Origin of the sequence: Nonomuraea sp. NPDC005650 (assembly GCF_040605375.1) — a bacterium.
In the GTDB taxonomy this organism is placed as follows: domain Bacteria; phylum Actinomycetota; class Actinomycetes; order Streptosporangiales; family Streptosporangiaceae; genus Nonomuraea.
Window position 1 is genome coordinate 1 of sequence record NZ_JBEXCR010000056.1, and the last position, 55,937, is coordinate 55,937.

Sequence of the window (55,937 nt, forward strand, 5' to 3'; positions counted from 1 at the left end):
CCATCGACCGGACCACCTACAAAGCCACCATCAGCATCAACATGATCCCGGCCAGCCCTTGACGCGCTACCCCAGCCCTAACTGAACGGCGTTGGCTCTAGGGGGCCGCCGCTAGGACTTCGCGGTGGTGGTCTTGGGCGCGAACGACTCGACCACGTCGGTGTAGCGGTCGCGGGTGTCCACCGCGTGCCCGACCGCCCACACCATGCCCTTGCCGGGCAGGTAGGCCACGGCCTGGAGGCGTACGCTGCTCCTGCCCTGCTTGGCCCCGCCGCGGATGGTCGCGCACTCGCCCTTCTCGCAGCGCAGCATGAACGGCTCGGCGGCCCGCGCCGGGTCGTAGCCGGTGATCCAGTAGCGGCCCTTGCCGTCGCCGGTGACGCCGTACAGCCGGGCGTCGGCGACCGGCACCGACTGCTCGCTCCAGCGCTTGCCGTTCCAGGTGAGCACGAGCGGCGAGACGTCACCGGGCCCGTGGTAGACGCCGCCGACGGCCACCGCCCGCTTGGCGTTGTCGACCTGCAGGTCGCGCAGGTAGCCGCCGGGGATCGAGGGCACCGGCATGGACTTCCACGAGCCGCCCGAGTTGTGCACGATCAGCGGCGCGGAGCCGGTGTCGCCGACGGCGAACCCGCCGGCCACGGCGTAGAGCGCGCCCTTCTCCTTGGTCTGCTGGACACTCCAGGAGTTGCCCTGGCCGGTGAGGATGAGGCCCTGCTTGTCGCGGCTGCCGACCGCCACGACCCGCCCCGCCTTGGCGTCGACGCCGCCGAGCCAGTCTCCCGCCCGCAGCCCTTGCGGCCTGACCCGGTCGAAGCCGCCGACGTCGCCGTGGGCCAGGTAGGGCAGCCCGTCGTGCCCGTCGCCCACCGCCCACACGTCGGACGGCCCGGCCACGGCCAGCGCGCGCAGGCTTCCCGCCGCCGTGGCGTCGCGGATGGAGATCTCGGACCAGCCGCTGCCGTTCCAGTGGCGGATGGTGCCCCGGTTCTTCCAGACGTCCCAGATCTCCTGCTGGCCGACCGCCCACACGTCGTTGGAGGAGACGGCCAGCACGTCGGACAGTGAACCGTCGGCCTGCAGGCGCACGCTTGTCGACTGCTGCCACGCCTCCATGGTGGAGGGGCGGCGGGGTTCGGCATGCGCGGCGGGCGTGACCTGCGTCAAGGCCACGGACGTCGCCAAGATGAAGGAGAGCGCACGCCGCTGATAGCGACGGGTCATGAGCAAATGCTACGGGCTGGGGGGCCGGTCTTGCCCGTTAGTGCCCAACTCGCAACTCTGCGACAACAGGCAAATGGTCACTGGCCCCGGCGAGATCGGCGATCGGGGCGTCCACTCCCCCGCACGACACGACACGCGCGTCGCGGGCGGCGAACACGCCGTCGATGCGTACGGACGGCCGGGCGGCGGTGAACGTCAGGCCGTCGCCCTTGGGCGCCACGGCGTGGCAGTCGGCCAGGCGTCCGGCGAGGTAGCGCCAGGCCGGCTGGTGCGCCTGCTCGTTGATGTCGCCGCCGAGCACGATCGTCGCCCCGAACCGGGTGGCCGCGCGCTCCATCAGCGCCACGGCCTCGGCGGCGTGGTGCACCCTGGCCGGGCCGTTGAGGTCGAGATGGAGCGAGCCGACGGCCAGGCGGGCCCCGTCGACCTCCACGACGGCGAGCGCGAGCGCGCGCCGTTCCAGGCCGAGGAAGGCCCGCAGCCCGTGGCTCTCGGTGTGCAGCACGGCGGCGCGCGGGCCGGTGAGCACGGCCACGCCGCCGATCCGGCCGGGGGTGGCCACGCGCAGGCCGCCCGCGGCGGCCAGGGCCCCGCGCCTGGCCCGCCACCGGACGAGCCTGGGCGCCTCCTGCACGCACAGCACGTCGGCGCGCATGGCGGCCACGACCCTGGCCAACGCGGGCACGCTGTCACGCATCCCGCGTACGTTGTACGTGCCGATCCTGACCGTCAGCGCAGCCTGGCCAGGTCGGCGGCGCCCACCACCCCTGCGGAGGCGCCCAGCTCGGCCAGCCTGATCTCGGCGAGCGGCCGGTGGCCGCGACCGGTGAGCTTCTCGGCGAAGACCTGGCGGGCCCGGTCGATGAACAGGTCCGCCGCCCGGGAGACGCCGCCGCCCACGATGAAGCAGCCGGGGTCGAGCACGGAGGCCAGGTCGGCCATGCCCTGGCCCAGCCAGTCGGCCAGGCTGGCGAACGCGGCCAGCGAGGCCTGGTCGCCCTGCCGGGCCGCGTCGGTGATCTCCTCGCCCTCGATCTTGCCGCCGGCCAGGCCGAGGAGGATCTTCGCCTGCTCCGGGTGGGCCTCGGCGATCTCCCTGGCGTCCTTGACGAGGGCCTGGCCGCTGGCGTACTGCTCCCAGCAGCCGATGTTGCCGCAGCCGCACTGGCGCCCGCCGGGCAGCACCTGCATGTGGCCGAACTCGGCGCCCATGCCCCAGCGGCCGCGGTAGAGGGAGCCGTCGACGACCAGGCCGCCGCCGATGCCGGTGCCGAGCGTGATGCAGACCACGAAGGACTGGCCCCGCCCGGCGCCGAACCTGCTCTCGCCCCACGCCATGGCGTTGGCGTCGTTCTCGACCACCACCGGCAGGCCGACGAGGCCGCTGATCTTCTTCTGCAGCGGCTCCTCGCGCCAGGCCAGGTTCGGGGCGAAGCGCACCATCGAACGGGTCTCGTCGACGAACCCCGCCGCGCCGACCCCGACGGCCTCGATCTGCCTGCCCGCGCTCAGCTCGCGGACGACGTCGGCCACCGTCTCGGCCACCACGTCGGGGCGGTCGGCGGCGGTGGGCCTGAGTGTGTGTTCGACGATCACGCCTTTGTCGTCGACCACACCGGCGGCCACCTTGGTCCCGCCGATATCGACACCGATCGTGAGCATTGGCCCCTTTTCTCCCTATCCCAGATCTATGTGTTCCACATTGCCGCCGCGGTCCTGCTGGTTGCCACGGCGCTCCGACGAGTCCTCGCGCGACCCGCGGGGGGCGGGCCTGCTCAGGGTGTCGAGCGCGCCGCGGAACGCGGCGAACAGCTCGCCGCCCGCGGCCATCAGGTGCCCCGTGACGTCGGCGCCCGACTCGCGCTGCGCCGCGATGGCCCGGCACCACGGGCAGGCCCGGCAGATGTACTCGTCGTGGGGCTCGGACACCGCCTCTTCCCACACGTCGCGCTCCCTGCGGCCACCGCCGCCGGTGAACGAGTTGAGCACGCTCTTGCCGACCTGGCGGGTGGCCCGGCCCTGGATCGACTCGAACAGCTTGCGCGCCTCGTCGGCCACGGTCCCGATGGGGTCTCTGTCGTTGCCGGTGTTGCTTTCGGTCATCTCGCCCTCCCTGCGTATGGGTCGCTCATCCTCCTCAACTCCTCAGGACGCGGATTCGCTCCCCGGGCTGAAACCTACCCGCAGCACGCCGTCGCGGAGCGCGGCCCCGGTGATCTTCCTGCGCGCCAGGGCCGCGGGCAGCGCCAGGATCCGCCGGTACGGCCCGGCCGTGATGATCAGCTCGTCGCCCTTGCGGGCCAGGTCGACGTCGCCGCGGTCGGCGCCGGGCAGGGCGAGGACCAGCTCGTCGGCGTTCATCCGCAGCGGCGGCTCGACGGTGTGGGCGGCGAACGGGTCGGACTCGCCGTACATCGCCTCGCCCACCTCGGCCAGCGCGTCCTTGCCGACGGGCTCGGCGGGCAGGTAGGGGATGACGTGGATGGGCAGCGGCGCGAACGACTGCTCCGCCTCGGCCAGCAACCTGGACTGCGCCGCCGCCCACTGGGCGCGCCACTCGTCGGCGCCGCCGGAGGGGAAGACGCGGTTGGCGATGACGGCGTCGACGCGGTAGCCGTACAGGTTGAGCGAGGTGAGGGTGCGCCTGGCCTCGGCGAGCACCACGGACTCGGGCGTGAGCACGAGCCGCACGGAGGCGTGGTCGCCGGTGAGCAGCTCGCGCACCTCCATGAGGCCGCGGTGCAGGCGCTCGCCCGCACTCATGACGTCGTCGCCGGGCGCGCTGACGTGGGCGACGCTGCGCACGAACGGCGAGACGAGCCGCACGAGCCTGCGGCCGACCGGCATGAGCTTGCCGACGTGCCAGTCGAGCGCCTCGGGCAGGGCCAGCAGCCGCAGCGTCTCGGCGGTGGGCGCGCAGTCGACGACGATCACGTCCCAGCGGCCCTCGCGGGCGTGCTCGCGCAGCTCCAGCAGGGCGATGACCTCCTCGGCGCCGGGCAGCACGGTGATCTCCTCGGAGGTGATCTCGTCGAGGCCCAGCTCGCTGAGCACCCCCCGGGCGTACTGCTGCAGCTCGCCCCAGTGGCGCTCCAGCGACTTCTGCGTGTCGACCTGGTGGAGATGCAGACCGGGCGCGACCTCGCCGGGCTCGACGTCGAGCGCGTCGGCCAGCGAGTGGGCGGTGTCGGTCGAGACGATCAGCGTCTTGAGGCCGCGACTGGCGGCGAGCGTGGCGGTGGCGGCGGCGGCCGTCGTCTTGCCGACGCCGCCCTTCCCTGTGAAGAGCAGGACCCTCGGGCTCAACTCAGTTGCCTTCGACGCGCTTCTTGAGGCCCTTGAGCGCGGTGTCCACGATCACCTTCTCCGCCTTGCGCCTGATCATGCCGATCATGGGCACGCTCAGGTCGACCGTGAGCTCGTACGTCACGTCGGTGCCCCTGCCCGTGTCGGCGAGCCGGTAACTCCCGCGGAGGTCGGAGACCATCTTCCCCGGCTCCACCACCTGCCAGCTCACGTGGTCGTCCTGCCAGGTGTAGCCGAGGGTGTAGGTGTCACTGATCATCCCGGCGTCGAGGACGAAGCGCACCGTCTCCGGCATGCCCTGCCCGTCGGTGGTGAGGACCTCGGCGCTCTTGACCTGCCCGGCCCAGTCGGGATACGAGGGGAAGTCGGCGATGACCGCCATGACCTCGGGCCGGCCTGCGCTGATGGTGGTGCTCGAAGTGGTGCGATCAGCCATGCGACCACCGTAATGCAGAACCACCTCGTTGCGGTGGATCGCCCGGCGCGGCCCACCGCAGGCCGGGTCACCATTCGAGGACGAAAGGCACGCCCTTTCCCCGGAAGTGGCCGACGTTGACGCATTCGGTGCGCCCGATGCGGGTGCGCGCGTAGAGCGGGTTGTGCACGTGGCCGAAGAGCGCGTAGCGCGGCTGGGTGCGCTCGATGGCCGCCAGGGTGGCCTCGCTGCCGCGCTCGAACCGCCTGGCGACCACGTCATAGAGGAGCTCGGGCACGGCCGGCGGGATGTGGCAGCACAGCACGTCCACCTCGCCGACCGCCTCGACCTTGGCCGCGAACTCCTCGTCGCTGATCTCGTACGGAGTGCGGTACTGGGTCCTGAGCCCGCCGCCCACGAACCCGAACCGCAGGCCGCCGATCTCCGCCACCTGCCCGTCGAGCACCTGGAGGCCGGGCCTGAGGTAGTCGGCCCACAGGCGCGGCAGGTCGACGTTGCCGTAGGTGAGGTAGGCCGGGGTGGGCATGGCGGCGAAGAGGGTCTCGTACTGGGAGCGCACGAGGCGTTCGATGTGGTCGCGCGGGTCGCCGTCGAGCGTCGCCCACAGGCCCGCGGACATGGCCCTGGCCTCGTCGAACCGCTTGGCCGTGCGCAGCGCGATGAACTCGGCGGCCCGCTCGGCGCCGAACAGGTCGGCGAAGATGCCCTGCGCGTGGTCGTCGTAGTCGACGAAGAGGATCAGGTCGCCCAGGCAGACCAGCGCGTCCGCCCCGTCTCCCGCCCTGGCCAGCGCGTCGGCCCGGCCATGGACATCACTGACGACGTGGACCCTCATGGGGCAAATCTTACGAGTACGGCTGCTAGCGTGAGCGCTAAGACCCTACCCGCTCGTAACTTTACGCGGTAACGTCCAGGCGGTCCCCGAAGAGGAGTTTGATCCGTTGCGCGAGTACAGCGTTCCCGTCCTGGTCGATGTGCCTGCCTCCGCCAGCCTGCCCGACACCGTGTTCGAACGGGCCGAGCGTGAGCCGGGGACCGTGATCATGCGTCGCAAGACCGACGGCGGGTGGCCCGTGGTCACCGCGTCCGAGTTCCGCGACCAGGTGGTCGAGGTGGCCAAGGGACTGATCGCGGCGGGGATCTCGCGCGGCGACCGCGTCGCGCTGATGTCGCGCACCCGCTACGAGTGGACGCTGGTCGACTACGCCATCTGGACGGTCGGGGCGGTCACCGTGCCGATCTACGAGACGTCCTCGGTCGAGCAGGTCAGGTGGATCCTCACCGACAGCGAGGCGAAGGCGGTGTTCGTCGAGCTGGACGAGCACGAGCGGACCGTCAACGAGGCCGCGCCCGAGCTGAAGCCGGTCTGGCGGGTCGACGGCGCCCCGGACCCGGGCGACGTCTCCGACGCCGACGTGCACGAGCGGCGCGGCCAGGTGGGCGGCGCCGACCTGGCCACGGTCGTCTACACCTCGGGCACCACCGGACGGCCCAAGGGCTGCCGCATCACCCACGACAACCTGATCTTCACCGCCCTCAACGTGCTGCGCGGGCCGCTGGAGCCGCTGTTCCGCACCAAGGACCCGGCGGCCCTGCTGTTCCTGCCGCTGGCGCACATCCTCGCCCGGATCATCCAGGTGGTGCTGATCGAGGCGGGCGCGGTCATCGCGCACACCCCCAACATGAAGAACGTCGCCCCCGACCTGCAGGACTTCAAGCCCACGTTCCTGCTGGGCGTGCCCCGCGTGTTCGAGAAGGTCTACAACGGCGCCGAGCAGAAGGCCATCTCGGGCGGCAAGGGCAAGATCTTCGCCCGCGCCGTGGACGTGGCGATGGCCTCCAGCCGCGCCTCCGCCGCCGGCGCGCCGCTCGGGCTCCGGCTCAAGCACGCGCTGTTCGACCGGCTGGTCTACACCAAGCTCCGCGCGGCCACCGGCGGCCGCCTCTCGGCCGCGGTCTCCGGCGGCGGCGCTCTGGGCGAGCGGCTCGGCCACTTCTTCAAGGGCGTCGGCATCGAGGTCTTCGAGGGGTACGGCCTGACGGAGACCACCGGGCCGTGCACGGTCAACATGCCGTTCGCCAACAAGATCGGCACCGTCGGCAAGCCCCTGCCCGGCGTGAGCCTGCGCATCGCCGACGACGGCGAGGTCCTGGCCAAGGGCCGCAACGTCTTCCCCGGCTACTGGAAGAACGACGAGGCCACCGCCGAGGTCATCGACGCCGAGGGCTGGTTCCACACCGGCGACATCGGCGAGCTGGACGCCGACGGCTACCTGCGGCTCACGGGGCGCAAGAAGGAGATCCTGGTGACGGCGGCGGGCAAGAACGTCGCCCCCGGGCCGCTGGAGGACGCCCTGCGCGCCCACCCGCTGATCTCCCAGGCCATGATCGTCGGCGACGGCCGTCCCTTCGTCTCCGCCCTGATCACCCTCGACCCGGAGGCGCTGCCCGCCGGGGCCTCCCCGGCCGAGCTGCGGACCGACCCGGCGGTGCTGGCCCAGGTCCAGGAGGCGGTGGACCGGGCGAACCTGCTGGTGTCGAAGGCCGAGCAGGTCAAGAAGTTCCTGATCCTGGAGCGGGACATCACCGAGGAGAGCGGGCACCTGACGCCCACGCTCAAGGTCAAGCGCAACCTCGTCATGCGCGACTTCGCCAAGGAGATCGACGAGCTCTACGACGGCAAGCACTGAGTGCCCGGACCCGGTTCAGGCCCCGGCTCAGGTCCCGCCGCAAGGGCCGCGTCCCTCGGCGATGACGAGCTCGCCCACGTGCCCGGCCAGCGCCTCCCTGGCCGGCTGCGGCAGGCCGGAGTCGCTGACGAGCACGTCCGCCTCGCGTAGTTCCGCGATGGTGCTGATGCCGACCGTGCCCCACTTGGTGTGGTCGGCGGGCACGACGAGCCGGCTCGCCGCCTCCACCAGGGCGCGGTCGGTCTCCGCCTCCATCATGTTCGGGGTGGTGAAGCCGGCCCTGACGGTCATGCCGTGCACGCCGAGGAACAGCAGGTCCACGTTGAGCCGGCGGATCGCGGCCACCGCCACCGGGCCGACCAGGGCGTCCGACGGGGTGCGCACGCCGCCGGTGAGCACGACCGTCTGGTCGCCCCTGCCGGAGTGGCGGAAGACCTCGGCGACGCGCACCGAGTTCGTCACGACGGTCAGGGCCGGGACGGCGGCCAGGCGGTGGGCGAGGGTCCAGGTGGTGGTGCCCGCCGAGAGCGCCACGGTGGTGCCGGGCCGTACGAAGGCGGCTGCGCGGCGGGCGATGGCCTGCTTCTCCCCCTCCTGGCGCACCGACTTGACCGCGAAGCCCGGCTCGTCCGTGGAGCCGACGCTGGTGGCGCCGCCGTGCACCTTGGCCAGCAGGCCGCGCTCGGCCAGCAGCTCCAGGTCGCGGCGGATGGTGATGTCGGAGACGCCGAACGCGCGCACCAGCTCGGTCACGCGGACGCCGCCGTACTGCCTGACGAGCTCCAGAATCGCCTGCTGACGCTGCTGGGCGAGCATCGCATCACCAGATCTCAACACGTTCCGACACGCAGATGGCCGAGTGTGTATCCACCGTTCGATCGCATCATGACACGGCGTGGCCGCTGGGCAAGGTCATAGAAATGTGCGTTGACAGTTGGAAATGTTGGGTTTTCCCTGAATGAAAGTGAGTGAAGTCGGGGGAATTTGAAGGGTCCGGCTAGGAGGAACCCATCATGGACCAACGTCTGCCGATCTCCCGCCGCCATCTTCTGCTCGGAGCCGCCGCGCTCGGCGTGCCCGCCGCCCTCGTCGGATGCGGCTCCGGCTCCGGCGACACCCCGGCCCCCGCCGGCGGCACGTCCGCGAGCGGGCTGGGGACGGTCACCATCGGCTCCAACGCCTCCGACGAGATCCCGAAGAAGTCCCTGGAGACCCAGATCAAGGCCTTCACGCAGGCCACGGTCAAGGTCAACACGGTGGACCACAACACGTTCCAGGAGAACATCAACCGCTACCTGCGCGGCACTCCCGACGACGTGTTCACCTGGTTCGCGGGCTACCGCATGCAGTTCTTCGCCGAGCAGGGGCTGGCGACCGACATCTCGGACGTGTGGCGGGAGATCGGCGGCGACTACACGCAGGCGTTCAAGGACCAGTCGACCGGGACCGACGGCAAGCAGTACTTCGTGCCGGCCACGTACTACCCCTGGGCGGTCTTCTACCGCAAGAGCGTCTGGCAGGAGAAGGGGTACCAGCCGCCGGCCACGCTGGACGAGTTCACCGCGCTGGCCAAGAAGATGAAGGCCGACGGGCTCATCCCGATCGCGTTCGCCGACAAGGACGGCTGGCCGGCGATGGGCACGTTCGACATCCTCAACATGCGGGTCAACGGCTACGACTTCCACGTCTCGCTCATGGCGGGCAAGGAGTCGTGGACCGACCCGAAGGTCAAGCAGGTCTTCGACACCTGGCGGGGGCTGATGGAGTACCACCAGCCGGCCGCGCTCGGCCGCACCTGGCAGGAGGCCGGGCAGTCGCTGGCGCAGAAGAAGACCGGGATGTACCTCCTGGGGATGTTCGTCGCCCAGCAGTTCCCCGAGGCCGACCGCGCGGACCTCGACTTCTTCACCTTCCCCGAGATCAACCCGGCGTACGGGACCGACTCGATCGACGCGCCCATCGACGGCTACATGGTCTCCGCCAAGGCCAAGAACGTGGACGGCGCCAAGGCGCTGATCAAGCACTTCGCCCAGGCCGCCTCTCAGAACATCGCCACCGGGCTGGACCCCGGCACGCTGGCCGCCAACTCCAAGGCCGACACCTCGGGCTACAGCGCCCTGCAGAAGCGCGGTGCCGAACTGGTGTCGAAGGCCACCCACATCGCGCAGTTCCTCGACCGCGACACGCGGCCGGACTTCGCCTCCACCGTGATGATCCCGTCGCTGCAGTCGTTCGTGAGCAAGCCCGGCGAGATCGACTCCTTGCTGACGAGCATCGAGAAGCAGAAGGCCAACATCTTCCGCTGATGGCAGTCAAAACCCGTCGCTACTCCGCCCGCGACGTGACCATCCTGGTCATCGGGCTGGGGGTGGCCATCGTCGTCAACGTGGGCCTCATCTGGGGGCCCACGCTGGCCTCCGTCGGGCTGTCCGCCACCGACTGGAACGGCATCGGGCCGATCGAGTGGGTGGGCGCGCAGAACTACCACGACCTGGCGGCCGAATATCCGCCGTTCTGGTCGGCCGTCCGCAACAACCTGCTGTGGCTGGGCTTCCTCGGGCTGGTCGCGACGCCGTTCGGGCTGTTCTGCGCGGTGCTGCTGGACCGGCGGCTGCGGCTGTCGCGCGTCTACCAGAGCGCGCTCTACACGCCGGTCGTGCTGTCGCTGGCCGTCGTGGGCTTCATCGCGCAGCTCGTCTACTCCTCCGACTACGGCGTGCTGAACGCGGTGACCGGGCTGACCGTGGACTGGCTGGGCGACAGCTCGATCAACATCTGGGTCGTCATGGTCGCGGCCGGGTGGCGGCACGTCGGCTACGTCATGATCATCTATCTGGCCGGGCTGAAGGCCGTCGATCCGGCGCTGAAGGAGGCGGCGGCCATCGACGGGGCCGACGAGCGGCAGGCGTTCTTCCGCGTGGTGTTCCCGACGCTGCGGCCGGTCAACGTGATCGTGCTGGTCATCACGGTGATCGAGGCGCTGCGGGCCTTCGACATCGTCTACGCCATCAACAAGGGCAGGAACGGGCTGGAGCTGCTGTCCGTGCTGGTCACCGAGAACATCGTGGGCGAGGCCAGCAGGATCGGGTTCGGCTCGGCGATCGCGGTGATCCTGCTGGTGATCTCGCTGGGGTTCATCGTCACGTACCTGTCGCAGATGTTCCGGGAGGAACGATGACGCTCACGGCCCCGGCCACCGCTCCCCCGGCCCGGGAGCAGCGGGCGCCGTCCCGGCGTCCGGTGCGGCCGCTGCGGATCCTGCTCCACGCCTTCCTGACGCTGGTGGCCCTCGGGTGGCTGCTGCCGCTCGTCCTGGCCGTCTACGCGTCGCTGCGCCCGTACGAGGAGACCGCCCGGCTGGGCTACTTCTCGCTGCCCGAGCACCTCACGCTCGGCTACTACGGGCAGGCGTGGTCGCAGGCCGAGCTGCCCCACTACTACCTCAACACGTTGATCATCGTCGTGCCCGGCGTGCTGATCACGTTGTTCATGGCGTCGTTCACGGCCTTCGCCATCGCGCGGCTGCGCATCCCCGGGCGCAAGGCGCTGCTGATCGTGTTCACCGCCGGGAACCTGCTGCCGCCGCAGGTCCTCATCACCCCGCTCTACACCCTCTACACCCTCGTCCCGCTGCCCGAGTGGCTGTCGGACTCGCAGTCGCTCTACGACTCCTACCTGGGGCTGATCCTCATCCACGTGGCGTTCCAGTTCGGCTTCTGCGTGTTCGTCATGGCGAACTTCATGCGCACGATCCCCGAGGAGATCACCGAGGCGGCGCTGGTGGACGGGGCCTCGGTGTGGAAGCGGTACTGGCGGCTGACGCTGCCGCTGTGCCGTCCGGTGCTGGCGGCGCTGTCCACGCTGCAGTTCACCTGGATGTACAACGACTTCCTGTGGGCGCTGGTGCTCATGTCGTCGGGCGACAAGCTGCCGGTCACCTCCGCGCTGAACAACCTGCGCGGCCAGTTCTTCACCGACTACAACCTGCTGGCCGCCGGGTCGATGCTGGTGGCGCTGCCCACGCTGATCGTCTTCCAGCTCCTGCACAAGCAGTTCGTCGCCGGTCTGACGCTGGGGGCCACCAAAGGCTAGCTAGAGGAGGGTGCGGAAGCGGGCGGCCACCTGGTCCCACGCCCATTCGCGGGCGATCCAGTCACGCCCGCCCGCGCCCATCTTGCGGGCCTTCGCCGGGTCGGTCAGCAGCTCGACGATCGCCTGGGCCACCTCGCCCGCGTCCTCGCCGTCCACGACCAGCCCCGTCTCGCCGGGCCGCACGGCGTCGGGCGCGCCGCCGGACGACCCCGCCACCACCGGCAGCCCCGTGGCGGACGCCTCCAGGAACACGATCCCGAGCCCCTCCACGTCCACCCCCCTCCACCGGGTACGGCACGGCATCGCGAACACGTCGGCGGCGGCGTAATAGCCGGGCAGGCTCGCGGCCGGGACCGTGCCGGTGAACCTGATCGACTCCCGCCCCGTCGCCAGGCGTTCCAGCGTCCTGCGGTGGGGCCCGCCGCCCACCAGCAGCAGCACCGCCTCCGGCACCGAGCGCAGCACCTGGGGCCAGGCCCTGATGAGCTGGTCCTGGCCCTTCCTCGGCACCAGCCGCGACACGCACACGACCACCGGCCTGCCGTCCAGGCCCAGCTCGGCCTTGGGCACGTCGGGCCGGAACTGGCCGACGTCCACGCCGGGCGCCAGCCGTACGAGCTTGCCCGGCGGGACGGCGGCGACCAGGCGGCCCCGCGTGTACTCGCCCAGGTACGTCACCACGTCGGCGTGCCCGCCGATCCTGCGCAGCACGGCGCGGAAGCCCGGCGCGCTCGCCCACGACGCCTCGTGGCCGTGGGTGAGCATCACCACGCGCCGCGCGCCCGCCCGGCGCAGGCGGGGCGCCAGCAGCCCGAGCGGCGCCGCCGCCCCGAACACCACGGTCTCCACGCCGTGCTCGGCCACCAGCCGCGCGGCCCTGCGGGCGACGGCCGGCGTCGGCAGCATGAGCCGCGTCGGATGCCGCACGATCAGGAACGGCTGGCGCTCGTCGAACTCCTCGCAGCCCGGCCAGGCGGGCGCGTAGACAACCACGCCCGGCGTGCGCAGCGCGAGACCGTGCACGAACGACTGGATGCCGCCCGGCCTGGGCGGGAAGTCGTTCGTGACGACGAGCACCTTGGGCACGCCGGGCGTCGCGCGAGTCACCGCACGAGTCACCGCGCGGGTCACCGCGCGGGTCACCGCGCGAGTCACCGCACGGGGACACCGTTCAGCTTGGCCCATGCGCGGGCCATCGCGATTCGCTCGGGGCTGGATGGATGGGAGGCATAGAGCACATATTCCACCGCATCCGGCGACAAGTCTGAAATATTGGTGACTGCCAGGCGTTTCTGCATCGCGATGAACGTGGCCGGGTCGTGCGTGAGGTCCAGCGCGTGCAGGTCGGCCCTGGCCTCGATCTGGCGGCTGATCAGGTTCTCGGCGGGGCTCATGATCAGCGAGCCGAAGGTCATCAGGCCCAGGACCGCGCCGATCGCGCGCGGGTCGGCGAGGCTTCTGACGCCGGTGCGGCGGCGTAGCAGGTCGAACACCAGGAACAGCAGGATCGCGCCCAGCGCCGCGCCCAGGGCGCCGATGAACGTGCCGTAGAGCACGTCGTCGGCCTTGGCGTGGCCCAGCTCGTGCGCCACGACCAGCTCGACCTCGGACTTCGGGGCCTTGAGCAGCGTGTCGTAGACGACGATCCGGCGCGTGGCGCCGAACCCCGACACGTACGCGTTGAGCGCCGTCGTCCTGCGCGAGGCGTCGGCGACCAGCACGTCCTCGACCGGCACGCCGTCGCGCTGGGCCATGGCCAGCAGGTCGGTGCGGAGCTCGCCCTGCCGCATGGTCGTGAAGTCGTTGAACAGCGGCTCGAACACCACCGGATAGACGAACGACGCGATCAGCGTCAGCGCGAACGCCCCCACGGCGGCCGGGATCCACCAGCGCCTGAACTTGCGGGCCAGCGCCACGAGCACCAGCAGCATCAGGCAGAGCATGAACGCGTCGATGCCTATGTTCTTGAGCCGGTCGTCGGACCACGATCCCCAGGACTGGATGGACAGGCCGTAGTCACGCAGCAGCGTCTCGGCCCAGATGGAGATGGGCAGCTTGATCAGCTGGGAGAAGAGCGTGATGACCAGGACGCCCAGCACCACCCGCAGCCACCAGGGGCCTCTGAGCCATCCCACCAGCTTCGCGCCGAGCGGGGTGGCGACGAACAGCCCGGCGATGATGAGCGTGAGGGCCAGCGAGGCGTAGCTGGGCAGGGTGACGGCCGCGTCGAACGCCTGGGATTTGGCGATCTGCGCGGCGGTGAAGTCGCGGGCCGGGTCGGGCGGTCCCGAGGTCAGCAGGTGCCAGGGGGTGCTGAAGACGGCCACGACCGCTGTCACCAGGCCGAGCAGCACGGCCGCCAGCGCCGCCTGCCGCCGCAACCGGCGCTCGTCGCCGGGCTCCTGCGGCCCTCCCCCGCTCACGGGCACCTCCTCACCGGGCCCCCGCCTCTCCCCCTTCACGGGCACCTCCTCACCGGGCGCCCGCCTTTCCCCCTTCACGGACACCCTGCCCCCACCGGCCACCGGGCCGACGCCCTGCCCTTTCCCGGAGCCGCCCGAATCCTCCGCCGCCCCCAGACCGGCGCCCTCCGCTTTCACGGAAGCGGCTTCAGCCTGGCCACTCGGCTCCTTCGCGGACGCGCCCTCAGCCTGGCCAAGCGGCTCCTTCGCGGAGGCGCCTCCAGCCTGGCTGCGCGCCTCCTTCGCGGAGACGCCCCCGGCCTGACTCTGCGCCCCTTTCGCGGAGACACCCCCGGCCTGGCCAGGTACCTCCCCGCTCCGAGGAGTGGCGCCACCGCCCGCCCCGCCCACGGAGGCGGTCTCCTGGACCGGCGCGGGCTCCTGAGCCCACGGAGGCGCCCAGTGCGAGCCGGCCGCCTCCTGCTTCGCGGGGGCCTCCTGCTTCGCGGGGCCCGCCTCCTCCTCGGCTGAGACGAAGCCGCCCTCCGGCTTCACCGTACCCATGCCCGGCGGATCGGCCCCCGGGGCCGCCACCGCGCCCTCGGCCTCCTCACCCTCCTTCGACGCCCCTTGCGACGCGTCGTCCACGTCTCTCCGTTCGCTCATCTGCCTCCCCCTCACGCGAGCTGGTCCCGCACGTAGTCGCGCCACCGTTCCGTCAGCGTGGCCGCGGAGAGCCCGAGCGCGGCGAGTGCTCGATCTACGCCATCCACGCGGGCGTCCCGGTAGAGCCTCACAAGCGTCCCCTCACCGAACCGGTCAGCGAGGAAGCGACACGCCAGCCAAGCCTCCTGGTACGCCCGCGCAAGTCGGACGGGGTCCCGCCCGTCAGCCGCGAAAGCCGCAGGTCCGGGCAATTCCCCCGGCAGCCTCCCGGCCCGCACCTCGGCGGCGAGCTCGGCGGCCGCGGTCCTCACGGGCAATCCGGAGTCGCGGTAACCGACGTAGTCGGCGAACCCCTCATAGAGCCACGGGGGCAGGTGATCGGTGCCGGCCACGACGTGGGTGAGCTCGTGAGCGAGCACGACGTCCTTGCCGGTGGAGTTCAGCTCGGCGAAGTACTCGGGGACGATGATCACGCGCCCGCGATCGGCCACCGCCGCCAGCCCGTCGACCCGCCCCACCCCTGCCAGCCTGGCCGCCTCGGAGGCGGACGCCGGAACGACGACGAGCGGTCGTAGTGGCCCGCCGAGCACGGCCGACACCCGCCGCCCCGCCCGATCAGCCCGGCGCGCGATCTCTTCGAGCTCGCCACGCGGGGCGCGCTGCCCGACCACGACGGACCGCGCCCCGCGCACCACGACCTCCCCGTCCCCCCACAGGCCACGCGCTCCGGGGGGAAGGATGGGGGAATCGGGGGTGGGGGCACTGGCGGGGGCGAGGGCGACGAGCAGGATGGATACGATCGCGCTCCGCCGACTCACCTGCCCTGACACGATGCCCGATCGTAGTCGCCCAACGCCCGTGCGACCGGCCACCCCGCACCGGCCACCTCCGGCACGACTGCCCAGCGGCACACGGTCCGCCGCCGACGGGTTGCCCGCAAACCGGGCAGAACGTCGGGCGTGGGCGCCGCAATGCACGGGCGCGGGCCGCAGCGCGCGAACCGAGGAGCGCCGAGCCAAGGCCGTGACGCACGGAGCGCCGAGCCTGGGCCGTCTGGCGCGGGGCGTGGGCCGCAGGGCGCGAGGCGTCGGGCGTGGGCCAGGAGCGAGCGTGGCGCAGGCCGTGAGGCGCGTGGGCGCTGGGGCCGTGATCCGCCAGCGGTGGGGGCGCGTGGCCGTGTTGAGGGGGGCGGTGGGGGCGTACCCGGGGCGACGGGCCTCGCGCTGAAGGGCCCGCGTGTGACGCCGTGCCGGGTGGAAGGGGCTCGGCCCCGGACGGCGGGAAAGCCCCAGGAGAACGGGAGAGCCTCGGGAAACGGGAGAGCCCCGCCCGAATACGAGGATCCGGGCGGGGCTTCTTCACATGCCGGGACGGACAGCGCCGACGAACGACGCCCTTCGCCATCCACCCAGCTTGTCGATGCGTACCCGTTCGCCTGTCCTGGGCGAGTGGACCATCTTGCCCTTGCCGACGTACATGCCCACGTGGCCGAGCCCCCTGAAGAACATCAGGTCACCGGGCTGAAGGTTCCGCCACGAGACCTTGTTCCTGGTGCGCGCGAACTGGCTGCTCGCCACGCGCGGGAGCTTCACCCCGGCCTTCTTCCAGGCGTACTGGACGAGGCCGGAGCAGTCGAACGAACCGGGACCCGTGGCTCCGTAGCGATACGGGTCACCGACCTGGTCCTTGGCCACGGCGACGGCCTTGCGGGCCTTCGCCTTCTGACGGGCGACCTTGGCCGCCCTCAGCGCCGAGGCCGAGACCGTCTTCGAGGTACGGGCGGTCGTGACCGCCTTGGCCGTCGAAGCCGACTCGGTCGTGGCCGCCTGAGCCGTTGGGGCATGGAGGATCGCACCTCCGGCCGTCACGGTCATCGTGAGCGCTACGCCACTCAGGGCAATTCTGGACAGACGGGGGTTATGCAGGGAGGTAGACAGGATTTCTCCTTGACTCTTCCACGAATGCCTACCGGGTTAGCTGACGGATTCGGGCCTGGAAGTCGCCCTACGGCGCGATCTGCGCGCCGATTCACCCCCTGATCCCTGGGGAACTGGGATCGCTGGGTCCCCGGCTCCGTGCCTCCTGGCTGCACGGACTCGGCGGCCAACCGCCCGATCGATGTGTCGACATGGGGACGTTTGAGCGGTTGACCAGCGGATCTTTATCTGTCTCACATCGGGAGGGACCGATGCGGGTTCGCGGAGGACATGGCTTGTTCACCGCGACGTCGCCAGAAGCTACGCCGAAGGGTCAAGGATCGGCAAAGCGGGACACCGGCTGTAAAGATCAGATAGTGGAGTCAGTAAGGATGAAAATCCCTGCTGGAACACCAGGTTCCGTTATCCAAATGTGACACTGCTCACATTTGTTTTCGCGCCCGTTTGTCAGGCCACGATTGTCGCGTTTGTCACACTTTTAACGGCTTTCGTGTGGCGCGGCGCCCGCCTGGAGCGTTCCCGCGCGCCCGCCGGGGCCCGACGACGTCAACGATCCAGCGTCGTAGAAGCCCGGAAACTGGGCCGGCGGTGACCCAAACGAGCGGACCTACGGGCGGATGGCGCCCACCAGGCGGCCGCCGTACGACGAGAGTGCGACGACCTTGACCACGTCGCCCGTCTGCGGCGCGTGAACGATTTTCCCGTCACCGGCGTAGATACTGACGTGACCCAAGCTCGAGCTGAAGATGAGGTCCCCCGGCTGCAGGGCGTTCAGTGAGACCTTGCGAGCGGCGCCCCAGGCCCACTGCTGCCAGGTCGTACGCGGCAGCGACACGCCCGCGGCCCGCCACGACGCCTGGGTCAGGCCCGAGCAGTCCCAGCCGCCCGGCCCCGTCCCGCCGAACACGTACGGCTTGCCCACCTGGGCGTAGGCGAAGCGCAGGACGGCGGCGGCGTTGCCCGACGCGGGGCCGGTGTACTGGATGCCGACGCTGTTGGGGTTGCCGGGGTTGTAGGCGCCCAGCTTCTTCAGGAGCTTCTTCTGCTCGGCGATCAGCTTCATGATCTCCGAACGCTCCTTCTCGACCCCGTCCCGCTCCCTGTCGGCCGCCGCCAGCGCCTCCTCCGCCTTGTCGCGCTCGGCCTTCAGCCCGCGGTTCTCGCGGTCGAACATGGCCAGCTTCTCCGCCCGCTCCCGCGTCAGCTGCCCGGCCAGCGCCAGGCCCATCAGGAAGTCGTCGGGGCGGTCCGCGCTCACGAGGCCGGGCAGGGAGGTCACGTCGGTGCCGAGCTTGTAGCTGTCGACGGCCATGCCGATCACCTGGGAACGCAGGTCCGAGACCGTAGCCAGCTTGGTCTTGTAACGCTCGTTCAGCTTCGTGTACGTGCCCTTGGCGGCCTTGAGCCGCTCGGTGGCCGTGTTGAAGCGGTCGACGACCTTGTCGGCCTTGTCGTTGAGCTTCTCGAGCTTGGCCTTGGCCTGTCCGAGGGTGGGCCTGGGATCAGCGACGGCGGCTCCCGCAGGGGAAAGCACCAGCCCGAACGCGAGACCCGCGGCCACCGGCACCCTGCCAAACCTCACGGCGTCGCCTCCCAGGGATGATATCTGGGGCGAAATAGTACAGAAGTGGCAAGGGAGGCATCCCCTAATCCGCTCAATCGTGATGCGACAAATCCGCCCGTAAGGGTCCCAATAAGGGGTCCCCGTAATCTAGGCCCGGCCCAGCCTGCGCAGCAGCAAACCAGACGGAACGGGTCTGGCTCCCATCCGCCTGACGGACTCGGCCACCTCGCGGTCCGACGACACCACGGCCATGGCCCGGCCTGGCGGCTCGGCGCGTACGAGCTGGCGGATCAGGTCGTCGGCGATCTCCCCCGGCTGGCTGAACAGCACCCGCACCCCGCGCGGCGCCACCACCTGCACCGGGGAGTTGAGCTCGGCCCCGTCGAACACGACCGTCACCTCGACCCTGGTCTGCGCCACCAGCCCGCCGAGCCCGGTCATGAGCCGGTTGCGCTGGTCGGCGAGGGTGAGCGTGCCGTAGCCGGTCTTGGTCACGTTGTAGCCGTCGATGATCAGGTGGACCTGGGGCAGGGCCAGGAGCTGGTCGAGGAGCTGCGGGTCGTCGTCGGCCAGCGCCCGCGCGGGAACCCCCCGCACGCCGGGCCGCTCACCGGTGACCGCGGCGACCGAATCGGCGGGCCGGCTGATCGTCGTGGGCAGCGCGAGCTCCCTGCGCAGCCCGGCCGAGGCGTCCTGCAGCGCGTCGAGCAGCACCCTGATGCGGGCGTCCTCGATGCTCCTGCCCTCGCGCGCGGCCCGGCGCGAGGCCTCCAGCTGTTTCTCCACGTCGGCCAGCCGCTCGCGCAGCCGCCGCAGCTCGGACTCGCCCGCGGTGCCCGCGGCCGAGGCGGCCGACTTGGCCTCGTCCGCCGCGTGCTCCATCTCCTCGGCCCGCTGCACCGCGCCCTTGGCCCGCTCGCGGGCGTCGTGGAGCTTGCGCCGCAGGTCGGAGTTCTCGGCGCGGGCCGCCCTGATCTGCTCGCGCAGCCGGTCGGCCTCTTCCTTGGCGGCGGTCTTCTGCGCGGCGAGCTGCTCGCGCAGCCGCGCGACCGCCTCCTCGCGCTCCGAGCCCTCGGCGGCCACCGCCGACTGCTCCAGGTCCGTACGGGCGACCTCGATCATCTCCGCCCAGCCGGGCGGCCGGGTCAGATAGGCCGCCGCGGCCACGAGCACGGGGTCGGCGGCGGGGGGGACATTTCCCTCGGCCAGGGACGCCACCAATTCGGGCCAGCCGGCCGCCACCGATTCGGCCACCAGCTCGCGGAACTTCTTGTCGTTCTCGAGCTGCGCCGCGATGGGCGCGCTGCCGAGTTTGGCGCGTTTGCGGGGGTCGAACTTGGCGATCCCCCGAAGGGGCGGCGGGATGGAGGCAGCGGGCATCGTCCCGAGGACCTGAGACGCCAGATCGACGACGTTGAGCCGCACCTGCTCGGGAAGCGGGCGAGACAGGCCTTCACCCGCTGAACTCATCCCACTTGTCCCTTCGTGACATGCCCTTTCAGACAAGGGTACGGCTGCCGCGTACCTGACCGTAACGGCCGCCTCTGGCTAGACAAGCGCTTGGTTGGGGATGTACGACTGAGCCGGGACAGGCGTTCACCCAGGAGGCCGACCATGACAGAAGAGATGCGCACCTCCACCCGCGACCTGGTCGAGCTGCGTGACAACCTGACCGGCTGGCTGCGCGGCAGGGTGGGCGGGAGCGCTTCGGTGTCCGAAGTGTCCAGGCCCTCCGAGAACGGAATGTCGAGCGAAACCCTGTTTTTCACCGCCACCTGGAGTGAGGGGGCGACGCGCTGCGTAGCCAGGCTCGCACCTGCGGCTGAGGCGGTTCCGGTATTCCCCTCCTACGACCTGCGGGCGCAGTTCGAGATCATGCGTCTGGCCAGGGAAAAAGCTGGGATCCCAGCGCCCAGGGCCCTCTGGTTCGAGCCGGACCCGGATCACCTGGGCACGCCGTTCCTGGTCATGGAGCGTGCGGACGGCGACGTGCCGCCGGACGTGATGCCGTACACGTTCGGGAGCTGGCTGTTCGACGCGGCGCCCGCGGACCAGCGCAGGGTGCAGGACGCCGGCGTGGCGGTCCTGGCGGCCCTGCACCGGGCGGAGTTCACGCCGGCGGAGCTGGCCCCGTTCGGGGCCGCCGGGCTGGGCGCGCACGTCGAGGCGCAGCGCGGCTACTACGAGTGGGCGCACGGCGAGCGGCCGATCCCGGTGCTCGAACGGGCCTTCCTGTGGCTGGAGTCGCACTGGCCGGAGGAGCCCGGACCCGACGTGCTGTGCTGGGGCGACGCCAGGATCGGGAACATGATGTTCAAGGACTTCGCCCCGGTCGCGGTGCTCGACTGGGAGATGGCCGCGGTGGGGCCGCCCGAGCTGGACCTGTCCTGGATGATCTTCATCCACCGCTTCTTCCAGGACCTCACGGTCGGCGCGGGCCTCCCCGGCATGCCCGGCTTCATGCGCCCCGAGGACGTTTGCCAGAAATATCGGGAACTCACCGGTTACGAGCCTCGTGACATGGACTTCTACGAGATGTACGCCGCGCTCCGGCACGGCATCGTGATGGCCCGGGTGTGGCAGCGCCGGATCCACTTCGGCGAGCAGCCCCGGCCGGACGACCCCGACGACCTGGTGCTGCACCGGGCCACGATCGAGGAGCTCCTGACCCGCTGACTACGGTCCGGCGTCGTAGACCAGCAGCGCGATCTGGACCCGGTTGTTGAGGTCGAGCTTGGACAGGATGCGCGAGACGTGCGCCTTGACCGTGGGCACGCTCATGTAGAGCTCCCGCCCGATCTCGGCGTTCGACCTGCCCTGCCCCACGGCCAGCGCCACCTCCCGCTCCCGCTCGCTGAGCCGGTCGAGCAGCTTCTTCGCCCGCGCGGTACGGTCGCCCGCCGCGCCGTCGGACACGTGCGTGATGAGCTGCCGCGTCACCGCGGGCGACAGGATCGGCTCGCCCGCGGCCACCTTCCTGATGGCCTGCACCAGATCGCCGGGCGCGATGTCCTTCAGCAGGAACCCCGCCGCCCCCGCCCGCAGCGCCCGCAGCACCTGCGCGTCGGCGTGGAACGTGGTCAGCACCACCACCTCGGGCGGCGCGGACGTGCGGCGCAGCGCCTCGGTGGCGGTGAGCCCGTCGACGCCGGGCATGCGGATGTCCATCAGCACCACGTCGGGCCGGTGCTCGGCCACCAGCGGGGGCACCTCGGACCCGTCGCCGGCCTCGGCCACGATCTCGATGTCGCCGGCACCGCCCAGGATCATCGACAGCCCCGCCCGCACCATCGCGTCGTCGTCGACGATCAGCAGCCTGATCATGCGTCCTCCCGAGTCGTCTCCACCGGCCAGGGTAGCCACGCGCGCACCACGAACTCGCCGCCCGGCGTCGCGCCGTGCTCCAGCCGCCCGCCCGCCAGCTCGGCGCGTTCGGTCAGCCCGATGAGCCCGGCCCCGGCGCCCGGGATGCACGGGGTGTGGCGTGCGCCGACAGGATTGCGCACCTCCGCGGACAGCCCCTCGCCCTGCCCGCCCGAGACGGCGACCGCCACGGGCACCCCGCCGGCGTGCTTGCGCGCGTTGGTGAGCGCCTCCTGGACGATGCGGTAGACGTTGCGGCCGAGCCCTTCCGGCGCCTCGCCGCCGGCCCGCAGGTCGAGCCGTACGTCCATGCCCGCGTGGCGGCACTCCTCGACCAGCGTGGGCAGGTCGGCGAGCGTGGGCTGCGGCCGGTCGGGCACCGGGTCGTCGTCGCCGCCCGGCCGCGCGTGGCGCAGCACGCCGATGACCTCGCGCAGATCCTGCAGCGCCAGGTGGGCGTTGGTCCTGATCGCCCCGGCCGCCCTGGCGATCTCCTCGGCGGGCGCGTCGGGCCGGAACTCCAGCGCGCCGGCGTGCAGGCTGAGCATGGAGATGCGGTGGGCGAGCACGTCGTGCATCTCCCGGGCGATGCGCTCGCGTTCGAGCCGCTTGGCCTCCTCGGCGGCGCCGTCGGCCCGCTGCCTGAGCGACCAGACGAGCTGGCGCCGGGCCCTGACCACGACGCCCCACGCGAACACGGTCAGCAGGAGCGCCAGGGCGAACGCCGCCGTCTCGCTCCGCTCCAGACCGGTGTCGGAGCGCAGCAGGATGTAGGGCACGAGCGTGACGAGGGCGAACAGCATGACCGGGCCGGAGACCTTGAACGGCCGGTGCACCGCCACGGTGAACAGCCCGACGACCGAGGCCCCGCCGGACATCTCCAGATAGGACGAGAACAGGGTCGTCACCAGCGCGAACCCCACCGGCCAGCGCCGCCGCAGCCACACCGCCACGCACGACAGCGCGCCCACCACCTGCTCCAGCACCCGCAGCAGCTCCGGCTCGTCCTTGAGGTCGGGCAGGGTCAGGACCGTGATGCCGGACGCGAGCAGGAACATGGCGATGTCGGAGATCCAGTCGCGGGTCGAGCGGCGCACCCGGCCGCCCTCGCCGCCGTCGCCGAGCAGCACCGAGGGCAGCAGCCACCGGTATTCGTGGGCGTGAGCGCCGTACCCCCGCAGTCCCGTCACGCTCATCGAGGTTAGGCCCTGCCGAGGGCGCGGCGACAGCGACCAAAGTAGCGGCCGGGCGAGACCTACGGCCGACGCGAGCCGCAAGACCCGTGGACGACGCTTGGGACCATGAGAATGGTGCTGACGCTGCTCGGCTGGCTGCTGCTCGTGCAGGGCGTGGGCGGCCTGGTGAACACCCTGCTCGGCTGGTGGCGGTGGGCGCACGACCTGCTCGTGGTCAACCTGCTGCCGTTCCTGGAGGGGTACGAGGTGTTCGCGGCGATCGTGATCGGCGTGCTCGGGTTCGTGCTGCTGGCCGTGGCCGACTCGGGCAAGAGCGCGGAGAGCAGCAGGTGAACGCGGGCACGCCGGCCGGGCTGCGGCCGCCGCGCAACCAGGCCGATCCGCGGGCGGTCGCCTGGTGGACTGTGCAGGGCCTGATCCTCCTGGTGCCGGTCGCCGCGGCCGCGGTGGCGGCGTACTGGATCTTCAGCTCGCGCCCGGTCTGGCTGGGGGCGTGCGTGGGGCTCTTCGCGGCGGGCTGCGTGGCGCTGGCCGTCGTGGGGCCGCGGGCCACGTACCGGGTGGAGCGCTGGGAGGTCACCGACCAGGCGGTCTACACCCGCAAGGGGTGGCTGACCCACACCTGGCGGGTGGCGCCGATGTCGCGGATCCAGCGGGTCGACACCGCGCGGGGGCCGGTGCAGCGACTGTTCGGGCTGTCGGACGTCACGGTGACCACGGCCTCCTCCGCGGGGGCGATCAAGATCGAGGCGCTGGACCACGAGGTGGCGGCCGAGCTGGCCGAACGCCTCACCGCCATCACCCAGGCCACCCCGGGGGACGCGACGTGAACGGCCTTCCCGCGCGGAGCGGCGGGCTGGAGGCCCCGCTCCCGCATGACGCCGGGGGACGCCATCGCGTGGGCGGGGCGGACTCCGGGGACGCCTGGCGGCGGCTGGCCGGGCGGAGCCTGTGGGCCTCCGCGGTCAAGTCGCTGCCGATCGCCGCCGGCGTGGTGTTCGGGCTCGCGCGTTTCGCGACGGGCGACGGCTGGCCGATCGGCGTGGTCGTGGCGGTCTGCGCGGCGGCCGCGACGCTGGTCGTCGCCGCCGTGCTGGCGTACGACGTGGCCAGGCTCAGGACGACGCGCTGGCGGCTCACTCCGGAACGCCTCGAACTGCGCTCGGGCATCACCGTCCGCCAGCACCGCTCGATCCCGCTCGACCGGGTCCGCAGCGTGAACCTTCGGGCCGATCCCGTGTCCCGGGTGTTCGGCCTGACCGTGGTCAAGGTCGGCACGGGCGAGCACGCGGCCGAGGGGACCGAGCTCGTGCTCGACCCGCTGACCAGGCACGAGGCCGAGTCGCTGCGCCGCACCCTGCTGCGCCAGGACGGGCGGCCCACGCCCGGCGACGGGCCGCTGGTGGAGCTGAGCTGGTCGTGGATCAGGTACGCGCCGTTGTCGGTGTGGTCCATCACGGGGGCCGCGGTGGTGCTCGGGGCGCTCTACAAGGCGCTGGACTGGTTCGGGGCCAAGAGGTTCGCCAAGGAGGCGGCCACCGGCCTCTGGGACTGGGTGACGGCGCGGCCGCTGGTGGCGGTCCCGCTGATCCTCGCCGTGAACCTCGCCGTCGGCGTCCTGGGCGCCGCCCTGCTGTTCGCCGAGTCGTGGGGACGCTACCGGCTCGAACGCGAACCAGGCCGCCTCCGCCTCCACCGCGGCCTGCTGACCACCCGGTCCCTGACCCTGGAGGAGCGCAGGCTGCGCGGGGTGGAGATCAGCGAGCCGCTGCTGCTGAGGCTGGGCGGCGGGGCCCGCGTCAAGACCATCGCGACGGGGCTCGGGAAGGCGGACGAGCACGAGACCGAGGACGCCGCCGCCCTCACCCCGCCCCTCCCCCGCGCCCTGGCCTGGGACCTCGCCGCCAAGATCACCGCCCCCGCCCGACCTGAACCGGGCACGGCCGGGCCTGGGGTGAGCACGGCCGGGCTGGGGGCGGGTGCGGCCGGGCCGGGGATGGGCGCGGCCGGGCCGGGGGCGGGCGCGGCCGGGCCGGGGATGGGCGCGGCCGAGCTGGGGATGGGCGGGCTCGTCCCCCATCCGGTGGCGGCCAGGCGGAAGCGGATCGTGCGGGCGCTGGTGACGGTGGCCGTGCTGGCCGCCTGCGCCGGGCTGGCGTCGTGGCTGCTGCCGTGGGAGTGGTCGCGGACCGCCGTCTGGGCGATCCCCGTGGTGGCGCTGCCGTTCGGGATGTGGGCGGCCGTGGTGAGCGCCGGGAACCTGGGCCACGCGCTCGGCCGCCGCCACCTCGTCACCAGGCAGGGCGCGGTGGTGCGCAGCACGATCGCGCTCGACCGCCGGGGCGTCTCCGGCTGGACGATCACCGAGTCGTACTTCCAGCGCCGCAACGGCCTGCTGACCGTCTCCGCCGCCACCGCCGCGGGCAAGGGCCACTACGACGTGGTGGACGTGGACCGCGGCGACGGCCTGGAGCTGGCGGCGCGGGCGGTTCCCGGCCTGCTGGAGCCGTTCCTGGTCCGGGAAAAGAAATGAGCCGCGTGATCCCCCTCGGCTTGCCCATGCCCCTGTACTGGACAAACGTGATCGCGCGGCTCAGGTCCTGCAAGACATAACAGTATTTGTCGCGCTTGCAAGTGAGTTGCAGCCCCATTAACCATTGACCGGATGATCCGCCGGGAGGATGATCCCGCGCGCGACCCGCCGCCGAGGGCCAGCGGCGCAGGCCGGTGCATGACTGGCATGACTGGGCATGACTGGGCATGACTCGGACAGGGCGGGCAGGAGCCGCCCTGTCCGGCGGGCCGTCTAGCTGCCGGCGGGCTGCTTGGCCAGCTGGGCCATGAACGCCTCGGCCAGGGTGGCCACCCCGTCCATCGCTTCCTTCTCCGGCATGAACTCGACCTTGGGCGAGTTGGTCGGCTCCTTCTCGGGCCGCTGGTGGCCGGAGAAGTCGATCCTGACGACCGCCGAGCCCTTGCGCACCAGCACCGTGCCGGTGGACGCGGAGACCTCGCTGTGCCGGTTCCGGATGAACTGCTGGTACGCCTGGTCGCCCATCCCCTTGAGATCGGTGACCTTGCCCCAGGAGATCCCGCCGATGGAGGACTTCTCGAAGTTCTTGTCGCCCCCACGCTCGCTGGCGTAGTAGCTCTTGGCCGCGGACTCGTCGGCGGCGCCCGCCCGGTTGGTGAACCGGTGCACGGTGATCAGCGCGCTGCGGATCTTCTTGATCCCCCCGCCCGCGTCCGGCACCTCCAGGTTGAGCCAGCGGCACTCGGTCTGCGCGTCGGAGCCCGCCTCGGTGCCGCGCGCCCTGGTGGTGGGCTCGGGCACGAGCCGCGAGGCCACCTCGGTGATCGCCCCGCACTCGGCGGGGAAGGCCGCCAGGACGGTCGGCGAGGGCGTCGCGCTCGCGCTCGGCGACGACGTCGCGCTCTGGGGCTCGTCGGACTGCGACGGCTGGGCCAGCACGTTGGGGTGCTGCGCCTGCCAGGCTGCCATGCCCTTGGCGAAGAACCCGGCCAGGCGGGTCACCTCGCGGATCGCGTTGTCCTCGGTGATCGACTGCGCGGTCTTGTTGGACAGGATCTCCGCGTCCTTGCGCTGCTGGCCCGCCTGGTACTTGATCTCGATCGTCATGTCGCCGACCCGGGCGTTGGCCTGGCCGTAGGAGTACCACAGCAGCTTGCCGCTGCGGCGCCAGGTGTACTGGGCGTGCGCGGCCTCACCGACGCCCTGGATCTCCTTGATCGGGGAGATGTACTCCTTCTCGTCGGGCTTGAGCGAGGGCTTGGCGGTCGCGGCGTACTTGTCGCCGCTGTAGTCGACCTCGTACGAGTTCTGCGCCATGGCCCTGCCGGTCTTGGCGCCGTCGGCCTTGTGCTGATCGATCCTGACGTCGATCTCCCTGCTGCGCCAGAACTCGCCGAACGAGATGCGCCGGTTCTCCCACTTGCAGTTGACGGAGACCGTGTACTCGCCCTCCCTGGAATCGCCGGTGACGGCCGCGTCGGGCACGAGCCGGTCGGCCTCGTCCGCGGGGAGCATGGCGCACGCGTCCAGGCTGACGGGCGCCGAGGAGGCGGCCCGCGACGGCCGCTCGCTCTGCGCGGCGGGCGGCTGGGAAGGGTTGGAGACCTTGCTGACCACGAAGTACGCGCCCACCCCGCCCATCGCGACCAGCACGACGATGGCGGCGGCCAGCGTGGGCAGCAGCCAGGCGGGCCTCCGGGGCGACGGTGGCGGCGGCATCGGAGGCAACGTCGGCGGCTGGGTGGGCGGCTCGAAGCGCCTGCCCGGCACCTGGTAAGGGGTGGTGGACGGCTCCCACTCGTTACCGGGGTTCACTGGGACTCCTGGGGTTGCCCTGACTTGCGGGGAAACATGCTAGTCACCCCCCTTGCAAAGTACTTGCAGCACTCGTCCCCATTCTGACAGCGACCCAGGTCGACGGTGCCCACTTCAGCGGGGCCCGCTTCGACGGCACCCGCTTCGACGGGCTCACTTCGAGAGGGCCGCCGAGACCAGGCGGGCGACGGCGAGGGCCGGCTCCTTGTCGGCCGGGGAGCGGGCCGGCACGTTCTCGCGGTGCCAGACCACCTCGCCGAGCACGTTGCTCGTACGCAGGAGCACCGTGCTGTCGGACGAGCCCGTCGCGTCGCTGTTGATGTAGGCCTTGAAGCTGTTCTGGATGATCGCCGACTCCCCGATCCGGGGGACGTCGGTGACCGAGCCGCGGATCTCGCGCATCACGGTGCCCTCCGCAGCGGCGCGGCTGCTCTTCTCGCTGGCGAAACGCCGCTGCGCCACCTGGGGGCCGCCGAGATCGCCGTTGGGGCGCTCCGCCCAGGCGCGGACGACGATGCGGCGGCGGCCGTCCTCCCCGCCGTCGCGCAGGATCCACTGGCACTCGCCCGGCCTGGTGCGCTCGCGCGCCGGCTTGGCCTTCATGATCTCGGCGGCCTGCGCGTCGGTGAGCAGCGTGCAGGGATCGGGCGCCGCGGCGAACCTGCCCGTCTCGGGCCCGCCGCCCAGCGCGCCCGCGGCGTACCAGCCGCCCGCGCCCAGCACCACGGCGGCGGCCAGCGCCACCGGCACCTGCCACCGGCGGCGCCTGGGCGCGGGGGCGGGCCCGGCCAGGGCGCTCAGCACCTGGCGGACCTGGGCCGCCGTGGGACGGGCCGCCGGGTCCTTGGCGAGCATGGCCATGAGCAGGCCGCCGAAGTCGCGGCCCGCCCTGGCCGGGAACGGCGCCTCGTGCAGCAGCACCGCCGCGGTCACCGCCGCGGCCAGCGCCCGCTCGAACGGCGCGCGCCCCTCCACCGCGGTGTAGAGGCTGGCGCCGAGCGACCACAGGTCGGACGCCGGGCTCGACGGCTGCTCGTTGAGCCGCTCCGGCGCCATGTAGCCGGGCGAGCCCGCGCCGCCGAACCTGCCGCCCTGACCGCCCATCGGCGTCGCGATGCCGAAGTCGGTGAGCATGGCGGAGCCGTCGAAGTCGAGCAGGATGTTCGCGGGCTTGACGTCCTGGTGGAGCATCCCGTGGGCGTGCGCGACCTCCAGCGCCGACAGCACGCGCAGCCCGACCGCGGCCACGAACCCGGGCGCCAGCGGCCCCTGTTCCTTGATCACCTTGTCCAGCGAGCGGCCGGTGACCAGGTCCATGATGATCCACGGCTGCTCGCCCTCCAGGACGACGTCGTGCACCAGCACGATCGCCGGGTCGCGCAGCCGCCCGGCGGACCTGGCCTCGTGGATCGCGAGGTCGGCGAACTCGGCCCGCCCGCGCGGGGTGAGCCCCTCCGGCACGCGTACCTGCTTGACCGCGACCTGACGGTCGAGGATCTCGTCGATGGCCCGCCACACCGTGCCGGCGCCGCCCTGTCCGAGCCGCTCGATGAGGCGGTAGCGGCCGGCCAGCAGATAGAGGTCATCCGGCATTGCGCAACGCCTGCTCGCTCGTCTGCGCCGCTTTCAGCGCCCGCTGCCTGATCTCCTCGTCGGTGGGCTTGTCCGCGAGGGTGGTGAACTGGACGGTGACCACCAGGTTGGCCAGGCGGTAGAAGATCTGGGAGGTGTGCACGCGGCCCGTGGGGCCCTTCAGCTCGAAGCCGAACGCCTCCTCGCCGAGCCCGGGGATCTCGCGGACCGGGGTGCGCGTGGCCCGCTGCGAGGTCTTCGCGCCGATCTCGTCCCAGGTCCAGTCGACCTTGTCGTACCTCGTCCACCAGCGCTTCTGGCCCTGGAAGAGCGCGCCGGCCGTGGCCGGGGTCATCGACCAGGGGTCGACGGTGTCGGAGTCCTTCTGCACCTGCAGGCCCACGCCGGTGCTCGCGAGCGTCCAGCCGCACTTGGGGCCCTCGCCGTCGGCGCTCCGCTTCGCCTTGGGCAGGCTCTGCGTGCGCAGCAGCGCGCCCACCTCCTCCTGGCTGATCAGCGTGCACACGTCCATGGGCACGGTGAACGCGGCCGGCGCCGCGCCCGCCCGGTCCCTGAGGAGGAGGAAGGCGGTCGCGCCGCCCGCCGCGAGCACGAGGGCCGCCGCCGCCGCGATCCAGATCGAGGCCCTGCCGCGCCGCTTGACCCTGGTCGGCGCGGTCACGTCCTGGGTGAGCGACAGCTGCGGGGCCTGCCCGCCGGCGGCCACCTGCCTGAGCGCGGGCACGATCGTCCGGGCGTCGGGGCGGACGGCCGGCTGGTGCGCCATCATGGCCGACAGCAGCGGCCCCAGCGGCCCTGGAGCGGCCGGTACGGGCTCCGTCAGCGTGGCCCGCACCCGCTGGGCCGCCGACCCCTCGTAGGCCGGCGCGCCCGTCAGCGCGACGTAGAGCGTGGCGCCGAGCGACCACACGTCGCTGGCGGGCCCGCCCGGCTCGCCGGACAGCCGCTCGGGCGCGATGAACCCGGGCGAGCCGATCATCAGCCCCTGCTCGGTGAGCGTGGCCTGGCCCTCCTGCCGGGCGATGCCGAAGTCGGTGAGCACCACCCGCCCGCTCTCGGTCAGGAACACGTTGCCCGGCTTGACGTCGCGGTGCTGCATCCCCAGCGCGTGGGCCGCGATCAACGCCTCCAGCACGTCGGCGCCGATCCGCGCGGCATGCACAGCCGGCATGGGTCCGAACTCGCGGACCGTCTCGCCCAGCGTGCGGCCCCGCAGCAGCTCCATGACCAGCCAGGGCCGCTCCTGCTCGACGAGCACGTCGTGCAGGGCCACGATGCCGGGATGGCGCAGCCGCGCCGTGGCCTGCGCCTCGCGCACGGCCCGCATCACCGAGTCGGAGCGCTCCTTGGGCGACATGCCCTCGGCCAGCGTGAGCTCCTTGACCGCGACCTCGCGGTCGAGCATCTCGTCCCTGGCCAGCCAGACCTTCCCCATGCCGCCCGCGCCGAGGGGGCGCAGCAGGGCATAGCGGCCGGCGAGTCTTCCCGAGGACATAAAGGGAAGGGTAACTAAGGATCAAGAGGGATGGTGATTCGTTCCTGTCGGTCCTTCTCTCTATGGTCTTGGAACGTGGACGCGGTTCAAGGCACTCTCGACGAGCTCGGCACTCCGCTGAGCCAGGTCACGTTCGTCGTGTTCGACCTCGAGACGACCGGCGGCGCCCCGTCCGACGACGCCATCACCGAGATCGGCGCGGTCAAGGTGCGGGCGGGCGAGGTGCTCGGCGAGTTCTCGACGCTGGTCGATCCCGGGGGGCCGATCCCGCCGTTCATCTCGGTGCTGACCGGCATCACCGACGCCATGGTCATGGCCGCGCCGCGGATCGAGTCGGTGCTGCCGAGCTTCCTGGAGTTCATCCGCGGGGCCACGCTGGTGGCCCACAACGCCGGCTTCGACACCCGCTTCGTCAAGGCCGCCTGCGCCGCCCACGGCTATCCCCCGCCGGCCAATCCGGTCGTCGACACCGTCGACCTGGCCCGCCGCGTGCTGACCCGCGACGAGGTGCCCAACGCGAAGCTGTCGACGCTGGCCAGGTTCTTCCGCAGCCCCACCGAGCCGTGCCACCGCGCTCTGCAGGACGCCAGGGCCACCGTCGACGTGCTCCACGGGCTGATCGAGCGGGCCGGCTCGTTCCAGGTGCACACGCTGGAGGAGCTCAAGTCGTTCGTCCGGGCCCCCACGCCGGAGCAGCAGCGCAAGCGTCACCTGGCCGAGTCCGTGCCGCACGCCCCCGGGGTCTACTTCTTCGAGGACGAGCGCGGCGAGGTCCTCTACATCGGCAAGAGCACCAACCTGCGCAACCGCGTGCGCTCCTACTTCACCGCGAGCGAGACCCGCCCGCGCATCCGCGAGATGATCGGCATCGCCGAGCGGGTGCGCCACGTCGTCTGCTCGACCGCCCTGGAGGCGGAGGTCAGGGAGCTGCGCCTGATCGGCGGCGCCAAGCCGCGCTACAACCGCCGCTCCCGCTTCCCCGAGAAGGTGGTCTGGCTCAAGCTCACCACCGAGACGTTCCCGCGCCTGTCGATCGTCCGCGAGCTCAAGGACGACGGGGCCACCTATCTCGGCCCCTTCACCAGCGCCCGGCTGGCCGACGAGGCGCGCATCGCGCTGCACGAGGCGGTCCCCCTCCGGCAGTGCACCCAGCCCGTCACGCTGCGCACCCAGCGGGCGGCCTGCGTGCTCCACGAGATGGGCCGCTGCGGCGCGCCCTGCGAGGGCAAGGAGAGCCAGGAGGAATACGCGATCCACGCGGAGAGCGCGCGCCGGGCCATGACGCTCGACGCCTCGCTCGTCTTCAGCGCCGTGTCGGCCCGCATGGAGCGGCTGTCGGTGGAGCAGCGCTACGAGGAGGCGTCGGTCGACCGCGACCGGCTGGCGGCCTTCGTCCGTACGGCGGCCCGCATGCAACGCCTCAGCGCCATCACGCGCATCCCGGAGCTGGTGGCCGCCAGCCCCGCGTTCGACGGCGGCTGGGACATCCACGTCATCCGGTACGGGCGGCTCGCGGCGGCCGGGGTCATGCAGAAGGGCGCCCATCCGACCCCTTTCGTCGCCTCGCTCAAGACCGCCGCCGAGGCCGTCATCCCGGGCGCCGGCCCGATCCACGCGGCCAGCGCCGAGGAGACCGAGTGCATCCTGCGCTGGCTGGAGTCGCCCGGGGTGCGGCTGGTGGAGGTGGAGGGCGAGTGGAGCCTGCCCGCCTGGGGCGCCGCCCGCCACAAGGCCCGCATCGACCTCGCGTACCGCCACCTCGATCACTCCCGCAATCGGGAGGGGCGACCTTTGAGGTGAAACGATAGAGTTGATGTATGGTCACGGCTATCGTCCACATTAATGCAGAGGTAGACCGGATCCCGGAGGTCGCCGCGACGATCGCCGAGATCCAAGGGGTCAGCGAGGTCTACTCCATCACCGGCGAATACGACCTGCTGGCGATGGTGCGGGTGGCGGCGTACGAGGAGATCGCCGAGGTGGTGCCAGGGCGGATCAACAAGGTGGCCGGAGTGCTGCACACGGAGACGCACATCGCCTTCCGCGCCTACTCCAAGCACGACCTGGACGCCGCCTTCTCCATCGGCTTCCCCGAGGCCGACTGACCCGCACGGGTCCGACTCCCACCCAGGCTGCCCCACCCGGGCCGAGCCCACCTAGGCCGACCCCGTACAGGCCGACCGCACGCGCCGGGCCGTACGCGCTGACCGGCGCGCCGTCCGCGCGCCTTCCCATCTACGCGCCACCCCGCTGGCGCGAGACGGCGACGGGCCCGGACGAACGTGTCGTCCGGGCCCGTGCCGTGTGTGGCGAGAGGTGTGTCAGTGCGTGAGGCTGCGATCGTCGCCACCGGAACCGATGGCGGCGTGCTCGTCCTCGTGCTCGTGTCCGTGTCCCTCGTCCAGCGGGATCTTCTCCCCGCCGTACGCCTTGGACATGCGGGCGCGCAGCTTGCCGAGCGGACCGCGCATGCCCTTGGGCGGGATGCCCGCGGCGTCCTCGGCCACCGGCAGCATCGCCACCGGCTCCTTGCCGCGCACGTGGGCCTCGATGTCGTCCGCCGGCGGCGTGTGGACCTCGATGAACTCACCGTGCGGCAGCCGCTTGATGACGCCCGACTCCACGCCGTGCGAGACGACCGCAGCGTCGGAACGCTGCAGGCCGAGGCAGATGCGGTAGGTGATGATGTACGCCAGCGCCGGCGCGACGAAGATCAGCACCCGGCCGGCGTACGTCGTCCAGTTGAGGCTGATGTGGAAGTTCGCCGAGATCTCGTCGTTGGCGCCCAGCAGCCACAGCACGCCGTAGAACGTGATGGCCGACATGCCGATCGAGGTGCGGTGCGGGTTGTTGCGCGGCCGGTCCGCGATGTGGTGCTCGCGGTGGTCGCCCGTCACCCAGCGTTCGAGGAACGGATAGAGCGCCAGGCCCGTCATGACGATGCCCATCGGCACCAGCGCCGGGATGATCACGCTCAGCGGCAGGGTGCCCGCGTGGGCCGTGCCGAAGAGGTTGATCTCCCACGGCACCATGATGCGCAGCGCGCCTTCCAGGAAGCCCATGTAGAAGTCGGGCTGCGAACCCGCGGACACGTCGGCGGGCGTGTAGGGGCCGAACAGCCAGATCGGGTTGATCTGGGTGAACGTCGCCAGGCCCGCCACCGTGGCCAGCGTGAACAGGAAGTACGCGCCCGCCTTCGCCATGAAGGCCGGGTAGAACGGCGCGCCCACCACGTTGTGGTTGTTGCGCGCCTTGCCTGGCATCTGCGTGTGCTTCTGCACCCACATGAGCACCATGTGAGCCGAGATCAGCGCCAGCAGGATGCCCGGGATGAGCAGGATGTGCAGCGAGTAGAACCGGGCGACGACATCCCCACCCGGATATTCCCCGCCGAACAGGAAGAACGTGATGTACGTGCCGACCAGCGGCAGCGAGATCGCCACGCCCTCGGTGATCCGCAGACCGGCGCCGGAGAGCAGGTCGTCGGGGAGCGAGTAGCCCGTCAGGCCCTCGGCGAGCGCCAGCGTCAGCAGCAGCACGCCGATGATCCAGTTGATCTCGCGCGGCTTGCGGTAGGCGCCCGTGAAGAACACCCGCAGCATGTGGACCATCATGCCGGCCACGAACATCAGGGCCGCCCAGTGGTGCATCTGCCGGATGAGCAGACCACCCCGGACGTCGAAGCTGATCTCCAGCGACGACGCGTAGGCCTCCGACATCATGACGCCCTTGAGCGGCGCGTACGAGCCGTCGTAGGCGACTTCCATCATGCTCGGCTTGAACCAGAACGTCAGGAACGTACCGGTCAGCAGCAGGATGACGAACGAGTAGAGCGCGATCTCGCCCAGCAGGAACGACCAGTGGTCAGGGAAGATCTTGCGCAGGTTGCGCTTGAGGAAATTGGCCCCGCCGATGCGGTCGTCGAGGAAGGTCGACGGACCGGCGATGGCCTTGGGCACGGCGTTCAGATCGCTCATGCCTGGTCTCCCTTCTCCCTGGCCGCGCGCTCGGCGTCACCGCGTTCCCAGTAGCTCGGGCCGACCGGCACCTGGAAGTCGCCCTGGGCGATGAGGTAGCCCTCGGCGTCGACCGTGATCGGCAACTGCGGCAGCGGCCGGGCGGCCGGGCCGAAGATGACCTTGGCGCCGTCGGCCGCGTCGAACGTCGACTGGTGGCAGGGGCAGAGGATGTGGTGGGTGTTCTGCTCGTACAGGGCCGCCGGGCAGCCCACGTGGGTGCAGATCTTGGAGTACGCCACGATGCCGTCGTACGTCCAGTTCTGCCTGACGCCGCTCTTGATCTCCTCCGGGCGGAACTTGATCAGGATCAGCGTGGCCTTGGCGAGGGCGTTGAGGTCGTGCTCGTAGCCCTCGGGGACCACCGACAGGATGCCGCCGGGCGAGTTGAAGTCGGCGGCCCGGATCGGCTGGCCGGTGCCCTCGACGACGAGCCTGAGCGGCTTGCCCTCCTTGGTCTTCTCACCCCAGACCGTGTGGCGCAGCAGCTTGTTGAACTTCGCGCCCGGCATCTTGCTGTTGTCGAGGTCGCGCAGCAGCACCACCGGCACGAGGCCGAGGGGCGCGGCGGCCAGCAGCAGCGTGCGGCGCATCAGCTTGCGCTTGACGAAGCCGCTCTCGTTGGCGCCCTGGACGAAGGTGTCGGCGACGACTTCGCGGGACTCCTCGTCGGAGGCCATCGGGTGGCGCTCCTGGACCAGGGAGTACTTCGGCATGATCATGCGTACCCAGATCACGATGCCGATCGCCAGTCCAAGGATCGCCACGGTCAGCGAGGTGCCCAGCGCGAAGTTGGACACTCCGGTCGCCTCGGGGCTGCCGACCTGGAAGACCACGTAGGAGATGATGAACGCGATCGCGGCCAGGAACGTGATCGTGAAGCAGAGCGCCACGATCTTCTCGGCCTTGCGGGCCTTCGACTCGTCGGGCAGCGTGACGCCTGGGACGTCCTTCTCGACGTCCGCCGCCTCCGCGGTGCCCAGCATCGAGGTGCCCGGCGCGGGGGTGCCGATGACGCGCTTGGGAACGCGCTCATCAGGCTGTTCGATCTCGTGCTCGTTGTCTGTCATGACTTCTGTCGCTTCTTCGCGGTGATCCAGATGGCGGCGAGTGCGAGGACGCTGAGGCCCGCGATCCACGCTACGAGACCTTCGGTCACCGGGCCAATGCGCCCGAGGCCGAAACCTCCCGGGTCCTTCTGCGCGCGGACCTGCGTGATGTAGGCGATCATGCTGCGCTTCTCTTCAGGCGTGATCGTCGTGTCGTTGAAGACCGGCATCGCCTGCGGGCCGGTGACCATCGCCTCGTAGATCTGGGTGGGGGTCGCCGAGTTGAGGTTGGGGGCGTACTTGCCCTGCGTCAGGGCGCCGCCGGCGCCGACCCAGTTGTGACACTGGATGCAGTTGGCGCGGAACAGCTCGCCGCCCTTGCCGGCGTCGCCGAGCTTGGCGTCGACCTGCTCTGCCCCCGGGACCTGCGGGCCGCCGCCGAGCGACTGCACGTAGGCGCCGATCTGCCTGATCTTGGTCTCGTTGACCCAGGGCGCCAGCGGCTTGCGCGGCGCCTGCGGACCCGGGTTGGCGGCGGGCATACGGCCGGTGCCCATCTGGAAGTCGACCGCCGCGGCGCCGACGCCGACGAGCGTGGGCGCCGTCTTGGTGCCCTCCGCGTTCATGCCGTGGCAGCTGGAGCAGTGCTTGACGAACAGGCTCCTGCCCTCGGCCACGTCATCGACCTTGCCTGCCGCCAGTGCCGCGTCGGCAGGCTTACCCGCCTGGACAAAGGCGGCGTATACCATCCCGACCAGCGCCAACGCCAAAATCAGGACGGCATATCTCGCGAGGGGATGCCGCCGCCAAGCGGTGATCCTAGTCACAGAGATCCCGTTCCTTAACGAATGATGTAGATAGTCGCGAAAAGACCAATCCAGACGACATCTACGAAGTGCCAGTAGTAGGACACGACGATCGCGCTGGTGGCCTGCTCATGCGTGAAGCGCTTCGCGGCGTACGTGCGTCCCAGCATGAACAGGAACGCGAATAGGCCACCGGTCACGTGCAGGCCGTGGAAGCCCGTCGTCAGGTAGAACACCGAGGTGTAGGCGTTGGCGGACAAGGTCGCGCCCTCTGAAGCCAGCTCAGCGTACTCGTACAGCTGCCCGGCCACGAAGACCGCGCCCATGAGGAAGCTGACGATGTACCAGAAGCGGAGCTTGCCGACCTGCCCCTTCTCCGCGGCCCACACGCCCAGCTGGCACGTCACACTCGACAGAACCAGGATGATCGTGTTGGCCGTCGCGAACGGGATGTTCAGGTGAGCGCCCTCAGCGGCCTCGAGGCCCACTTTGTGCAGTGCTGGGCCCCATTCGAAGCCGTTGCCCTCGCTCACCGACCGGATGGTGAAGTACATCGCGAACAGCGCCGCGAAGAACATGAGCTCAGAGGACAGCCAGACGATCGTCCCGACACTGACCAGATTGGGTCTGCGGTACGACTGTGCTGTCGTCGTCGAAGTTATTGCGGATGCTGTCGCCACGGGCAGCATTATTGCGGCTTCGGTGGTCGGTCCCGCGCACGACCCCCCGGTTAGCAGGTACAAACCGGGAGGCAACCTGGGATAATCGCCTCAAAACCCCCTGTCAGGCATGGTGGCCTGGGAATGCACACCGGCGCACCGGTACGATCCGAGGTGACCATACAGCTACAAGCGATAGCGAGCGCGACAGTGACGTCCACTGGGAGCACCGACGACACGATGAGGGTCCTCGTCTACAGCGACGACGCCGCGACCAGGGCCGAGGTGATCCAGGCCATCGGCAGGCGCCCCGCCGCGGACGTACCCTTCGTGGAGATCGTGGAATGCGCCACGGAGCCCAAGGTCCACCAGTGGCTGGGCTCGGGCGAGATCGACGTGGCCGTCCTCGACGGCGAGACGCAGCCCGCGGGTGGCATGGGCGTCTCCCGCCAGGCCAAGGACGAGGTCTACGACTGCCCGCCCATCTGCCTGATCATCGCCAGGCGCGACGACCGCTGGCTGGCCGACTGGTCCAAGGCCGACGCCGTCGTGCCGCAGCCGCTGGAGCCCATGGTCGTGGCCGACACCGTGGCCGACCTCATGCGCCGCCGCTCCTCGACCCGACTCAACGCTAAGTAGGTGCCCATGGACTCCCGGACGACCTGGCCCACCCTGCTGTCCGCTCTCCTGTCCGGAGAGCACCTCACCTCTGACGAGTCGGCCTGGGCGATGCGGGAGATCATGTCCGGCGCCGCGACGCCGTCCCAGATCGCCGGTTTCGTGATCGCGCTGCGCGCCAAGGGCGAGACGGTGGCCGAGGTCGTGGGCCTGGCCCGCACCATGCTGGAGCTGGCCACGCCGCTGAGCGTGGAGGGGCCCGTGGTCGACGTCGTCGGCACGGGAGGCGACCGCGCCCACACCGTCAACGTCTCGACGATGGCGGCCGTCGTGGCCGCCGCCGCGGGCGCCCGGGTCGTCAAGCACGGCAACCGCGCCGCCTCGTCCTCCTGCGGCGCCGCCGACGTCCTGGAGCACCTGGGCATCCGGCTCGACCTCACGCCGGAGCAGACGGCGCGGGTGGCCGTGGAGGCGGGCATCGCGTTCTGCTTCGCCCCGGTCTACCACCCCGCGCTGCGCTTCGCCGGGCCGACGCGCAAGGAGATCGGCGTGCCCACGATCTTCAACTTCCTCGGCCCGCTCACCAACCCGGCCCGCCCGTCCGCCCAGGCCATCGGCGTCTTCGACGCCAAGATGCTGCCCGTGCTGGCCGGCGTCTTCGCCGAGCGCGGCGTGAACGCGCTGGTCTTCCGCGGCGACGACGGGCTCGACGAGCTGACCATCGCGGGCACCTCGACGGTCTGGGTGGTCAAGGAGGGCACGGCCACGCAGACGACGTTCGACCCGGCCGTGCTCGGCATCCCGCGCGCCGACGTGGGCGCGCTGCGGGGCGGGGACGTCGCGTTCAACGCCCAGGCCGTGCGCGACCTGCTGCAGGGCAAGACGGGGCCGGTGCGCGACGCCGTCCTGCTGAACGCGGCCGCCGCCCTGGTGGCCCTCGACGGGCCGGGCGACGACCTCGACGCCGCCATGACGGACGGCTACGCCCGCGCGGTCCAGGCCGTCGACTCCGGCGCGGCCGCCGCCACCCTCGACCGCTGGATCGAGGTCAGCGCCTCCGTCAACGGCGCCTGACCGCCTTTTCTTCGAGCGCGCCCCTCGGCCGGGGCGCGCTTTTCTCTTCCCGAACGCCCGGCGCCAGGGCCTCTGGAAGCGCCCGACTCCAGACCCGCTCCCCCACGGCCGAAACCACGCCCCTCAAAGCACGGGCACCCAGACGACAGAGGGGCCGAGGGCGACGCCGCGGCCAGGGGCGCCATGCAGACGCGCCAGGACGGCCCGGAGCAGGGGCCCCAAGCAGGCGTGCTCGGGCGGCGCCAGGGCAAGGCCGCCGCACACGCGAGCACGGCCCTCAGGCCACGCTGGAGCCGCGACGCGGCAGGCCACGAGGTTGGCAGGCCGAGGCGCCGGCGGGCCCGGATGCGGCGACTTGGGGCGCCGCCAGGCCCGAGCGTGGCGAGCCCGGGCGTCGGCCGGGCGGACGGCGACGGGGCGGGAGGCGGTGGGTGGAGCTGTGACCGGCGGTGCGAATCGGTATCAGAACGTGATGGTCGGCCCGTCCTTCAGCACGCTCCACTTGAGCCACTCCTTCCAGTTCTCCTGCCAGTGCCCCCACCCGTTCGTGGGTTCGAGCTTGCGCGGCCCCCCCGTGAGGATGATCGGATCCCCGATCAGCGTGTTCTTGACGAACCAGATGGCGTTCTCCGGGCTGATGTTCACGCATCCGTGGCTGACGTTCGAGTTCCCCTGCGAGCCCACCGACCAGGGCGCGCTGTGCACGTACTCGCCGCTGTTGGAGATGCGGACAGTGTGGTAGACCATCAGCGAGTAGTAGCCCGACTGGCCGGGCCCGACCCCGGGTGAGGTCATGAGCGTGGAGTCCTCGCGCGACATCGCCAGGTGGATGCCGGAGGTGGTGTGGAACTTCCACTGCCCGCCCTGCCCCGCGCTCATCGGCATCTCGCGGATCTTCTTGCCGTCGCGCCGGACGTACAGGACGTGCTCGTTGAGGCTGCCCTTGGTGATCTGCTCGCGGCCGATCTTGAAGTCGAGCCGTACGTCGCGCTTGCCGTACAGGCCGGGGCCCCCGCGCACGCCGGCCAGCCTCGCCTCCAGCCGGACCTTCGTGTGCGCGGGCCAGTACCTCAGCGGCCGGAAGTCCACGTGGCTGTCGTCGAACCAGTGCCAGGCGCCGTCCACGGGCTTGGAACTGCGGACCGTGAGGTTGCGTTCGACGGCCACCCGGTCGGCGACCGGCTTGTCGAAGGCGATCATGATGGGCATCCCGACGCCGACCGTCAGCCCCGTGTCGTCCTTGTTCGGGGTGATGGTCTGGATGTCGAACGTCTTGTTGCCCTTGACCGTCGAGAACGTGCTCGTGGACTGGGTCTGCTTGCCCGTGGCGTCGGCGAAGACGGCGGTGACCGTGTAGCTCGCGCCGGGGCGGGAGGTGACGGTGCTGCGCCAGTTGGTGCCGTCGGCGCTCAGGACGCCCCTGAGCGCGCCGGACTTGCCCCCGTCCACCCGTACGCTCTTGAGCGTGCCCCCCTGGGCCGAAACGACCACAGGCTGGTCTGTGGCGATGTTCGCGGACTTGTCCTGCGGAGAGAACGTCACAGAGGGCGCCTGGGCCCCGCCGGCCATGGCGACCCCCTCGGGCTTCGGCGCCGCACCCCCCGAGCACGCCGCCAGCAGCGCCAGCGCCAGCAGGCCGGCCGATCCATTCGCTACGCGCCCCACGTATGACTCCCTCGTCCGACATCGAACCGCTTGACCGCCTCCGCCTGCTCCCTGGCCCGCCGCCCTGGTGTGTCCGAAAAGGGCCTTAGCGGCGGTCCGCATAGCAGACTTCTCATTACTACCCTCAGTGATCGAATAACCACATCGGATCACCGTTAAAGAACACAAAAAAACGGGCGTCCCCCCTCAAGGGAGACGCCCGTTCGGGCAGCTCAGGTCAGTGCGAGAAGTTGCCCCGGTAGTACTGGAACACGAAGCCGATCATGGCCATGATGACCAGGAACAGCCCGATCAGGAACATCCAGAAGCCGATCACGAACCCGGCGAAGGCGAAGGCCGCCGCCAGGCACAGGAACAGCGGCCACCAGCTGCTCGGGCTGAAGAACCCGATCTCGCCCGCGCCGTCGCTGATGTCGGCCTGCTTGTTGTCCTCCGGCTGCGCGCCGATCCGCCGCGCGGTGAACATCAGGTAGTAGCCGACCATGAACGCGAACCCGACCGAGATCGCCATGGCCGTCGTGCCGACCGGCTCACCGTGGCCCATGGCCGCCTTGGTCCAGAACCAGTAGGCGACGTCTACGCCGGCGAAGAACAGGCCGCACGCGAGGAACAGCCAACCCTGGACTTTCATCAGGCCTCGACCTCCGTCGCCGACTGCTTGGCGGACACGTGCGGGTAGTGCAGGTCGAACGCGGGGCGCTCGGACCGGATGCGCGGCAGCGAGGTGAAGTTGTGCCGCGGCGGCGGGCAGGAGGTCGCCCATTCGAGCGAGCCGCCGTAGCCCCACGGGTCGTCGACGGTGACCTTCGGCGCGCTGCGCCAGGTCTTCCAGACGTTGTAGAAGAACGGCAGCGTCGAGGCGCCCAGCACGAACGCGCCCACCGACGAGATCAGGTTGAGGTCGGTGAAGCCGTCGGCCGCGCTGTAGTCGGCGTAACGGCGCGGGAAGCCGAGCATGCCCAGCCAGTGCTGGATGAGGAACGTCGTGTGGAAGCCGATGAACAGCAGCCAGAAGTGCAGCTTGCCGAGCTTGTCGTCGAGCATCTTGCCGGTGAACTTGGGCCACCAGAAGTAGAAGCCCGCGAACATGGCGAACACGACGGTGCCGAAGACCACGTAGTGGAAGTGGGCGACGACGAAATAGGTGTCGCTGAGGGGGAAGTCGAGCGGCGGCGAGGCCAGGATGACGCCCGTCAGACCGCCCAGGAGGAACGTGACGAGGAAGCCGACCGAGAACAGCATCGGCGACTCGAAGGACAGATGCCCCCGCCACATCGTTCCGACCCAGTTGAAGAACTTCACGCCCGTCGGCACCGCGATGAGGAACGTCATGAACGAGAAGAACGGCAGCAGCACCTGCCCGGTCGGGAACATGTGGTGCGCCCAGACCGTGATGGACAGACCGGCGATCGAGATCGTCGCGACCACGAGGCTGATGTAACCGAAGATCGGCTTGCGGCTGAAGACCGGCAGGATCTCGCTCACGATGCCGAAGAACGGCAGCGCGATGATGTAGACCTCAGGATGGCCGAAGAACCAGAACAGGTGCTGCCAGAGCAGCGCGCCGCCGTTGTCGGAGGCGAAGACGTGCGTGCCGAGCTTGCGGTCGGCCTCCAGCACGAGCAGCGCGGCGGCCAGCACCGGGAACGCCATCAGCACGAGCATGCTGGTCAGCAGGACGTTCCAGACGAAGATCGGCATGCGGAACATGGTCATGCCGGGCGCGCGCATGCAGATGATCGTGGTGATGAAGTTCACCGAGCCGAGGATCGTGCCGAGACCGGACAGGGCCAGGCCCATGATCCACAGGTCGCTGCCGATGCCGGGCGAGTTGATCGCGTTGGACAGCGGCGTGTAGGCGAACCAGCCGAACGAGGCCGCGCCGCCCGGCGTGAAGAAGCCGGACACGGCGATGAGGCTGCCGAACAGGTAGAGCCAGTAGCTGACCATGTTGAGGCGCGGGAACGCCACGTCGGGGGCGCCGATCTGCAGCGGCATCAGCTCGTTGGCGAAGCCGGCGAACAGCGGCGTCGCGAACATCAGCAGCATGATCGTGCCGTGCATGGTGAACAGCTGGTTGAACTGCTCGTTGCTGGTGAACTGCATGCCCGGCTGCGCCAGCTCGGCCCGCATGACCAGCGCCATGACGCCGCCGATCAGGAAGAAGGCGAAGGACGTGATCAGGTAGAGGTGCCCGATGATCTTGTGATCAGTGGAGGACAGCCACTTGGCGATCACCTGGCCCTTGGTGACGGGCCTGGCCGGCGCGCGAAGGGGTTCGTGGATGGCGGTCACTGGGCACTCCCAGCCTGGCTCGTAGCGATGTACTGGTTCCACTCATTCGAATCGACGAGCTTCACGTTGAACAGCATGCGGCTGTGGTCGACACCGCACAGCTCGGCGCACCGGCCCGCGAAGATCCCCGTGCGGTCCAGCGTCGTGATCTCGAACTTGCGGCCCGGGTTGCCTTCCTTGATGCCGGGGATGACGTCCCGCTTGAACAGGAACTCCGGCACCCAGAACGAGTGGATGACGTCGTCGGTCGACAGGTCGAACTCGATCTTCGTCTTCGCCGGCAGGACCAGCTGGGGCCCCTGGTGATAGTCGCTCACCGGCGTGCCGGCCACGGGAGCCAGCGTCTTACCGTTGACCGTCGTGGTGAAGCGCCAGCTCCACTGGAATGCCTCGACCTTGACCTTGACGGTCGCGTCGCCGTCCACCTTGGTCAGCGTCTGGCTGTCACGTGCGGTGAAGAAGAAGAACACCGACACCATGACCAGCGGGATCAAGGTGTAGAGCATCTCGATCGGCAGGTTGTAGCGCACCTGCGGCGGCAGATCGGCCGAGGACTTGCGCTTGCGGTGGAAGATGGCCGCCCACACGATCAGGACGATGACGACCGCGCCCGTGGCGAGTGCGGCGATCCAGGCCCCGTTCCAGAGACCCTGGACCACGTCGCCCTGTTCGGTGACATGGGGCGGAAGAAGGCCGCGAGACCAGTCGGCCTTCGGAACGTCATTAGCACACGCCGTAGCAGTGGCCAGCAGCAACGCCAAAGCGGCGGCGCGCGGCACCCTGCGCCGGGCCAACGAACGCCGCGTCGTACGGCGAGTCGGACTCACGGATCGCCTACCCCACAGATGAAGCCCAAGAGTATTTCTCTTGGGCGCTCGTATTTCCATATGCACAGCTGATTGCAGACACATTAGCGTGCAGGTGCCTCGCCCTACCGCGCGACCCCTCGATGGTGCCCGCAAGTGGGACGATGAGTCTCGTGGCGTATTTCGACGCGGCTTCGAGCGAGCCGCTCCACCCTCAGGCACGCGAGGCGCTGCTGGCGGCGATCGACGTCGGCTGGGCCGACCCCGCGAGACTGTACGGCCAGGCCCGCCGCGCGCACCTGCTGCTCGAACAGGCCCGCACGGAGGTGGCCGAGGCGCTCGGCGCCCGCGCGGACGAGGTGTCGTTCACCTCGTCGGGCACGCAGGCCGTGCATCTCGGCGTGCTCGGCACCCTACACGGCAGACGCAGAGCCGGGCGCCACCTGGTCACCGGCGCGGTCGAGCACTCCAGCGTGCTGCACGCCGGCGGCGTGCACGAGCGCGACGGCGGCACGGTCGAGACGGTGGGCGTGGACCTGACGGGGCGGGTGGATCTCGACCGGTTCGCCGAGGCGGTCGCCCGTCCCGGCACCGCGCTGGCCTGCCTGCAGACGGCCAACCACGAGGTCGGCACGGTCCAGCCGGTGGCGGAGGCGGCCGCGGCGTGCCGCTCCCTCGGGGTCCCGCTGCTGGTGGACGCGGCGCAGACAGCGGGCAGGATGCCGATCCCGTCCGGCTGGTCGGTGCTGACGGCCAGCGCCCACAAGTGGGGCGGCCCCGCGGGCGTGGGGGTGCTGGTGGTGCGCAAGGGCACCCGGTTCCGCTCGTTCCTGCCCGAGGACGAGCGGGAGCGGCGGCGGGTGCCGGGGTTCGAGAACGTGCCCGGCATCGTCGCGGCGGCGGCCGCGCTGCGCGCGATGGCCGCGGACGCGGCGCAGGAGCAGGCGCGGCTGTCGGAGCTCGTGACCCGGATCAGGGAGACGGTGCCGAAGATCGTGCCGGACGTGGAGGTGATCGGCGACCCGGTCGACCGGGCGCCGCACATCGTGACCTTTTCGTGTCTCTACGTCGACGGCGAGGCTCTGCTGACCGAGCTGGACAAGGCGGGTTTCGCCGTTTCGTCAGGAAGCTCGTGCACCGCTAGTACGCTTCGTCCATCGCACGTTCTTGAAGCGATGGGCGTGCTGACGCATGGCAATGTCCGGGTGTCGCTGCCCAGGGGCGCCTCCGCGGCCGAGGTCGACAGATTCCTCGCCGTGCTGCCCGATCTGGTGCGCCGCATCCGGCAGGACGCAGGAGTCGCATGACCGAGGTTACCCAGCCGGCTTTGACGATCGACGCGCTCGGGAAGAAGTGCCCGATCCCGATCATCATGCTGGCCGAGCAGATCAACTACGTCCCGCTCAACGCGGTGGTGGCCGTGCTGGCCGACGATCCCGCGGCTTACACGGACGTGCCGGCGTGGTGCAGGCTGAAGTCGCACCGGCACGTCGGCTCGTACGAGCTGCCCGGGGGCGGCTGGGCCATCCACGTCCGGCGCAACTACTGACATTCCCCCCGAAAGTGGGGTAGGGGCTTCCCGTACGAAGTCACCGACTTTCGGGGGGAAGCCATGACCAGAGGACATCCGCACGAGACCGCCCGTGACGTGATGCATCCGGGGGCCGAGTGCATCGGCGCGCACGAGACGCTCGACCGGGCGGCCCAGCTGATGCGCAACATGAACGTGGGGGCCCTGCCGGTGTGCGGCCCCGACGAGCGCGTGAAGGGGATCATCACCGACCGCGACATCGTGACCAAGTGCATCGCGTCGGGGCACGACCCGTCGAGGACGACGGCGGGCGAGCTGGCCGAGGGTCTCGTCTTCGTCACCCCGGAGACGTCCGTGGACGAGACGCTCACGCTCATGGAGCAGCACCAGATCAAGCGGCTCCCCGTGCTGTCGGACAACCGCGTCGTCGGCATGATCACCGAGGCCGACCTGGCCAAGCACCTGCCGGACGACAAGCTCGCCGAGTTCCTGCACCACGTCTACGCGCGCGGCTGAGCGGTACGGCCGGCCCTGGGCCGCCCCGGCCGCACACGCGGGGCCGGGGCGGCCGGGCGGCGTTTACGGGTGGTAGCAGCGCACGTGTTCGGCGATCTCGGCCGTGGCCTCGCCGCCGTACGCGACGCCGAACCGCTCGAGGAAGCCCTGCTGCCCGAGCTCGTACTCCTGGCCGCCGACGCGCTCCAGGACGTGGGTGGCGGTCAGGTTGCCGAGCTGGCCGCAGCGCTCCAGCGGCAGCCCCCAGGCCAGCCCGGAAAGGAACCCGGCGCGGAAGGCGTCGCCGACGCCGGTGGGGTCGGCCTTGCCCCGCTCGGGGGCGGGGGCGACGTGGATGGACGGCTCGCCCTTGCGGTCGATGACGGCGCCCTTGGGGCCGAGCGTGGTGACGCGCACGCCGACCCGGCGCAGGATCTCCTCGTCGGACCAGCCGGTCTTCTGCTCGATGAGCCCCTTCTCGTAGTCGTTGGAGAAGAGGTAGGCGGCGCCGTCGACGAGCTGGCGGATCTGCTCGTCCTCCATGCGCGCGAGCTGCTGGGAGATGTCGGCGGCGAACGGGATGCCGCGCTGGCGGCACTCGTCGGTGTGGCGCAGCATCGCGTCGGGGTCGTTGGGGCTGATCAGCACCAGGTCGAGGCCGCCCAGGCGGTCGGCGACGGGCTTCAGCTCGATGAGCCGCGCCTCGGCCATGGCCCCGGTGTAGAACGAGGCGATCTGGTTGTGGTGCTGGTCGGTCGTGCACAGGAAGCGCGCGGTGTGCTGCGTCTCGGAGATGTGCACGGAGTCGCAGTCGACGCCGTGGCGCTCCAGCCACGAGCGGTAGTCGGCGAAGTCGTTGCCGACGGCGCCGACGAGGACCGGCTTGAGGCCCAGGCAGGCCATGCCGAACGCGATGTTCGCGGCGCAGCCACCACGACGGATCTGAAGGTCATCGACCAGGAACGAGAGTGACACCCGATCGAGCTGCTCGGCGATGAGCTGTTCGCCGAAGCTTCCTGGGAAGGTCATCAGGTGGTCTGTCGCGATTGAGCCGGTAACGGCGATGCGCACGGGATTCTTCTTCCTCGTTGTCAGCAGGCCTATGAGCCCCACGAGAATACGCGAAGGTCCCGCACGCACAAAGGCGAGCGGGACCCGGCGGCCACCGACTAGTTGAACGAGTCGCCGCAGGCGCAGGAGCCCGTGGCGTTGGGGTTGTCGATGGTGAAGCCCTGCTTCTCGATGGTGTCCACGAAGTCGATCGAGGCACCGATCAGGTAAGGAGCGCTCATGCGGTCGGTGACCACGCTGACTCCCCCGAAGTCCGACACCACGTCGCCGTCCATCGAACGGTCGTCGAAGAAGAGCTGGTAGCGCAGGCCGGAGCAACCACCCGGCTGCACGGCGACCCGCAACTGCAGACCTTCTTCGCCCTGCTGCTCCAGCAGGCTCTTGACCTTGGCGGCGGCCGCGTCAGTCAGGATCAGGCCCTGCGCCGTGGTCTCGCTGCTCTCAACCGTCATCTGCTGACTCCCTAACCCGGCTGTCTGTTTCCGACGTCCTACTGATGACGCTACCAACACCTGGCCCATGCCACACATTCCCAGTGCCGCCGACCCCCGAAACCACCAGGTATCCCCCATATGTCATGATGAGTATCGTCACTTCGACGATAAGGGGGTTTGGCCATGGCCACCCAGACTGGGCTGCCGCTCTTCGTCCTCGGCCAGGGCGCCGATCCGCACAGTGAGAAGGGGGTCGAGTGCCCGGGCGAGCTGCCGCCCGCCTCCGACCCCGACCTGGTGGAACGGGCCCGCAAGGCGAAGGAGGCGCTCGGCGACCGGCTGTTCGTGCTCGGGCACCATTACCAGCGCGACGAGGTCATCCAGTTCGCCGACGTCACGGGCGACTCCTTCAAGCTCGCCCGGCTCGCGGCGGCCAGGCCGGAGGCGGAGTTCATCGTCTTCTGCGGCGTGCACTTCATGGCCGAGTCGGCCGACATCCTGACCGGCGAGCATCAGCGGGTCGTGCTGCCCGACCTGGCGGCCGGGTGCTCGATGGCGGACATGGCCACGTTCGACCAGGTCGAGGAGTGCTGGGAGGCCCTGGAGGACGCCGGGCTCGCCGATCAGGTGATCCCGGTCACGTACATGAACTCCAGCGCCGACATCAAGGCCTTCTGCGGCAGGAACGGCGGCGCGGTCTGCACCTCCTCCAACGCCCGCCGCGCCCTGGACTGGGCGTTCTCGCGCGGCGAGAAGGTCCTGTTCCTGCCCGACCAGCACCTGGGCCGCAACACGGCGGTGCTGGAGATGGGCATGTCCCTGGAGGACTGCGTCGTCTGGAACCCGCACCGCCCCAACGGCGGCCTCACCCAGGAGCAGCTGGAGCGGGCCCGGATGATCCTCTGGCGCGGCCACTGCTCGGTGCACGGCCGCTTCACCGCGGAGTCGGTCGACGACGTGCGCTCGCGCATCCCCGGCGTGAACGTCCTCGTGCACCCGGAGTGCCGCCACGAGGTCGTGCTCAAGGCTGACCACGTGGGCTCCACCGAGCACATCATCCAGACCCTGGAGTCGGCCCCCGCGGGCTCCAGCTGGGCAATCGGCACCGAGCTGAACCTGGTCAAGCGGCTGGCGCAGATGTTCCCCGACAAGAGCATCTCGTTCCTGGACAAGACGGTCTGCTACTGCTCGACCATGAACCGGATCGATCTCCCCCACCTGGTGTGGGCCCTGGAGTCCCTGGTGCTCGGGGAGGTCGTCAACCAGATCACGGTGGACGCGGACACCGCCCACTGGGCCAGGGCGGCCCTGGACCGCATGCTCGCCCTCCCCTAACCCACGCGGGTCACGAACGCGCTCACCGCGGCCCGGAAACCCTCCGGGTCCTCGACCCAGGGCAGGTGCCCGGCACCCGACAGGGTCACCCGTGAGACGTGCGGCAGCGCCCCCTCCAGCGAGTCCACCGCCCGGCGGGGCCGGATGTCCTCGGCCCCGTCGACGATCAACGCCGGCGTCGCCAGCTCCGCGCAGGCCGCCCGCAACGCCGGCGTGCCCCACTCGCGCTTGTTCTCGGCGTTCAGGGTGGCGTTGCACTCGAAGTTGACGCCGAGCCAGGGGGTCGCCATGCGTTCGGCGTGCTCCATGGCCCGGCCGCGGTCGGCGAAGTCCGCCGACCACTGCAGCACCGCGAACTCACGGTCCTCGGCGGCCGTGCGTTCGCGGCTCTCCAGCGCCGCCCAGCGCTCCACGTCCCCGCTCACCGCGCCCCGCAGGCGGAGCCGGTACTCCTCGCGCCAGGTGTCGCCCGGATCGATGCCCGTGCCGGAGACGTAGACCAGCCCGCGCACGCGATCGGGGTGGTCCAGGGCGTAGCGCAGGGCCAGCTGGGCGCCCCAGGAGTGGCCGAGCAGCACCATCGTCTCCAGGCCGAAGTGGCGGCGGACGGCGTCGAGGTCCGCCACCGTCCGGGCCGTCGAGTACGGGCCGAGCTGCTGCGAGCGGCCGCAGCCCCGCTGGTCCCACCGATGGACGGCCGCGACGCCGGACAGCAGCCCGGCCACGTCCTCCAAGGTGTCCCACAGGCCCGGGCCGCCGTGGCAGAAGACCACTGGGCGGCCCTGGCCGCTCCGCACCGCCCAGAGCCGTACGCCGTCGTCCGTCACAACCGTCTCGTCCATCCGGTCATGATCCACCCCGTATGGGGCTCAGCGGAAGGCGGCGGCGTTGCGCCGGGCCCAGGCGGCGAACGGCTGGGGCGCCCGGCCGAGCACGCGCTCGACGTCCGGGCTGATCCGCCGCTCGGCCTCGGTCGGCTCGCCGAGGATGTCCAGCGTGGTGTCCGCCACCGGCTCGGGCATGAAGGCCAGCAGCTGCGCCCGCGCCTCCTCGCGGGTCTGCTCGACGAACGCGACCGGTTCGCCGATCGCCTGGGCGATGGCCTCGGCGTTCTGCCGCGGGGTCACCGGCTCCGGACCGGTGAGCTCGTAGGTCCGGCCCTCGTGGCCCGGCTCGCGCAGCACGGCGGCGGCGACCGCGGCGATGTCGTCGGGGTCGACGATCGGCAGCCCGACGTCGCCGAACGGCGCCGCGACCGTGCGGTTCGCGCGGATCGACCCGGCCCAGGCGTACCGGTTGGAGGCGAATCCGCCCGGCCGCAGGATCGTCCAGCGCGCGCCCGAGTTCGTGACCGCGCGCTCCATCTCCGCTCCGAAGCGGCCGTGGGAGGCGCTGTCCGGGCGGGTCACCACGCCCTGTGAGGAGAGCAGGACGAGCCTGCCCGGCCCGCTCACCGCGGCGACGATCTCTTTGGGCTCCGCCGCGAACAGGTCGCCGCCTGTGAGAAGGAACACCGCGTCGGCGCCTTCCAGGGCCGCGCTCATGCTGTCGGGATCGGCCAGGTCGGCGGCGACGGCGCGCACGCCCTGCGGCACGTCGGCGGCGGTGACGCGGCGGGACACGGCGGTGACCTGCTCGCCCGCCTCGGCCAGCAGCCGGACCAGCGTGCGCCCGACGTTCCCCGTGGCGCCCGTGACAACGATCATGATGACTCCTGTAGTTAGTTAGTCGGCTGACTCACTTGAGAGCGACCATAGCACGACTGTGCCGCATATAGTTAGTCAGGTGACTGACTCAACGGGTTCGCGGGCGAGGACCGCGGCCGCCAAGCGCCAGCGGCTGATGACCGCCGCCGCCCAGGTCGTGCACCGGCAGGGGGCGGAGCGCACCACGATCGCCGACATCGCCCACGCCGCCGACGTCCCCGTGGGCAACGTGTACTACTACTTCAAGACCAAGGACGACCTGGTCGCCGCCGCCCTCTCGGAGCACGCGCGGCAACTGGACACCCTCACCGGGCACCTGGACCGGCTCGCCGGCCCGAGGGAGCGGCTGAAGGCCCTCGTGGAGGGGTGGGCCGCCCAGCGCGACCTCGCGGCCCGCTACGGCTGCCCGATGGGGACCCTGGCCATGGAGCTGGACAAACGCCCCGAGGGCGGCCTGGACGCGGAGGCCGGCCGGGTCATCCGGCTGCTGCTGGACTGGGTCGAGCGGCAGTTCCGCGAGCTCGGCCTGCCCGACCCCGGCGGTCTCGCCCTGACGCTGGTGGGCGCCTACCAGGGCATGTCCCTGCTGGCCAGCGCCCTGCGCGACCCCGACGTCATGACCCGCGAGTGCGCCCGCCTGCTCGGCTGGCTCGACTCCCTGGCCGCGCCCTCGCATTGACGCCTTAGCACCGCTAAGGAACACTTGGCGGTGGTAAGGAGACCCGGGACCGGGGAGGGCATGATGATCACTGCGACGTCGGCCGACGGCACGGAGGTCCGCGCGTACGACGACGGGCACGGCCCCACGATCGTGCTGGTCGGGCCGGGGCTGGACGACGGCACGCGCTGCCGGCGGATCGCCGCGATCCTGGCCGGCCGCCACCGGGTGCTGCGCCCGCACCGCCGCCAGTACCGGCTGGAGCTCAAGACCGACCTCGTCAAGGGCTCGCCCTGCACGGTCGCCCAGGAGGTCGAGGACGTCCTGGCGCTCGTGCGCACGGCCGGCGGGCCCGCCGTCGTCTACGGCCACTCCTCGGGCGGGGTCGTCGCGCTCGAAGCGCTGGTGGCCGCGCCGTCCGCCTTCGCCGGTGCCGTGATCTTCGAGCCCGCCTCCAGCGTCGGACGGCCGTGGGCGGGCGAGGAGACGCTGCGGCGCGCCCGCGCGGCGCTGGCCGCGGGCCGGCCCGGCCGGGCGCTGACGATCTTCTCGCGGGACGCCGTCGGGATGCCGCCGCGGCAGGCCCGGCTGGTAGGGGCGCTCACGGCGCTCCTACCGCGCTACCGCAGGCTCGTTCCGTGCCAGATCGACGACCTGGAGGCGATGGACCGGCTCGGGCCGCGGCTCGACGCGTACGCCGGGATCGAGGTCCCGGCGGTGCTGCTCAGCGGCGGGCGCAGCCTGCCCGGGATCATCGAGCGGGTCGACGCCGTCGAACGCGTGATGCCGCACGCGGAACGGGTGGTGATGCGCGGGCGCGACCACGGCGCCGACCTCAAGCACCCCAAGGAGCTCGCCCGCATCATCGAGGCGCTCGCCGGCAGGGTGCTGCCCCGGAGTCAGGCGAAGTCGTAGACCAGCCGGACGGTCACCGTGAGGGCCTGGCGGCCGGGGCTGATGGAGGCGCCGGTCTCCGCCACCGCGGCGGCCATGGCGAGGGGCTGCGGGCCGCCGCCCCTGACGTCCTCGCTCACCGAGACCACCCGGCCCAGCGGGCGCCCGGCCAGCTCGGCGTAGTGGGCGGCCTTGGCGGCGGCGTCGCGGAAGGCCCTCGTCCGCGCCTCCCTCAGGAAGCCCGGCGGGTCCGACACCTCGAACGCCAGGCCGTTCAGCCTGGCCTCCTCCCCCACCCCGGCGACCGTGTCGATGACGTGGTCGGCCCGGGACAGATCGCGGACGACCACCTCCACACCCTGGGCCGCCCGGTACGCGGCCACCTTCGGGTAGACCTCGTACTCCGGGCCCAGCGACAGCTCCACCGTGCGCACGTCCTCCGCGGCGACGCCCTCCCCGGCCAGAGCCTCGGCCAGCCGGGCGGCGGCGCCCCGGACGGCGGTGAAGGCGTCCGCGGCGGAGGCCCGGCGGACCTCGACGCCCGCGTGCAGCCGGAGGATGTCGGGTGCGGCCAGGACGGCGCCCTCGCCGACGACGGTGATGTCCACGCCTTCTCCCTCGAACGGGTCCCGCCTCGATCCTAGAACGCGGGGCGTCATCCGGCCGGACCGGTTCGCGGCGCGTCTAAGACGGCGTCCACGACCGCTCCGGGATCCTCGATCTGAACCTGGTGCCCGGATCCGGGCAGGCGTACGAGCTTGGCGGACAGGGCGCCGGCCAGCCGCTCGTGGTCCGCGTTCCGCTCACCGGCGCTGATCACGGTGACCGGCACGTCGGGGAACGGCGATTCCGCCCGCACCACCAGCAGGTCGGCGACCATCTCGCGGCGGGCCAGCCACTCCCCCGCCACCGCGGCGGGCACCTTGCCCATGCGGTAGACCCCGTACGGGTCGGAAACGCCGACGATCAGCCGGTGCGCGGCGGGCCCCACGAGGCGGGCCACGGCGGTCGCGCCCCACGTGCCGCCCAGGGTGGGCAGCCAATGGCCGATGCTCGCGGCCGCCGCGGACGGTTCGCGCGCCGCGACCGGGGCCGGATCCACCAGGACGAGCTTGGCCACGCGCAGCGGGTGCAGCCTGGCGAACGCCTCCGCGTGCCAGCAGGCCACGCCGTGGGCCACGACGGTCACGTGCTCCGGATGGGACGGCGCCAGCGCGGCCAGGCGGGCCACCTCGATGTAGAGGGTGGGCGGGACGGGCGCGTGCGGGCTCAGGCCGAGGCCGCAGCGGTCGAAGCGGATGACGCGATGGCTCCCGGCCAGCCGCCCGGCCACCGCGTCCCAGTGGAACCAGGCGCCCCCGAGCCCGGCCGTGATCAGCACGACGGGTCCGGCGCCCTGCTCGACCACGTGCGGCCCGGTGGGCCCGCCGCCCGGACCGGCCGCCCCCGCCAGGTCCGGCGGCGGCATCGGCGGGTCGTCGGTGATGAGCAGGTGGACGGCCACGTACACCAGCCAGACCGCGAACAGCGTGAGCTGCGCCCGATGGGCCAGCCCCACCCCGTGCCGGTCGGCGAGCGCGGCGGCGGTGAGCAGCGTGGCCGCCAGCCCCAGCCACGTGAACAGCCACGACACCCACGACCGCCAGCGCAGGCTGAGCAGCACCATCGAGGCCAGCAGGGCGGCCGTGGCCAGCGCGCCGACCAGTTGGTGCACGTGATGCCCGGCCGAGACGGCCTGCCGCCCGCAGTAGGGGTTGCTCAGCGTGGCGCAGTCCAGCGGGAACAGCCCGGCCGTGAACGTGAGCAGCCCGAACGCCGCCAGCGCCAGCCAGGCCTGCCACTCGCGCCCCACCCTCGGCACCAGCGCGACCCCGGCCGCGCAGGCCAGCCCCGCCAGCGCATCGCTGGTCCGGAAGAGCCGCGTCCACGGTTGGTCGCGGGCGGCCAGTTCGCTGACGTACCCGTCGGTCCTGTCGACCTCCGGCGTGGTGAACTGGCCGGTGATCCACGCGCTGCCCAGCACCGCCGCCACGATGAACGCGGAGGCCGCGAGGACGTACAACCTTCGCTCCACGTGATCATTAGATCACTCAATGTGTCCGATGCGTGGTCAGAGGCCGGGCGCGCCCCACACCGGGAACCACCGGGCGAGGTCCTTCTCCAGCGGCAGCTCGCCCTCCAGGGCGCCGCGCACCTGGAGTTCGAGCGCGTTGTCGCGGCGCCGGCCGGGAAGCGGGGCGAAAGGGTAGAACGTCCCGCGCTTGTACAGGTACACGACCGCCAGCCGCCGGCCGCCCTCGGCCTGGAACGACACCAGCGAGCACAGCAGCGACGGCCCGAACCCGGCCGACTCCAGCGACGAGTTGACGGCGTGCAGCTCGGTGACCAGGTCGCCGAGCACGTCGGGCGAGCGGCGCACCAGGAGCCAGGTGTAGCCGTAGGAGTCGTGCGACTCCTCCACGCGCTCGCCGAGCAGCGCCTTGACGTCGCGCTCCAGCGTGGCGAACGCGCCGCCCTCCGCGGCCCTGAATGCCACCGAGCCGAGACCCGTGGGCACGAGCCCGGTCGCGGCCTGCAGCGTCACGGCCGCCGAGGGCAGCGCGAACAGCGCGTCGAGGTTGGGCTTGACCGGTTTCGACCGGCCGAGCAAGGCGTCGAGCCAGCCCACGCCGTCTTCAGCCCCTTCCGAGCTGCCGCGAGATGTCCGCCAGCTGCGCCAGCCGCCGTTCGAGCGGCGGGTGGGTGGAGAACAGGTTCGCCAGCGTCTGGCCCGGCGCCGCCGCCGGGGCGAAGTAGAAGGCGTTGAACGGCGCAGCCTCGCGCAGGTCCTGGGTCGGGATCCTGGCCATGTCACCGGTGATCTTGACCAGCGCGCTGGCCAGGGCCGAGGGGCGCTGCGTGAGCAGGGCGCCGGCGCGGTCGGCCGACAGCTCCCGGTAGCGCGACAGGGCCCGGGTGAGCACGAAGCTGATCGCGTACACGACGACGGACACGAGCAGGATGATCAGCCCGACGGGCACGCCGCCCTGGTTGCCGTCGCGGCGGCCGCCCAGCCCCGTGAAGAGGGCGACCCTGGTCATGAGCCCCGCCACGACGCCCAGGAACGAGGCGATCGTCATGACGGCGACGTCGCGGTGGGCGACGTGCGACAGCTCGTGCGAGAGCACCCCTTCGAGCTCCTGGGGCTCCAGGCGGCGCAGGATGCCGGTCGTCACGCAGACGACGGCGTTGTTCTGGTTGCGGCCGGTGGCGAAGGCGTTGGGGACGTCGGAGTCCGCGATCGCCACCCGCGGTTTGGGCATGTCGGCGAGCGCGCACAGCCGGTCGATCAGGCCATGCAACTCGGGGGCCTCCTGGGGCGAGACCTCCCGCCCGTGCATCGCGAACAGCGCGATGCGGTCGGACAGGAAGTACTGCACGAACAGCAGGCCCCCGGCTATCACCAGCACGGTCAGCGCCCCTACGCCGAGGGCGATCAGGACGCCGATGAACACGACATAGAGCAACCCGAGCAAGAACATCGTCACGGCCATGCGGGCGGTCAGCCCGCGGTCGGACGCGAACCGCGTACCCACGGCTCAGCCCGGGATGAGGCCCTGGTCGCCCAGCATCTCCCGGACCTCCTCAATCGAGGCGTCCGCGGGGGGAAGGATCAGCTCTGACGGCTCAAGGCTGTCGTCGGGAAGTGACTTGCCCACTTGGCGCACCTTGTCGAGCAGCGCGTGCAGCTTCGTACGGAAGATCGGCTCGTCGCCGACCTCGATGGCCGCCTCGAGCTCGGTGTCGAGCTCGTTGAGCACCGCGATGTCGTCGGCGGAGATCTGCACCTGGCCCTCGCCCATGATCCTGACAATCATGCGGGCTCCCCGGGCTGACGAAGCTGCTGGGTCTGGCCGTGCTGCTGCGGCTGCTGCTGCGGCTGGGCCTGCTGCTGCGGCTGGCCCTGCTCGATGGCGCTCTTGGGTGCAGGGCCCTGGCCCAGCTCGGCCTTCATCCTGGCCAGCTCCAGCTCGACGTCCATGCCGCCGCCCATGCGGTCGAGCTCGGCCTGGATGTCGTCGCCGCGGGTGCCGGTGACGTCGTCGAGCGCGCCGCTGGCCAGCAGCTCGTCGATCGCGCCGGCGCGGGCCTGCATCTGCGCCGTCTTGTCCTCGGCGCGCTGGATCGCCAGACCGACGTCGCCCATCTCCTCGGAGATGCCGGAGAACGCCTCGTTGATCCGGGTCTGCGCCTCGGCGGCGGTGTAGGTGGCCTTGATCGTCTCCTTCTTCGTGCGGAAGGCGTCGACCTTGGCCTGCAGCCGCTGGGAAGCCGTGGTGAGCTTCTCCTCCTCGGCCTGCAGGTTGTCGTGCTGCAGCTTCAGGTCGGCCATCTGCGTCTGCAGATTGGAGCGACGCTGCAGCGCCTCGCGGGCGAGGTCCTCGCGCCCGACGGACAGCGCCTTGCGGCCCTGCTCCTCGTAGCGCCGAGCCTGGTTCTCGAGGCCGGTTATCTGGAGCTCGACCCGCTTACG

At 71.0% G+C, this 55,937-nt stretch carries 55 protein-coding genes and 1 riboswitch (1 of these 56 running past the window's edge); of the genes, 18 read left to right on the forward strand and 37 right to left on the reverse strand.

What is annotated here, in order from left to right:
- Positions 1-111 precede the first annotated feature (111 nt).
- The 7 genes from ABZS69_RS57125 to ABZS69_RS57155 all read right to left on the reverse strand — a co-directional run bounded on the left by ABZS69_RS57125 (position 112) and on the right by ABZS69_RS57155 (position 5,801).
- Positions 112-1,224 carry a hypothetical protein gene (locus ABZS69_RS57125; protein WP_355390100.1) on the reverse strand — a complete coding sequence of 371 codons (1,113 nt, stop codon included), beginning with the start codon at positions 1,222-1,224 and terminating at the stop codon, positions 112-114.
- A gap of 37 nt (positions 1,225-1,261) precedes the next feature.
- Positions 1,262-1,921: an endonuclease/exonuclease/phosphatase family protein gene (locus tag ABZS69_RS57130; RefSeq protein WP_355390102.1), complete on the reverse strand. Its 660-nt coding sequence runs from the start codon at positions 1,919-1,921 to the stop codon at positions 1,262-1,264.
- Between the two features lie 32 nt (positions 1,922-1,953).
- Positions 1,954-2,886 carry an ROK family glucokinase gene (locus tag ABZS69_RS57135; RefSeq protein WP_355390103.1) on the reverse strand — a complete coding sequence of 311 codons (933 nt, stop codon included), beginning with the start codon at positions 2,884-2,886 and terminating at the stop codon, positions 1,954-1,956.
- A 15-nt stretch (positions 2,887-2,901) separates the two neighbouring features.
- Positions 2,902-3,327 (reverse strand): DUF5304 family protein, encoded by a 426-nt coding sequence (locus ABZS69_RS57140; RefSeq protein WP_355390105.1) that lies wholly within the window; start codon positions 3,325-3,327, stop codon positions 2,902-2,904.
- 42 nt (positions 3,328-3,369) lie between these two features.
- Positions 3,370-4,530 (reverse strand): ArsA family ATPase, encoded by a 1,161-nt coding sequence (locus ABZS69_RS57145; RefSeq protein WP_355390107.1) that lies wholly within the window; start codon positions 4,528-4,530, stop codon positions 3,370-3,372.
- 1 nt (position 4,531) lies between these two features.
- On the reverse strand, positions 4,532-4,966 hold the full coding sequence (locus ABZS69_RS57150) for an SRPBCC family protein (protein WP_355390109.1): 435 nt from the start codon (positions 4,964-4,966) through the stop codon (positions 4,532-4,534).
- A gap of 67 nt (positions 4,967-5,033) precedes the next feature.
- A complete protein-coding gene (locus ABZS69_RS57155; RefSeq protein WP_355390110.1) occupies positions 5,034-5,801 on the reverse strand; it encodes a metallophosphoesterase in 768 nt (255 codons plus the stop codon).
- 106 nt (positions 5,802-5,907) lie between these two features.
- Between ABZS69_RS57155 and ABZS69_RS57160 the strand changes: the two genes are divergently transcribed.
- Positions 5,908-7,656: an AMP-dependent synthetase/ligase gene (locus tag ABZS69_RS57160; RefSeq protein WP_355390112.1), complete on the forward strand. Its 1,749-nt coding sequence runs from the start codon at positions 5,908-5,910 to the stop codon at positions 7,654-7,656.
- Positions 7,657-7,683: 27 nt separating this feature from the next.
- On the opposite strand, the gene ABZS69_RS57165 is transcribed toward ABZS69_RS57160, so the two are convergent.
- A complete protein-coding gene (locus ABZS69_RS57165) occupies positions 7,684-8,472 on the reverse strand; it encodes a DeoR/GlpR family DNA-binding transcription regulator (protein WP_355390114.1) in 789 nt (262 codons plus the stop codon).
- 197 nt (positions 8,473-8,669) lie between these two features.
- Here ABZS69_RS57165 and ABZS69_RS57170 point away from each other — a divergent pair, with 197 nt between their 5' ends.
- From ABZS69_RS57170 to ABZS69_RS57180, 3 genes are read left to right on the forward strand one after another with little or no spacing between them, the layout of a single operon-like run.
- Positions 8,670-9,962: an ABC transporter substrate-binding protein gene (locus ABZS69_RS57170; RefSeq protein ID WP_355390116.1), complete on the forward strand. Its 1,293-nt coding sequence runs from the start codon at positions 8,670-8,672 to the stop codon at positions 9,960-9,962.
- The gene (locus ABZS69_RS57175; protein ID WP_355390118.1) at positions 9,962-10,834 is read left to right on the forward strand and encodes a sugar ABC transporter permease; all 873 of its coding nucleotides are present in this window, start codon (positions 9,962-9,964) and stop codon (positions 10,832-10,834) included. The genes ABZS69_RS57170 and ABZS69_RS57175 overlap by 1 nt, the downstream gene beginning before the upstream one ends.
- A complete protein-coding gene (locus ABZS69_RS57180) occupies positions 10,831-11,748 on the forward strand; it encodes a carbohydrate ABC transporter permease (RefSeq protein ID WP_355390120.1) in 918 nt (305 codons plus the stop codon). Before ABZS69_RS57175 ends, ABZS69_RS57180 begins: the two co-directional genes overlap by 4 nt.
- Here ABZS69_RS57180 and ABZS69_RS57185 read toward each other — a convergent pair whose 3' ends face one another.
- From ABZS69_RS57185 to ABZS69_RS57210, 6 genes are all read right to left on the reverse strand, one after another.
- Complete coding sequence (locus ABZS69_RS57185) at positions 11,749-12,834, reverse strand: glycosyltransferase family 4 protein (RefSeq protein ID WP_355390311.1); 1,086 nt, start codon at positions 12,832-12,834, stop codon at positions 11,749-11,751.
- Positions 12,835-12,899: 65 nt separating this feature from the next.
- On the reverse strand, positions 12,900-14,816 hold the full coding sequence (locus ABZS69_RS57190) for a M48 family metalloprotease (protein WP_355390122.1): 1,917 nt from the start codon (positions 14,814-14,816) through the stop codon (positions 12,900-12,902).
- 11 nt (positions 14,817-14,827) lie between these two features.
- On the reverse strand, positions 14,828-15,646 hold the full coding sequence (locus ABZS69_RS57195) for a hypothetical protein (protein ID WP_355390124.1): 819 nt from the start codon (positions 15,644-15,646) through the stop codon (positions 14,828-14,830).
- A 528-nt stretch (positions 15,647-16,174) separates the two neighbouring features.
- A complete protein-coding gene (locus ABZS69_RS57200; protein ID WP_355390126.1) occupies positions 16,175-16,690 on the reverse strand; it encodes a C40 family peptidase in 516 nt (171 codons plus the stop codon).
- 73 nt (positions 16,691-16,763) lie between these two features.
- A riboswitch (cyclic di-AMP (ydaO/yuaA leader) is annotated at positions 16,764-16,928 on the reverse strand.
- Positions 16,929-17,360: 432 nt separating this feature from the next.
- On the reverse strand, positions 17,361-18,335 hold the full coding sequence (locus ABZS69_RS57205) for an NlpC/P60 family protein (RefSeq protein WP_355390128.1): 975 nt from the start codon (positions 18,333-18,335) through the stop codon (positions 17,361-17,363).
- Positions 18,336-18,464: 129 nt separating this feature from the next.
- Positions 18,465-19,787 carry an NYN domain-containing protein gene (locus ABZS69_RS57210; protein WP_355390130.1) on the reverse strand — a complete coding sequence of 441 codons (1,323 nt, stop codon included), beginning with the start codon at positions 19,785-19,787 and terminating at the stop codon, positions 18,465-18,467.
- A gap of 144 nt (positions 19,788-19,931) precedes the next feature.
- Here ABZS69_RS57210 and ABZS69_RS57215 point away from each other — a divergent pair, with 144 nt between their 5' ends.
- Positions 19,932-20,993, forward strand: a complete 1,062-nt coding sequence (locus ABZS69_RS57215) for a phosphotransferase family protein (protein WP_355390132.1) — start codon at positions 19,932-19,934, stop codon at positions 20,991-20,993.
- On the opposite strand, the gene ABZS69_RS57220 is transcribed toward ABZS69_RS57215, so the two are convergent.
- Positions 20,994-21,641, reverse strand: a complete 648-nt coding sequence (locus tag ABZS69_RS57220) for a response regulator transcription factor (protein WP_355390134.1) — start codon at positions 21,639-21,641, stop codon at positions 20,994-20,996. It lies immediately after the preceding gene.
- Positions 21,638-22,870, reverse strand: a complete 1,233-nt coding sequence (locus ABZS69_RS57225; protein ID WP_355390136.1) for a histidine kinase — start codon at positions 22,868-22,870, stop codon at positions 21,638-21,640. The genes ABZS69_RS57220 and ABZS69_RS57225 overlap by 4 nt, the downstream gene beginning before the upstream one ends.
- 111 nt (positions 22,871-22,981) lie before the next feature.
- On the opposite strand from ABZS69_RS57225, the gene ABZS69_RS57230 reads away from it, so the two are divergent.
- From ABZS69_RS57230 to ABZS69_RS57240, 3 genes are read left to right on the forward strand one after another with little or no spacing between them, the layout of a single operon-like run.
- On the forward strand, positions 22,982-23,209 hold the full coding sequence (locus ABZS69_RS57230) for a hypothetical protein (RefSeq protein ID WP_355390138.1): 228 nt from the start codon (positions 22,982-22,984) through the stop codon (positions 23,207-23,209).
- Positions 23,206-23,706, forward strand: a complete 501-nt coding sequence (locus ABZS69_RS57235) for a PH domain-containing protein (protein WP_355390140.1) — start codon at positions 23,206-23,208, stop codon at positions 23,704-23,706. The genes ABZS69_RS57230 and ABZS69_RS57235 overlap by 4 nt, the downstream gene beginning before the upstream one ends.
- Complete coding sequence (locus ABZS69_RS57240) at positions 23,703-25,409, forward strand: PH domain-containing protein (RefSeq protein WP_355390142.1); 1,707 nt, start codon at positions 23,703-23,705, stop codon at positions 25,407-25,409. Before ABZS69_RS57235 ends, ABZS69_RS57240 begins: the two co-directional genes overlap by 4 nt.
- 273 nt (positions 25,410-25,682) lie before the next feature.
- On the opposite strand, the gene ABZS69_RS57245 is transcribed toward ABZS69_RS57240, so the two are convergent.
- The 3 genes from ABZS69_RS57245 to ABZS69_RS57255 form a co-directional block, all read right to left on the reverse strand.
- Entirely contained in the window at positions 25,683-27,224 is a 1,542-nt protein-coding gene (locus tag ABZS69_RS57245) for a hypothetical protein (RefSeq protein WP_355390144.1), read from the reverse strand.
- A 153-nt stretch (positions 27,225-27,377) separates the two neighbouring features.
- On the reverse strand, positions 27,378-28,817 hold the full coding sequence (locus ABZS69_RS57250) for a serine/threonine-protein kinase (RefSeq protein ID WP_355390146.1): 1,440 nt from the start codon (positions 28,815-28,817) through the stop codon (positions 27,378-27,380).
- The gene (locus ABZS69_RS57255) at positions 28,807-30,312 is read right to left on the reverse strand and encodes a serine/threonine-protein kinase (protein WP_355390148.1); all 1,506 of its coding nucleotides are present in this window, start codon (positions 30,310-30,312) and stop codon (positions 28,807-28,809) included. Before ABZS69_RS57255 ends, ABZS69_RS57250 begins: the two co-directional genes overlap by 11 nt.
- 75 nt (positions 30,313-30,387) lie before the next feature.
- Between ABZS69_RS57255 and ABZS69_RS57260 the strand changes: the two genes are divergently transcribed.
- A complete protein-coding gene (locus ABZS69_RS57260) occupies positions 30,388-32,112 on the forward strand; it encodes a DEDD exonuclease domain-containing protein (protein WP_355390151.1) in 1,725 nt (574 codons plus the stop codon).
- A 17-nt stretch (positions 32,113-32,129) separates the two neighbouring features.
- Complete coding sequence (locus ABZS69_RS57265; RefSeq protein WP_355390153.1) at positions 32,130-32,417, forward strand: Lrp/AsnC ligand binding domain-containing protein; 288 nt, start codon at positions 32,130-32,132, stop codon at positions 32,415-32,417.
- A 216-nt stretch (positions 32,418-32,633) separates the two neighbouring features.
- Here the strand turns inward: ABZS69_RS57265 and ABZS69_RS57270 are convergent, their stop codons facing one another.
- The 4 genes from ABZS69_RS57270 to ABZS69_RS57285 are packed head-to-tail and all read right to left on the reverse strand — an operon-like array spanning position 32,634 to position 36,872.
- The gene (locus ABZS69_RS57270) at positions 32,634-34,289 is read right to left on the reverse strand and encodes a ubiquinol-cytochrome c reductase cytochrome b subunit (RefSeq protein WP_355390156.1); all 1,656 of its coding nucleotides are present in this window, start codon (positions 34,287-34,289) and stop codon (positions 32,634-32,636) included.
- Positions 34,286-35,398, reverse strand: a complete 1,113-nt coding sequence (locus ABZS69_RS57275) for a Rieske 2Fe-2S domain-containing protein (protein ID WP_355390159.1) — start codon at positions 35,396-35,398, stop codon at positions 34,286-34,288. The genes ABZS69_RS57270 and ABZS69_RS57275 overlap by 4 nt, the downstream gene beginning before the upstream one ends.
- On the reverse strand, positions 35,395-36,204 hold the full coding sequence (locus ABZS69_RS57280) for a c-type cytochrome (protein ID WP_355390162.1): 810 nt from the start codon (positions 36,202-36,204) through the stop codon (positions 35,395-35,397). Before ABZS69_RS57280 ends, ABZS69_RS57275 begins: the two co-directional genes overlap by 4 nt.
- Before the next feature lie 14 nt (positions 36,205-36,218).
- A complete protein-coding gene (locus ABZS69_RS57285) occupies positions 36,219-36,872 on the reverse strand; it encodes a heme-copper oxidase subunit III (RefSeq protein WP_355390165.1) in 654 nt (217 codons plus the stop codon).
- 210 nt (positions 36,873-37,082) lie between these two features.
- Between ABZS69_RS57285 and ABZS69_RS57290 the strand changes: the two genes are divergently transcribed.
- Both ABZS69_RS57290 and trpD read left to right on the forward strand, forming a co-directional pair.
- Complete coding sequence (locus ABZS69_RS57290) at positions 37,083-37,481, forward strand: hypothetical protein (RefSeq protein ID WP_355390314.1); 399 nt, start codon at positions 37,083-37,085, stop codon at positions 37,479-37,481.
- 6 nt (positions 37,482-37,487) lie between these two features.
- Positions 37,488-38,534: an anthranilate phosphoribosyltransferase gene (gene trpD, locus ABZS69_RS57295; protein WP_355390167.1), complete on the forward strand. Its 1,047-nt coding sequence runs from the start codon at positions 37,488-37,490 to the stop codon at positions 38,532-38,534.
- Positions 38,535-38,996: 462 nt separating this feature from the next.
- Here the strand turns inward: trpD and ABZS69_RS57300 are convergent, their stop codons facing one another.
- From ABZS69_RS57300 to ABZS69_RS57315, 4 genes are all read right to left on the reverse strand, one after another.
- Positions 38,997-40,199 (reverse strand): Ig-like domain-containing protein, encoded by a 1,203-nt coding sequence (locus ABZS69_RS57300; RefSeq protein ID WP_355390170.1) that lies wholly within the window; start codon positions 40,197-40,199, stop codon positions 38,997-38,999.
- Positions 40,200-40,416: 217 nt separating this feature from the next.
- A complete protein-coding gene (locus ABZS69_RS57305) occupies positions 40,417-40,830 on the reverse strand; it encodes a cytochrome c oxidase subunit 4 (RefSeq protein WP_355390172.1) in 414 nt (137 codons plus the stop codon).
- On the reverse strand, positions 40,830-42,494 hold the full coding sequence (gene ctaD / locus ABZS69_RS57310; protein ID WP_355390175.1) for a cytochrome c oxidase subunit I: 1,665 nt from the start codon (positions 42,492-42,494) through the stop codon (positions 40,830-40,832). Before ctaD ends, ABZS69_RS57305 begins: the two co-directional genes overlap by 1 nt.
- Positions 42,491-43,273 (reverse strand): cytochrome c oxidase subunit II, encoded by a 783-nt coding sequence (locus ABZS69_RS57315; RefSeq protein ID WP_355390178.1) that lies wholly within the window; start codon positions 43,271-43,273, stop codon positions 42,491-42,493. The genes ctaD and ABZS69_RS57315 overlap by 4 nt, the downstream gene beginning before the upstream one ends.
- 191 nt (positions 43,274-43,464) lie before the next feature.
- Between ABZS69_RS57315 and ABZS69_RS57320 the strand changes: the two genes are divergently transcribed.
- From ABZS69_RS57320 to ABZS69_RS57330, 3 genes are all read left to right on the forward strand, one after another.
- On the forward strand, positions 43,465-44,607 hold the full coding sequence (locus ABZS69_RS57320; RefSeq protein WP_355390181.1) for a cysteine desulfurase family protein: 1,143 nt from the start codon (positions 43,465-43,467) through the stop codon (positions 44,605-44,607).
- On the forward strand, positions 44,604-44,849 hold the full coding sequence (locus tag ABZS69_RS57325; RefSeq protein ID WP_344985357.1) for a sulfurtransferase TusA family protein: 246 nt from the start codon (positions 44,604-44,606) through the stop codon (positions 44,847-44,849). The genes ABZS69_RS57320 and ABZS69_RS57325 overlap by 4 nt, the downstream gene beginning before the upstream one ends.
- A gap of 63 nt (positions 44,850-44,912) precedes the next feature.
- The gene (locus ABZS69_RS57330) at positions 44,913-45,347 is read left to right on the forward strand and encodes a CBS domain-containing protein (RefSeq protein WP_355390184.1); all 435 of its coding nucleotides are present in this window, start codon (positions 44,913-44,915) and stop codon (positions 45,345-45,347) included.
- 63 nt (positions 45,348-45,410) lie between these two features.
- Here ABZS69_RS57330 and ABZS69_RS57335 read toward each other — a convergent pair whose 3' ends face one another.
- Both ABZS69_RS57335 and erpA read right to left on the reverse strand, forming a co-directional pair.
- The gene (locus tag ABZS69_RS57335) at positions 45,411-46,397 is read right to left on the reverse strand and encodes a carbohydrate kinase family protein (protein WP_355390187.1); all 987 of its coding nucleotides are present in this window, start codon (positions 46,395-46,397) and stop codon (positions 45,411-45,413) included.
- Between the two features lie 98 nt (positions 46,398-46,495).
- Positions 46,496-46,849, reverse strand: coding sequence for an iron-sulfur cluster insertion protein ErpA (gene erpA / locus ABZS69_RS57340; RefSeq protein ID WP_355390189.1), 354 nt, complete (start codon positions 46,847-46,849; stop codon positions 46,496-46,498).
- A gap of 165 nt (positions 46,850-47,014) precedes the next feature.
- Between erpA and nadA the strand changes: the two genes are divergently transcribed.
- Positions 47,015-48,166 carry a quinolinate synthase NadA gene (gene nadA / locus ABZS69_RS57345; RefSeq protein ID WP_355390192.1) on the forward strand — a complete coding sequence of 384 codons (1,152 nt, stop codon included), beginning with the start codon at positions 47,015-47,017 and terminating at the stop codon, positions 48,164-48,166.
- On the opposite strand, the gene ABZS69_RS57350 is transcribed toward nadA, so the two are convergent.
- Both ABZS69_RS57350 and ABZS69_RS57355 read right to left on the reverse strand, forming a co-directional pair.
- Positions 48,163-49,008 (reverse strand): alpha/beta hydrolase, encoded by an 846-nt coding sequence (locus tag ABZS69_RS57350; RefSeq protein WP_355390195.1) that lies wholly within the window; start codon positions 49,006-49,008, stop codon positions 48,163-48,165. The genes nadA and ABZS69_RS57350 overlap by 4 nt on opposite strands.
- A 27-nt stretch (positions 49,009-49,035) precedes the next feature.
- On the reverse strand, positions 49,036-49,872 hold the full coding sequence (locus tag ABZS69_RS57355; protein ID WP_355390198.1) for an NAD(P)H-binding protein: 837 nt from the start codon (positions 49,870-49,872) through the stop codon (positions 49,036-49,038).
- A gap of 79 nt (positions 49,873-49,951) precedes the next feature.
- On the opposite strand from ABZS69_RS57355, the gene ABZS69_RS57360 reads away from it, so the two are divergent.
- Together ABZS69_RS57360 and ABZS69_RS57365 are read left to right on the forward strand one after the other, a co-directional pair.
- Positions 49,952-50,551: a TetR/AcrR family transcriptional regulator gene (locus ABZS69_RS57360; protein WP_355390203.1), complete on the forward strand. Its 600-nt coding sequence runs from the start codon at positions 49,952-49,954 to the stop codon at positions 50,549-50,551.
- A 60-nt stretch (positions 50,552-50,611) separates the two neighbouring features.
- A complete protein-coding gene (locus ABZS69_RS57365; protein ID WP_355390206.1) occupies positions 50,612-51,445 on the forward strand; it encodes an alpha/beta hydrolase in 834 nt (277 codons plus the stop codon).
- On the opposite strand, the gene ABZS69_RS57370 is transcribed toward ABZS69_RS57365, so the two are convergent.
- The 6 genes in view from ABZS69_RS57370 to ABZS69_RS57395 are tightly spaced (at most 47 nt apart) and all read right to left on the reverse strand, a layout consistent with a single transcriptional unit that may run on beyond the window.
- The gene (locus tag ABZS69_RS57370) at positions 51,430-52,032 is read right to left on the reverse strand and encodes an SIMPL domain-containing protein (RefSeq protein ID WP_355390209.1); all 603 of its coding nucleotides are present in this window, start codon (positions 52,030-52,032) and stop codon (positions 51,430-51,432) included. The two genes, ABZS69_RS57365 and ABZS69_RS57370, sit on opposite strands and share 16 nt — an antisense overlap.
- Positions 52,033-52,079: 47 nt before the next feature.
- Positions 52,080-53,498, reverse strand: coding sequence for an alpha/beta fold hydrolase (locus ABZS69_RS57375; protein ID WP_355390212.1), 1,419 nt, complete (start codon positions 53,496-53,498; stop codon positions 52,080-52,082).
- 36 nt (positions 53,499-53,534) lie between these two features.
- Entirely contained in the window at positions 53,535-54,092 is a 558-nt protein-coding gene (locus ABZS69_RS57380) for a hypothetical protein (RefSeq protein ID WP_355390215.1), read from the reverse strand.
- Between the two features lie 7 nt (positions 54,093-54,099).
- Complete coding sequence (htpX, locus tag ABZS69_RS57385; RefSeq protein WP_355390218.1) at positions 54,100-54,999, reverse strand: zinc metalloprotease HtpX; 900 nt, start codon at positions 54,997-54,999, stop codon at positions 54,100-54,102.
- A 3-nt stretch (positions 55,000-55,002) separates the two neighbouring features.
- Entirely contained in the window at positions 55,003-55,281 is a 279-nt protein-coding gene (locus ABZS69_RS57390) for a hypothetical protein (RefSeq protein ID WP_355390221.1), read from the reverse strand.
- Positions 55,278-55,937, reverse strand: partial view of a PspA/IM30 family protein gene (locus tag ABZS69_RS57395; protein ID WP_355390224.1) — the 3' portion only. It continues 159 nt past the right edge of the window; only the last 660 of its 819 coding nucleotides appear in the window; its start codon lies off the right edge, out of view; its stop codon occupies positions 55,278-55,280. The genes ABZS69_RS57390 and ABZS69_RS57395 overlap by 4 nt, the downstream gene beginning before the upstream one ends.

Excerpts from the sequence above, each read along its gene's own strand:
- ABZS69_RS57125 (WP_355390100.1), bottom strand. The coding sequence starts at position 1,224 with ATGACCCGTCGCTATCAGCGGCGTGCGCTCTCCTTCATCTTGGCGACG.
- ABZS69_RS57130 (WP_355390102.1), bottom strand. The coding sequence starts at position 1,921 with ATGCGTGACAGCGTGCCCGCGTTGGCCAGGGTCGTGGCCGCCATGCGC.
- ABZS69_RS57135 (WP_355390103.1), bottom strand. The coding sequence starts at position 2,886 with ATGCTCACGATCGGTGTCGATATCGGCGGGACCAAGGTGGCCGCCGGT.
- ABZS69_RS57140 (WP_355390105.1), bottom strand. The coding sequence starts at position 3,327 with ATGACCGAAAGCAACACCGGCAACGACAGAGACCCCATCGGGACCGTG.
- ABZS69_RS57150 (WP_355390109.1), bottom strand. The coding sequence starts at position 4,966 with ATGGCTGATCGCACCACTTCGAGCACCACCATCAGCGCAGGCCGGCCC.
- ABZS69_RS57155 (WP_355390110.1), bottom strand. The coding sequence starts at position 5,801 with ATGAGGGTCCACGTCGTCAGTGATGTCCATGGCCGGGCCGACGCGCTG.
- ABZS69_RS57165 (WP_355390114.1), bottom strand. The coding sequence starts at position 8,472 with ATGCTCGCCCAGCAGCGTCAGCAGGCGATTCTGGAGCTCGTCAGGCAG.
- ABZS69_RS57170 (WP_355390116.1), top strand. The coding sequence starts at position 8,670 with ATGGACCAACGTCTGCCGATCTCCCGCCGCCATCTTCTGCTCGGAGCC.
- ABZS69_RS57175 (WP_355390118.1), top strand. The coding sequence starts at position 9,962 with ATGGCAGTCAAAACCCGTCGCTACTCCGCCCGCGACGTGACCATCCTG.
- ABZS69_RS57180 (WP_355390120.1), top strand. The coding sequence starts at position 10,831 with ATGACGCTCACGGCCCCGGCCACCGCTCCCCCGGCCCGGGAGCAGCGG.
- ABZS69_RS57190 (WP_355390122.1), bottom strand. The coding sequence starts at position 14,816 with ATGAGCGAACGGAGAGACGTGGACGACGCGTCGCAAGGGGCGTCGAAG.
- ABZS69_RS57200 (WP_355390126.1), bottom strand. The coding sequence starts at position 16,690 with ATGACCGTGACGGCCGGAGGTGCGATCCTCCATGCCCCAACGGCTCAG.
- ABZS69_RS57210 (WP_355390130.1), bottom strand. The coding sequence starts at position 19,787 with ATGAGTTCAGCGGGTGAAGGCCTGTCTCGCCCGCTTCCCGAGCAGGTG.
- ABZS69_RS57215 (WP_355390132.1), top strand. The coding sequence starts at position 19,932 with ATGACAGAAGAGATGCGCACCTCCACCCGCGACCTGGTCGAGCTGCGT.
- ABZS69_RS57220 (WP_355390134.1), bottom strand. The coding sequence starts at position 21,641 with ATGATCAGGCTGCTGATCGTCGACGACGACGCGATGGTGCGGGCGGGG.
- ABZS69_RS57230 (WP_355390138.1), top strand. The coding sequence starts at position 22,982 with ATGAGAATGGTGCTGACGCTGCTCGGCTGGCTGCTGCTCGTGCAGGGC.
- ABZS69_RS57250 (WP_355390146.1), bottom strand. The coding sequence starts at position 28,817 with ATGCCGGATGACCTCTATCTGCTGGCCGGCCGCTACCGCCTCATCGAG.
- ABZS69_RS57255 (WP_355390148.1), bottom strand. The coding sequence starts at position 30,312 with ATGTCCTCGGGAAGACTCGCCGGCCGCTATGCCCTGCTGCGCCCCCTC.
- ABZS69_RS57265 (WP_355390153.1), top strand. The coding sequence starts at position 32,130 with ATGGTCACGGCTATCGTCCACATTAATGCAGAGGTAGACCGGATCCCG.
- ABZS69_RS57270 (WP_355390156.1), bottom strand. The coding sequence starts at position 34,289 with ATGAGCGATCTGAACGCCGTGCCCAAGGCCATCGCCGGTCCGTCGACC.
- ABZS69_RS57275 (WP_355390159.1), bottom strand. The coding sequence starts at position 35,398 with ATGACAGACAACGAGCACGAGATCGAACAGCCTGATGAGCGCGTTCCC.
- ABZS69_RS57285 (WP_355390165.1), bottom strand. The coding sequence starts at position 36,872 with ATGCTGCCCGTGGCGACAGCATCCGCAATAACTTCGACGACGACAGCA.
- ABZS69_RS57290 (WP_355390314.1), top strand. The coding sequence starts at position 37,083 with ATGAGGGTCCTCGTCTACAGCGACGACGCCGCGACCAGGGCCGAGGTG.
- trpD (WP_355390167.1), top strand. The coding sequence starts at position 37,488 with ATGGACTCCCGGACGACCTGGCCCACCCTGCTGTCCGCTCTCCTGTCC.
- ABZS69_RS57305 (WP_355390172.1), bottom strand. The coding sequence starts at position 40,830 with ATGAAAGTCCAGGGTTGGCTGTTCCTCGCGTGCGGCCTGTTCTTCGCC.
- ABZS69_RS57320 (WP_355390181.1), top strand. The coding sequence starts at position 43,465 with ATGAGTCTCGTGGCGTATTTCGACGCGGCTTCGAGCGAGCCGCTCCAC.
- ABZS69_RS57325 (WP_344985357.1), top strand. The coding sequence starts at position 44,604 with ATGACCGAGGTTACCCAGCCGGCTTTGACGATCGACGCGCTCGGGAAG.
- ABZS69_RS57330 (WP_355390184.1), top strand. The coding sequence starts at position 44,913 with ATGACCAGAGGACATCCGCACGAGACCGCCCGTGACGTGATGCATCCG.
- erpA (WP_355390189.1), bottom strand. The coding sequence starts at position 46,849 with ATGACGGTTGAGAGCAGCGAGACCACGGCGCAGGGCCTGATCCTGACT.
- nadA (WP_355390192.1), top strand. The coding sequence starts at position 47,015 with ATGGCCACCCAGACTGGGCTGCCGCTCTTCGTCCTCGGCCAGGGCGCC.
- ABZS69_RS57350 (WP_355390195.1), bottom strand. The coding sequence starts at position 49,008 with ATGGACGAGACGGTTGTGACGGACGACGGCGTACGGCTCTGGGCGGTG.
- ABZS69_RS57355 (WP_355390198.1), bottom strand. The coding sequence starts at position 49,872 with ATGATCGTTGTCACGGGCGCCACGGGGAACGTCGGGCGCACGCTGGTC.
- ABZS69_RS57365 (WP_355390206.1), top strand. The coding sequence starts at position 50,612 with ATGATGATCACTGCGACGTCGGCCGACGGCACGGAGGTCCGCGCGTAC.
- ABZS69_RS57390 (WP_355390221.1), bottom strand. The coding sequence starts at position 55,281 with ATGATTGTCAGGATCATGGGCGAGGGCCAGGTGCAGATCTCCGCCGAC.